This is a genomic window from Erwinia sp. GW821-FHT03D09 (genome assembly GCF_059420805.1).
The window spans coordinates 55589-112710 of sequence record NZ_JBWKUK010000014.1 but is presented as its reverse complement, the minus strand read 5'-3'; the positions used below and the strand labels follow the sequence as shown (position 1 = coordinate 112710).

Annotated in this window: 52 protein-coding genes, 1 other RNA gene and 4 pseudogenes (1 of these 57 cut by a window edge); 32 read left to right on the top strand and 25 right to left on the bottom strand. The window is 56.5% G+C overall.

Going from position 1 to position 57122, the window contains the following annotated elements:
* The 8 genes and pseudogenes from nlpA to AC07U6_RS15340 all read left to right on the top strand — a co-directional run.
* Positions 1–307: the 3' end of a lipoprotein NlpA gene (nlpA, locus tag AC07U6_RS15375; protein ID WP_494763899.1), read on the top strand. The gene continues 503 nt to the left of window position 1, outside the view; 307 of the gene's 810 nt are visible here — the last part of the coding sequence; its start codon lies beyond the left edge, outside the window; its stop codon occupies positions 305–307.
* 304 nt (positions 308–611) lie between these two features.
* Positions 612–1406, top strand: coding sequence for a winged helix-turn-helix domain-containing protein (locus tag AC07U6_RS15370; RefSeq protein WP_494764562.1), 795 nt, complete (start codon positions 612–614; stop codon positions 1404–1406).
* On the top strand, positions 1403–1921 hold the full coding sequence (locus tag AC07U6_RS15365) for a FidL-like protein (protein WP_494763900.1): 519 nt from the start codon (positions 1403–1405) through the stop codon (positions 1919–1921). The genes AC07U6_RS15370 and AC07U6_RS15365 overlap by 4 nt, the downstream gene beginning before the upstream one ends.
* 488 nt (positions 1922–2409) lie before the next feature.
* A pseudogene (locus AC07U6_RS15360) lies at positions 2410–3777 on the top strand (acetaldehyde dehydrogenase (acetylating)); the annotation flags it as partial.
* A 257-nt stretch (positions 3778–4034) separates the two neighbouring features.
* Positions 4035–6413, top strand: a pseudogene (cutC, locus tag AC07U6_RS15355) (choline trimethylamine-lyase); the annotation flags it as partial.
* Positions 6414–6472: 59 nt separating this feature from the next.
* A complete protein-coding gene (gene cutD, locus AC07U6_RS15350; protein WP_494763901.1) occupies positions 6473–7420 on the top strand; it encodes a choline TMA-lyase-activating enzyme in 948 nt (315 codons plus the stop codon).
* Between the two features lie 38 nt (positions 7421–7458).
* A complete protein-coding gene (locus tag AC07U6_RS15345) occupies positions 7459–7872 on the top strand; it encodes a DMT family transporter (protein ID WP_494763902.1) in 414 nt (137 codons plus the stop codon).
* A 10-nt stretch (positions 7873–7882) separates the two neighbouring features.
* Positions 7883–8212 (top strand): DMT family transporter, encoded by a 330-nt coding sequence (locus tag AC07U6_RS15340; protein ID WP_494763903.1) that lies wholly within the window; start codon positions 7883–7885, stop codon positions 8210–8212.
* A gap of 116 nt (positions 8213–8328) precedes the next feature.
* Here the strand turns inward: AC07U6_RS15340 and AC07U6_RS15335 are convergent, their stop codons facing one another.
* The 13 genes from AC07U6_RS15335 to idnD all read right to left on the bottom strand — a co-directional run bounded on the left by AC07U6_RS15335 (position 8329) and on the right by idnD (position 21013).
* Complete coding sequence (locus AC07U6_RS15335) at positions 8329–8886, bottom strand: UPF0149 family protein (protein ID WP_494763904.1); 558 nt, start codon at positions 8884–8886, stop codon at positions 8329–8331.
* Between the two features lie 264 nt (positions 8887–9150).
* A complete protein-coding gene (locus tag AC07U6_RS15330; RefSeq protein WP_494764816.1) occupies positions 9151–9273 on the bottom strand; it encodes a hypothetical protein in 123 nt (40 codons plus the stop codon).
* A 223-nt stretch (positions 9274–9496) separates the two neighbouring features.
* Positions 9497–12229, bottom strand: a complete 2733-nt coding sequence (locus AC07U6_RS15325; RefSeq protein WP_494763905.1) for an insulinase family protein — start codon at positions 12227–12229, stop codon at positions 9497–9499.
* A gap of 3 nt (positions 12230–12232) precedes the next feature.
* A complete protein-coding gene (gene pqqE / locus AC07U6_RS15320; protein WP_494763906.1) occupies positions 12233–13381 on the bottom strand; it encodes a pyrroloquinoline quinone biosynthesis protein PqqE in 1149 nt (382 codons plus the stop codon).
* On the bottom strand, positions 13368–13649 hold the full coding sequence (gene pqqD / locus AC07U6_RS15315) for a pyrroloquinoline quinone biosynthesis peptide chaperone PqqD (protein ID WP_494763907.1): 282 nt from the start codon (positions 13647–13649) through the stop codon (positions 13368–13370). Before pqqD ends, pqqE begins: the two co-directional genes overlap by 14 nt.
* Positions 13646–14401 carry a pyrroloquinoline-quinone synthase PqqC gene (gene pqqC, locus AC07U6_RS15310; RefSeq protein WP_494763908.1) on the bottom strand — a complete coding sequence of 252 codons (756 nt, stop codon included), beginning with the start codon at positions 14399–14401 and terminating at the stop codon, positions 13646–13648. The genes pqqD and pqqC overlap by 4 nt, the downstream gene beginning before the upstream one ends.
* The gene (gene pqqB / locus AC07U6_RS15305; RefSeq protein WP_494763909.1) at positions 14398–15309 is read right to left on the bottom strand and encodes a pyrroloquinoline quinone biosynthesis protein PqqB; all 912 of its coding nucleotides are present in this window, start codon (positions 15307–15309) and stop codon (positions 14398–14400) included. Before pqqB ends, pqqC begins: the two co-directional genes overlap by 4 nt.
* 83 nt (positions 15310–15392) lie before the next feature.
* Positions 15393–15464, bottom strand: coding sequence for a pyrroloquinoline quinone precursor peptide PqqA (gene pqqA / locus AC07U6_RS15300; RefSeq protein WP_072166356.1), 72 nt, complete (start codon positions 15462–15464; stop codon positions 15393–15395).
* A gap of 176 nt (positions 15465–15640) precedes the next feature.
* A complete protein-coding gene (locus AC07U6_RS15295) occupies positions 15641–16684 on the bottom strand; it encodes a dipeptidase (protein WP_494763910.1) in 1044 nt (347 codons plus the stop codon).
* A gap of 9 nt (positions 16685–16693) precedes the next feature.
* Positions 16694–17749 (bottom strand): DNA-binding transcriptional regulator IdnR, encoded by a 1056-nt coding sequence (gene idnR, locus AC07U6_RS15290; protein ID WP_494763911.1) that lies wholly within the window; start codon positions 17747–17749, stop codon positions 16694–16696.
* 91 nt (positions 17750–17840) lie between these two features.
* On the bottom strand, positions 17841–19160 hold the full coding sequence (locus AC07U6_RS15285) for a gluconate:H+ symporter (protein WP_494763912.1): 1320 nt from the start codon (positions 19158–19160) through the stop codon (positions 17841–17843).
* A gap of 47 nt (positions 19161–19207) precedes the next feature.
* Positions 19208–19972, bottom strand: a complete 765-nt coding sequence (gene idnO, locus AC07U6_RS15280; RefSeq protein WP_494763913.1) for a gluconate 5-dehydrogenase — start codon at positions 19970–19972, stop codon at positions 19208–19210.
* A gap of 9 nt (positions 19973–19981) precedes the next feature.
* Positions 19982–21013, bottom strand: coding sequence for an L-idonate 5-dehydrogenase (idnD, locus tag AC07U6_RS15275; RefSeq protein ID WP_494763914.1), 1032 nt, complete (start codon positions 21011–21013; stop codon positions 19982–19984).
* Between the two features lie 237 nt (positions 21014–21250).
* On the opposite strand from idnD, the gene AC07U6_RS15270 reads away from it, so the two are divergent.
* Entirely contained in the window at positions 21251–23260 is a 2010-nt protein-coding gene (locus tag AC07U6_RS15270) for an oxidoreductase (RefSeq protein ID WP_494763915.1), read from the top strand.
* Between the two features lie 2 nt (positions 23261–23262).
* On the opposite strand, the gene AC07U6_RS15265 is transcribed toward AC07U6_RS15270, so the two are convergent.
* Positions 23263–23793, bottom strand: coding sequence for a YagU family protein (locus AC07U6_RS15265; RefSeq protein ID WP_494763916.1), 531 nt, complete (start codon positions 23791–23793; stop codon positions 23263–23265).
* A gap of 229 nt (positions 23794–24022) precedes the next feature.
* Here AC07U6_RS15265 and AC07U6_RS15260 point away from each other — a divergent pair, with 229 nt between their 5' ends.
* Entirely contained in the window at positions 24023–24739 is a 717-nt protein-coding gene (locus AC07U6_RS15260) for a purine nucleoside phosphorylase YfiH/LACC1 family protein (RefSeq protein ID WP_494763917.1), read from the top strand.
* Positions 24740–24783: 44 nt separating this feature from the next.
* Here the strand turns inward: AC07U6_RS15260 and rlmG are convergent, their stop codons facing one another.
* Entirely contained in the window at positions 24784–25911 is a 1128-nt protein-coding gene (rlmG, locus tag AC07U6_RS15255; protein WP_494763918.1) for a 23S rRNA (guanine(1835)-N(2))-methyltransferase RlmG, read from the bottom strand.
* Between the two features lie 129 nt (positions 25912–26040).
* Here rlmG and AC07U6_RS15250 point away from each other — a divergent pair, with 129 nt between their 5' ends.
* Positions 26041–26532 (top strand): M48 metallopeptidase family protein, encoded by a 492-nt coding sequence (locus AC07U6_RS15250; protein ID WP_494763919.1) that lies wholly within the window; start codon positions 26041–26043, stop codon positions 26530–26532.
* A gap of 123 nt (positions 26533–26655) precedes the next feature.
* Here AC07U6_RS15250 and AC07U6_RS15245 read toward each other — a convergent pair.
* A pseudogene (locus tag AC07U6_RS15245) lies at positions 26656–27378 on the bottom strand (histidine-type phosphatase); the annotation flags it as partial.
* Positions 27379–27478: 100 nt separating this feature from the next.
* Positions 27479–28513, bottom strand: coding sequence for a LacI family DNA-binding transcriptional regulator (locus AC07U6_RS15240; protein ID WP_494763920.1), 1035 nt, complete (start codon positions 28511–28513; stop codon positions 27479–27481).
* A gap of 217 nt (positions 28514–28730) precedes the next feature.
* On the opposite strand from AC07U6_RS15240, the gene AC07U6_RS15235 reads away from it, so the two are divergent.
* The 4 genes from AC07U6_RS15235 (at position 28731) to AC07U6_RS15220 (ending at position 33936) form a co-directional block, all read left to right on the top strand.
* Positions 28731–29759, top strand: coding sequence for an ABC transporter substrate-binding protein (locus AC07U6_RS15235; RefSeq protein WP_494763921.1), 1029 nt, complete (start codon positions 28731–28733; stop codon positions 29757–29759).
* A gap of 81 nt (positions 29760–29840) precedes the next feature.
* Positions 29841–32063, top strand: coding sequence for an ABC transporter permease (locus AC07U6_RS15230; RefSeq protein ID WP_494763922.1), 2223 nt, complete (start codon positions 29841–29843; stop codon positions 32061–32063).
* Entirely contained in the window at positions 32060–33118 is a 1059-nt protein-coding gene (locus tag AC07U6_RS15225) for an ABC transporter ATP-binding protein (protein ID WP_494763923.1), read from the top strand. Before AC07U6_RS15230 ends, AC07U6_RS15225 begins: the two co-directional genes overlap by 4 nt.
* A gap of 14 nt (positions 33119–33132) precedes the next feature.
* Positions 33133–33936, top strand: coding sequence for an inositol monophosphatase family protein (locus AC07U6_RS15220; protein ID WP_494763924.1), 804 nt, complete (start codon positions 33133–33135; stop codon positions 33934–33936).
* Between the two features lie 66 nt (positions 33937–34002).
* On the opposite strand, the gene AC07U6_RS15215 is transcribed toward AC07U6_RS15220, so the two are convergent.
* Positions 34003–35694, bottom strand: coding sequence for a chloride channel protein (locus AC07U6_RS15215; protein ID WP_494763925.1), 1692 nt, complete (start codon positions 35692–35694; stop codon positions 34003–34005).
* Between the two features lie 184 nt (positions 35695–35878).
* Between AC07U6_RS15215 and AC07U6_RS15210 the strand changes: the two genes are divergently transcribed.
* Both AC07U6_RS15210 and sstT read left to right on the top strand, forming a co-directional pair.
* A complete protein-coding gene (locus AC07U6_RS15210; RefSeq protein WP_494763926.1) occupies positions 35879–36877 on the top strand; it encodes a Gfo/Idh/MocA family protein in 999 nt (332 codons plus the stop codon).
* A gap of 192 nt (positions 36878–37069) precedes the next feature.
* A complete protein-coding gene (sstT, locus tag AC07U6_RS15205; protein WP_494763927.1) occupies positions 37070–38323 on the top strand; it encodes a serine/threonine transporter SstT in 1254 nt (417 codons plus the stop codon).
* A 145-nt stretch (positions 38324–38468) separates the two neighbouring features.
* Here the strand turns inward: sstT and AC07U6_RS15200 are convergent, their stop codons facing one another.
* Positions 38469–39959 (bottom strand): UxaA family hydrolase, encoded by a 1491-nt coding sequence (locus AC07U6_RS15200; protein ID WP_494763928.1) that lies wholly within the window; start codon positions 39957–39959, stop codon positions 38469–38471.
* Positions 39960–39969: 10 nt separating this feature from the next.
* Positions 39970–41418 (bottom strand): tagaturonate reductase, encoded by a 1449-nt coding sequence (locus AC07U6_RS15195; protein ID WP_494763929.1) that lies wholly within the window; start codon positions 41416–41418, stop codon positions 39970–39972.
* 366 nt (positions 41419–41784) lie between these two features.
* Here AC07U6_RS15195 and exuR point away from each other — a divergent pair, with 366 nt between their 5' ends.
* From exuR to AC07U6_RS15145, 10 genes are all read left to right on the top strand, one after another.
* Positions 41785–42561, top strand: coding sequence for a transcriptional regulator ExuR (exuR, locus tag AC07U6_RS15190; protein WP_494763930.1), 777 nt, complete (start codon positions 41785–41787; stop codon positions 42559–42561).
* Between the two features lie 296 nt (positions 42562–42857).
* Entirely contained in the window at positions 42858–43523 is a 666-nt protein-coding gene (locus AC07U6_RS15185; RefSeq protein ID WP_494763931.1) for a DedA family protein, read from the top strand.
* Positions 43524–43525: 2 nt separating this feature from the next.
* Entirely contained in the window at positions 43526–43915 is a 390-nt protein-coding gene (gene mzrA, locus AC07U6_RS15180; protein WP_494763932.1) for an EnvZ/OmpR regulon moderator MzrA, read from the top strand.
* A gap of 155 nt (positions 43916–44070) precedes the next feature.
* The gene (locus AC07U6_RS15175) at positions 44071–44442 is read left to right on the top strand and encodes a DUF1090 domain-containing protein (protein ID WP_494763933.1); all 372 of its coding nucleotides are present in this window, start codon (positions 44071–44073) and stop codon (positions 44440–44442) included.
* A gap of 45 nt (positions 44443–44487) precedes the next feature.
* A complete protein-coding gene (locus AC07U6_RS15170; protein WP_105592040.1) occupies positions 44488–44793 on the top strand; it encodes an ElaB/YgaM/YqjD family protein in 306 nt (101 codons plus the stop codon).
* A gap of 1 nt (position 44794) precedes the next feature.
* Entirely contained in the window at positions 44795–45187 is a 393-nt protein-coding gene (locus AC07U6_RS15165; RefSeq protein ID WP_494763934.1) for a phage holin family protein, read from the top strand.
* Positions 45187–45471 (top strand): YqjK-like family protein, encoded by a 285-nt coding sequence (locus AC07U6_RS15160; protein ID WP_494763935.1) that lies wholly within the window; start codon positions 45187–45189, stop codon positions 45469–45471. Before AC07U6_RS15165 ends, AC07U6_RS15160 begins: the two co-directional genes overlap by 1 nt.
* Before the next feature lie 201 nt (positions 45472–45672).
* Positions 45673–46065 (top strand): DoxX family protein, encoded by a 393-nt coding sequence (locus AC07U6_RS15155; protein ID WP_494763936.1) that lies wholly within the window; start codon positions 45673–45675, stop codon positions 46063–46065.
* Positions 46066–46140: 75 nt separating this feature from the next.
* Positions 46141–47127: a glutathione S-transferase family protein gene (locus tag AC07U6_RS15150; RefSeq protein ID WP_494763937.1), complete on the top strand. Its 987-nt coding sequence runs from the start codon at positions 46141–46143 to the stop codon at positions 47125–47127.
* A 157-nt stretch (positions 47128–47284) separates the two neighbouring features.
* Entirely contained in the window at positions 47285–47425 is a 141-nt protein-coding gene (locus AC07U6_RS15145) for a hypothetical protein (protein ID WP_494763938.1), read from the top strand.
* 22 nt (positions 47426–47447) lie between these two features.
* Here AC07U6_RS15145 and AC07U6_RS15140 read toward each other — a convergent pair whose 3' ends face one another.
* Positions 47448–48350, bottom strand: coding sequence for a LysR family transcriptional regulator (locus tag AC07U6_RS15140; RefSeq protein ID WP_494763939.1), 903 nt, complete (start codon positions 48348–48350; stop codon positions 47448–47450).
* A gap of 127 nt (positions 48351–48477) precedes the next feature.
* On the opposite strand from AC07U6_RS15140, the gene AC07U6_RS15135 reads away from it, so the two are divergent.
* Positions 48478–49182 (top strand): pirin family protein, encoded by a 705-nt coding sequence (locus AC07U6_RS15135; protein WP_494763940.1) that lies wholly within the window; start codon positions 48478–48480, stop codon positions 49180–49182.
* An 80-nt stretch (positions 49183–49262) separates the two neighbouring features.
* Here AC07U6_RS15135 and AC07U6_RS15130 read toward each other — a convergent pair.
* From AC07U6_RS15130 to rsmI, 3 genes and pseudogenes are all read right to left on the bottom strand, one after another.
* A pseudogene (locus AC07U6_RS15130) lies at positions 49263–49697 on the bottom strand (Slp family lipoprotein); the annotation flags it as partial.
* Positions 49698–49819: 122 nt separating this feature from the next.
* An RNA gene (gene rnpB, locus AC07U6_RS15125) (RNase P RNA component class A) lies at positions 49820–50310 on the bottom strand.
* Positions 50311–50342: 32 nt separating this feature from the next.
* Complete coding sequence (gene rsmI / locus AC07U6_RS15120; protein WP_494763941.1) at positions 50343–51206, bottom strand: 16S rRNA (cytidine(1402)-2'-O)-methyltransferase; 864 nt, start codon at positions 51204–51206, stop codon at positions 50343–50345.
* A 62-nt stretch (positions 51207–51268) separates the two neighbouring features.
* Here rsmI and AC07U6_RS15115 point away from each other — a divergent pair, with 62 nt between their 5' ends.
* The 4 genes from AC07U6_RS15115 to dolP are packed head-to-tail and all read left to right on the top strand — an operon-like array spanning position 51269 to position 54888.
* Positions 51269–53314: a penicillin-binding protein activator gene (locus AC07U6_RS15115; protein WP_494763942.1), complete on the top strand. Its 2046-nt coding sequence runs from the start codon at positions 51269–51271 to the stop codon at positions 53312–53314.
* The gene (locus tag AC07U6_RS15110) at positions 53272–53664 is read left to right on the top strand and encodes a YraN family protein (RefSeq protein WP_494763943.1); all 393 of its coding nucleotides are present in this window, start codon (positions 53272–53274) and stop codon (positions 53662–53664) included. Before AC07U6_RS15115 ends, AC07U6_RS15110 begins: the two co-directional genes overlap by 43 nt.
* Positions 53665–53714: 50 nt before the next feature.
* Positions 53715–54305, top strand: a complete 591-nt coding sequence (gene diaA, locus AC07U6_RS15105) for a DnaA initiator-associating protein DiaA (protein ID WP_105592050.1) — start codon at positions 53715–53717, stop codon at positions 54303–54305.
* A gap of 10 nt (positions 54306–54315) precedes the next feature.
* On the top strand, positions 54316–54888 hold the full coding sequence (gene dolP / locus AC07U6_RS15100) for a division/outer membrane stress-associated lipid-binding lipoprotein (RefSeq protein WP_494763944.1): 573 nt from the start codon (positions 54316–54318) through the stop codon (positions 54886–54888).
* Positions 54889–55045: 157 nt separating this feature from the next.
* On the opposite strand, the gene AC07U6_RS15095 is transcribed toward dolP, so the two are convergent.
* Positions 55046–56956 (bottom strand): BglG family transcription antiterminator, encoded by a 1911-nt coding sequence (locus AC07U6_RS15095; RefSeq protein WP_494763945.1) that lies wholly within the window; start codon positions 56954–56956, stop codon positions 55046–55048.
* Positions 56957–57122: the final 166 nt, after the last annotated feature.

The window sequence follows — 57122 nt, the reverse complement described above, 5'->3', positions numbered from 1 at the left end:
CACCGCTAATCCACTGCATCTGCAAATCATGGAACTGGAAGGCACACAGCTCCCCCGCGTGCTGGATGATGCCAAAGTAACGGTGGCAATTATCAGCACCACCTATATTCAACAAACCGGGCTGAATCCGGTGCGTGACAGCGTATTTATTGAAGATAAGCAGTTACCTTATGTGAATATCATCGTGACCCGTGAAGAAAATAAAGACGCAGAAAACGTCCGCGATTTTATTAAATCCTACCAGTCGCCGGAAGCGGCAGCCGCCGCGGATAAAATCTTCAATGGTGGTGCCGTCACAGGCTGGTAATCGAACTCACTCGCAGTACCATAATGATTAACACTGTCAGCTGTTTAGATTACTAAATGCAGATATTTGTGAAAAACCACACAGTATTTGGATAATCTTCAACGACGCCGCTCACCGTTGATCGCGATCAAGAAGGGTCATACCTGCTCATCGGTATGATCCTGCCTGTAAAATAAATCTCATAACCTGACTATTTTTCCGGCTTCGTTCCTACCATTTTCAGTCATGGAGAACTTCATTAAGACACGGGTAAGCAATCTCATAATGACTTTGCTTAATGACGGGCAACATGGATGAGCTGCCAATGCGATACAACATTAACGCCAGTCTTATTTATGACGCCGCAGACGGAACCATTACGCTGCCGGGCAGTAATACTCCGGACGCTCAGCTCTCGATTACTGCCAGCGCATTACTGCTGTTCTTCCTTCAGCACCAGGAGGTTGTTAGCCGGGAATACGTGCTAAAAAAAGTCTGGGATGATAATGGGTTAACATCATCAAACAGCAACCTTAATCAGTATCTGAGTATGCTGCGCAAAACATTCCGCCACTACGATATAGAAAATATTATTCTGACTATTTCACGGGGTAATTTGCAGTTTAATCCGGATATTGCAGTCGAGATACTCGACGGCCTTCCTCTTCAACCCGCACCAGAAGTGCATTCTGATCGGGCGATGCCGCCAAAGGTGGTGAGAGAACGTAATGCTTTTCCAAAGGCCGGGAAAATCAACTGGAATATGGCCAGCGCCGTATTACTGATCCTATCGCTATTGATGCTCCCCTTATCCCTGATTAATCGCCTCAACCCGGTTTTTCTCTCCCCCGTGCCTGTTTCAGGCCAGGGCTGCGAATTGTCAGGTACAACAGATATGGTCGGCTCAGTAACGACTCACAACTATGAGAAGAATTTTTTTAATATTTTACAAAAACTTAACCTAACCTGCAATCCAGGGCAGCAATACATCTTTTTCTACAGTGACAAATTACAGACCAAAGGATTAGGTCGCGTTTCCCTCGCTCACTGCGCCATTCATGGCAATATCCCTTACGGTTACTGTGATAACTACTTTTATTACTCATGGGAGCCAAAATGAAGATGTATCCCAGATCTTTTTTTGCCGTTTCGCTGATGATATTTAGCGCAACAGCGGTATTTACCAGCTGGCGTTTGCTATCGCAGCAGGCCTCAACACAAATTGACTGCTCGTCGCGGGTCATCATGCGATTTGAAAATATGGATAAGGGAAACGTGAACGGTTCGGTTCACTTCAACTTCGGCCCGAGTGGAAAAGGCTCCATGGTCGTGGAGGGCTATACCGATTCGGAAGAAGGTCCCCTCTATCTTCAGCGCTATGTCAAATTTACCTACAATGTCAGGCACGTCTCAACTGCGGAAAACCACTATATGATTAATCAGTGGCAGGCGAGCGCCTCTTCTATCGACAGGTCGCCAGATATCATTTTCGACTATTTCATGCGCGAGATGTCAGACAGTCGCGATGGCCTGTTTCTTAATGCTCGCCGTCTGAGTAGCAAGACCGTGCTATTCAGCTCAATCAACTCACCTTTATATATCTGCACCTTAAAATCCGGTAGTACTTTCAATTAAATTCAATGCCCCCTGTCCGTAATACTGAAAAACAGCACATTATGTATTTAGCGGGACGCTAAAAAAACCAATGAAATATGAGGTGCACCACAGTTTTATGAGTGGCTGTCTTTACTCATATTCAAACCATTAGCATCGGGCTAACAAAGTGACGCTTCTCTGACTGACGTGAAAATCAGCTATATTCAATCAACCACAACCAAGGTAAAAATCAGCACAGAAAAGTAAATCATGGGTGTATAAACGCTAAATTTCAGATTAAAAAACTAAAAACCTCAACAATCTGAATTTAAATTTTGATTTTCACATTCAGAGATATAGTGAACTTAAGAGCATTCGTTACGCATTTTAATCACGGTGTAGTCGGTGTTCTTATTGCTGTTGCTCAGCACAAGTTCAACCGCGCATCGGCGATAGTGAACTCATCGCCTCAAAGCAATAATTTGATGCGCCTGGTTTTCTTTATTGGCCCTGATTAAGGATAACTGATGATGACAATGGATAAGGACTTACTATCCCGGCAGAATGCGCGGGACCTGGTACGTAATGCTAAGAAAGCGCAGGCGGTTCTGACCACCTTTTCACAGCAGCAAATTGATGCCATCGTAAAAAACGTTGCCAAAGAAGCAGCAGCACAGGCCGAACCTCTGGCAAAACTGGCCTGTGAAGAGACCGGCTTTGGCAACTGGCAGGATAAGGTTCTTAAAAATACCTTCGCATCCACCTTCCTCTATGAATCAATCAAAGACATGAAAACCGTGGGAATTATCCACGAAGATAACGAAAAAAAAGTGATGGATGTGGGCGTGCCTTTAGGCGTGATTTGTGCTCTGGTCCCTTCCACTAATCCCACCTCTACCATCTTCTACAAAAGCATTATCGCGCTGAAATCCGGCAACGGTATCGTCTTCTCCCCACACCCGGGTGCCCGTGAATGCAGCTGGAAGGCGATTGACATCGTAAGTAAGGCTGCTGAAGCAGCAGGTGCACCGGCGGGCATCGTCAGCGGTATTACCGAACTGACCCTGCAAGCCACTCAAGAACTGATGCACAGCAAAGACGTCTCCCTCATTCTGGCGACGGGCGGTGAAGGCATGGTACGGGCTGCCTATGCTTCCGGTACGCCAACGATTAGCGGTGGGCCGGGTAACGGTCCCGCATTTATCGAACGCACTGCAGACGTACATCAGGCAGTGAAAGACATCATCACCAGTAAAACCTTCGACAACGGGGTTATTTGTGCTTCCGAGCAGTCGATTATCGTTGAAAGCTGCATCTGGGATGAGGTTCAGCGCGAGCTGAAATCCCAGGGCGCATACTTTATGAATGGTGAAGAGAGCGCGAAAATTTCCGCCCTGCTGATGCGTGCCAACAACACCATCAACCCGGACACGGTGGGGAAAACCGCATTGACCGTGAGTCAGATGGCCGGCTTTAGCGTTCCAACCAATACCCGCATACTTGTTTCTGTACAAACCGTTGTTTCAAAACAAAATCCTTTCTCACGCGAGAAACTGTGCCCGGTACTGGGACTGTTCGTTGAGGATGACTGGAAGTCAGCCTGCGATCGCGTAGTTGAGCTGTTAAACAACGAGGGACTTGGGCACACGCTGGTACTTCACACCCGCAATCAGGAAGTTATCCGCCAGTTCAGTCTGGAAAAACCCGTACATCGTATTTTGATTAATACTCCGGCAGCGCTGGGGGCAATTGGGGCAACCACTAACCTCACTCCGGCGCTAACGCTGGGATGCGGTGCCATTGGTGGTGGTTCAACGTCTGATAACGTCGGGCCTATGAATCTGGTCAACATTCGCAAAGTTGGATTCGGCGTTCGATCTATCGACGACCTCCGTAAATCCTGATTTTTCAAGCCGTAAATACTGCCCTGCAGTAACGGTCGGCCATCAATACCCACACTCTGGACCACGGTCACCGCTTCACGGGTGGCCGCCACCGCGGGCACCGTTCGTACCCGCACTCAGAACGACTGGAATAGATTCAGGAGAGTAAGATGGAACACGATACTTTAGCAACTCCCGTGCATAAAAATGTGCCAAAGAAAAGCTTCAGCGCCACGGATATTACCGCTACTCAGCATGAAAACGGCGTAACTGAGGGACTGTCGCCGCGACTGCAATATCTTCGTCAGCACTACCTTGAAGCCCGCCCAAGCGTTTCAATTTACCGCGCTTTAGCATTTACCGAAGTGGTAAAAAACAATCCCGGCCTGCCTGTTATCCTGCTGCGAGCAAAGGCATTCCGCCACGCCTGTGAAACTGCACCAATCCTGATTCAGGACCAGGAGCTGATCGTGGGCCACCCCTGCGGCAAGCCTCGTGCGGGTGCTTTCTCGCCGGATATCGCCTGGCGCTGGGTGCGGGACGAACTGGACACGATGGGCACACGTCCACAGGACCCTTTCGTCATCAGCGAAGAAGATAAAAAAACCATCCGTGAAGAAATCGTTCCCTTCTGGGAAGGCCGTTCGCTGGATGAAATCTGTGAAGCACAGTATCGCGAAGCTGGTGTATGGTCTTTCAGCGGCGAAACCTTCGTCAGCGATCTCTCTTATCACCAGATAAACGGCGGCGGTGATACCTGCCCGGGCTACGACGTGCTGCTGTTCACCAAAGGAATGAACGGAATTAAAGCCGATGCCGAAGCCCACCTGGCGGCACTAAGTATGGAAAATCCGGGAGACATAGACCGGATTTACTTCTACAAAGCGGCAATAGAAACCTGTACCGGCGTGGTTAACTACGCTAAGCGTATCGCAGCACACGCACGCGAACTGGCGGCGGCAGAAAAAGAGCCGCAGCGTAAAGCCGAGCTGCTGAACATCGCGCAGGTTAACGAAAACGTACCGGCTAATCCGCCAAAAACGCTGCAGGAAGCACTGCAAAGTATCTGGACCGTCGAATCGCTGTTTGAAGTTGAAGAAAACCAGACCGGTCTGTCTCTGGGCCGCGTCGATCAATATTGCTACCCGATGTATGAAGCCGATATCCGTGAAGGCCGCCTCACCGAAGAGACCGCACTGGAGATGGTGGAAGCCTTTATCATCAAATGTGCCGAGCTGATGTGGATGTCCAGCGAATCAGGAGCGAAATATTTTGCCGGCTATCAGCCCTTTATCAACCTCACAGTCGGCGGCCAGAAACGCACGGGGGGCGATGCCTGTAACGACCTGACCTACCTGATTATGGATGCGGTCCGCTTCGTGAAGGTGTACCAGCCATCGCTGGCATGCCGCATTCACAACCAGTCACCGCAAAAATACATGGAAAAAATTGTCGATGTGGTGAAAGCAGGAATGGGCTTCCCGGCCTGCCACTTCGATGACTCGCATATTCGTATGATGCTGCGCAAAGGCTTTGATTTCGACGATGCGCGTGATTACTGCCTGATGGGCTGCGTGGAACCGCAAAAATCTGGCCGTATCTATCAGTGGACTTCCACCGGTTATACCCAGTGGCCCATGGCGATTGAATTTGTACTGAACCGTGGGCGTATGGTGCTGTTTGACAGTCATCAGGGCCTTGATACCGGCGATCTGCGTGAGTTACGCACCTTCGAACAGTTTGACGCTGCGGTCAAAAAGCAGGTTGAACATATTGTTCGCCTGTCGGCTATCGGCACCGTTATCAGCCAGCGCGTACACCGTGACGTGGCACCAAAACCGCTGATGTCCCTGCTGGTCGAAGGCTGTATGGAAAGCGGTAAAGACGTTGCCGCAGGCGGCGCAATGATCAACCACGGTCCAGGCCTGATCTTCTCCGGGCTGGCGACCTACGTTGACTCAATGGCGGCCATCCGCAAGCTGGTATACGAAGACAAAAAATACACGCTGGAACAGCTGCGTGATGCGCTGCTGGCTAACTTCGAAGGCTACGAGGCAATGCGCCGCGACTGTCTGAACGCGCCGAAATACGGTAATGACGATAACTACGTTGACCAGTATGCCGCCGACATTACCGAATGGACCGAGAAAGAGTGCCGTAAATACGACATGCTCTACTCCACCCTCAGCCACGGCACATTGTCGATTTCTAACAATACGCCAATTGGTGAACTGACCAACGCCACGCCTAACGGCCGCCTGGCATGGATGCCGTTGTCCGACGGGATCAGTCCAACCCAGGGCGCTGACAAGCAGGGGCCTACGGCAATCATTAAATCGGTCAGCAAAATGAACGTGGAAACCATGAATATTGGCATGGTGCACAACTTCAAGTTCCTGAAAGGGCTGCTGGACACGCCTGAAGGCCGTACCGGTCTGATCACCTTGCTGCGTACCGCCTCAATTATGGGCAACGGCCAGATGCAGTTCAGCTATGTTGACAATGAAGTCTTGAAAAAAGCGCAGCAGGAACCCGAAAAATATCGCGACCTGATTGTCCGCGTGGCGGGATACAGCGCCTACTTCGTTGAGCTGTGCAAAGAGGTTCAGGATGAAATTATCAGCCGCACGGTAATTGACGGATTCTGAGGGTAATCCACAGGGAAGAACGATGAACAGGGACGTTCACATAGAAGCATGAGGTAGAGATGATAACCACTAAGGAACTGACCGGACGGATTTTCAACATCCAAAAATACTCGATTTATGATGGAGATGGCATTCGTACGCTGATTTTTTTCAAAGGTTGTAATATCAGCTGCCCCTGGTGCTCAAACCCGGAAGGCCTGAACGGCAACTTTCAGGTGATGTACTCTCACGATAAATGTATTAACTGCGGTGACTGCGTCAGCGTATGTCCTTCGGGTATCCACTACCGGGCCAATATCAACGGCAGCTTGAAACATTTCATCAACAGGGAAGCGGGCTGTAGCGGCTGCCGGAAATGCGAAGAAATCTGCACCCAGGATGCCATCAGCATCGTCGGCAAAGATTACACCGTCAGTGAACTGATGGAAGTGATAATGCAGGACTACTTTTTCTATACCTCATCTGGCGGAGGCGTCACTATCGGCGGCGGTGAAATGAGCCTGCAAACGGACTTCGCGGTTGCCCTGTTTAGCGAATGCAAAAAAGTCATGATCAATACGGCGGTAGAAACCCAGGGAACAACGCCGCTGGAAAACTATAAAAAACTGGCAGCCGTTACCGACACGTTTTTATTCGATCTGAAAGAAATGGATAGCGCGAACCACAAGGCACTTTTTGGCATGGGCAACGAACGCGTTAAGCGAAACCTGGAATGGCTGGTTGATTCAGGAGCCAATGTCGTTGTCCGCATTCCGCTGGTACGGGGTTATAATGACTCTGAAGAGTCCGTGCTCGCTGCAATTGATTATATAAAAAAACTTTCCCGGCGCGGAAACATTCGCCGCATTGATATTCTCCCCTATCACCAGCTTGGTAAAAGTAAATATCAAAAACTTGATATGGACTATCCGGTGTTAAACGATCCGTCATACACACCGGAAGAACTAAATTATATGGAGTCTCGATTTAAAAGTTTTGATTTTGATATTCGTTTAGTTCGCCATTAATTATTTATATTTTAAATATATCATTCAGGAGTTCACCCATGTCTTCGAAAAAGAAATGCTGGCTATGGCTGCTGCTGGTCATCGTCTCCGAAACTTCAGCAACCTCAACATTAAAAATGTTTGATAACAGTGAAGGTCTGACTAAAACCCTGCTGCTGGGGCTTATCGTTGTGCTCTACTGTATCTGCTACTACTCCCTGTCGCGGGCAGTAAAAAATATCCCCGTTGGCCTGGCCTACGCCACCTGGTCAGGGACTGGAATACTGACCGTTTCAACGCTGGGTATGGTGTTTTACGGTCAGCATCCCGATACAGCGGCGATAATCGGCATGCTGATCATCGCCAGTGGCATTATTATTATGAATCTGTTTTCGCGTATGGGTAGCGAGGACGCAGAAGAAACAACATCTCAGTCACCCAAACTTACAGAAAAAAGTTCACCAACACACTAAGGGAATTATCATGGCTAATGTGGGATTTTTATGGCTGGCATTATCTATCTGTTCCGAAATAACCGGCACATCAATGATAAAAAAAACCTACGGCTTTAGTAAACTGGCACCCTCCGTTTTGGTTATTGTTGCCTATGCCGTTTGCTATTTTGCACTAACCAGAGCCATGAGTACTATACCTGTCGGGGTGGCTTATTCGCTCTGGTGCGGATTTGGTATTGTAGGCGTAACGCTTTGCTCAATGGTTTTATACAAACAGAAACCTGATTTTCCAGCAATATTTTCCATGCTGCTGATTATTTCTGGTGGTGTCATTATGAATGCCTTCTCGACCATGTAAGCCAGAAAACAAATGTACTACTCTGTCACCCGGGACATTAAATAAGTTTAATAAAATAACTGCGTAACAGGATTTGTCTTGCCTGTTACGCAGTTATTAAAGTATTCGTCTTAAAATTAGTGCAGTGGCCGCTTCACATACAGGCTTATGGCCGCAGGACGAATGGCCTCAACGCTGATTTCATACTCTTCAACGGTGAGCGTTTCCAGCCGCTCAAAGTTCTCTTCACGCCCATGTAAGGCGATAACCAGCAGAGAAGGTTCCTGCGATGGTGGCAACGAAGACCAGTCTCCCAGATCAACGCCTTTCATATAACCAAAGCACCATTCCTCTACCACCGTGTAATCTTCACCGTTAACGGTGTTAATGCCAAACAGTGGTTCGAACTGATCAGGATAACCGCTCAGGCGATCGACAATATCATTCATATGCTGAGAAAGCAGATCGTGGAAACGGCGGAATTCCTCTTCAGACTCCCAGTCAGGCGTCTCATCCTCTCCGCCCCAAATAGCCGGCAGCCATTCACCTGGCGGTACCGGTACCGGTGCGGAAACGATCGCCGTCAACATGCCGTCCAGTTCGGAGGCATCAACCAGCGAAGTGTCGGTAGAATATTTCATGAGAATATCGTCCAGCCATTCCAGCTGCTCTTCCGTCAGGGGACCCTGTTGCATAGCGTTACCTCTCTCCACATAACATTTTCACCAGCCGCGCCGGTGAGTATGGGGGTATTCTCGTTGCCAGTGCAGAAAAAAGCTATCCTGCTGCCGATTTAAACCATCAGATAATCGGTAAATTGATTATCGTCCCCAGCGCGCTAAATGCCAGGTTGGCCCGGTATTGTAGAACCGTCAGCGTCCGGCAACTCAAACTTTGTGTGCGAAACGGCACGGCCGCGGCTGATGCTCGTCACGCAGACAGCGAACGGAAGACGACTTTTAAATGATAATAATTATCGGCATCGTCACCGTATACCGTCCGGCCACCAGCAGTTCAGCGGGCGGCGGCGGCAGTGGACTGGCGCGCACCAGCATTGCCAGCGCCTCGCGATCGAGGGCAATGGTGCCGGAAGATCGATCCAGCCTGCTGCTGCCGATCTCACCGCTGGCGCACGGTTAATGTCAGACCGGGAGAGCAGCGAGAAAGGCTCAGCCGTGGAGACATTGCCTGAAATGGGGGGCGTGAACGTGAATAACTCAGAGAGCAGGCTCAGGTCCCGGAATTGATGACTGCAATGTAGCCGTGGTTTGAATGCAGGAAGAGCGTCGCTGATGCCGTCGGAATTCAGACGTTGGCGTTTTTCCGGTTGCTCGCCCGCCAGCAGAGCTGACGCTGCTGCAAAAGCTGCTGATGGTGATACTGCAAATCAGCCAGCGAGAGCGCCTCTGTCGCCTCTGCCGTCAACGCAGGTGCCGGGTCCTGCTGCTGCAACCACTCTTCGCGGCTGGCCGTCAGCGGATCGTCGTGATGGGGATTGAGTGAATCCAGCAGAACCCGACGATACTCAGCCAGCCGATCCGCCGCGATGGCCGCAAGAGACGTTGCCATCCGCTGTAAAAATGCGTCTATCGCCTGCCACAGATCGTTATGCGTCAGCGTCGGCGATTGCAGGCAGAACAGAATCCCCGGCCGTCCTGCCACCTGCCACCAGCGGCAGCTGACCACGTAACCGATATTCTGCTCCACTCTTAGCTGCTGGAAAAATGCGGGCTGGAAGATCAGCGCCAGGCATCGCCACGCGGCTACGGTCTGCGGGGTTATCCCGGTTAGCGGGCAGAACAGCATAACGGCGGCATCATTGCTGTCGGTAACCACGGAGTATTCCCGCTGCGGCACGGGAAGTGGGCGCGGTGCCTCAACCTGCGAATTAACTCTCCCAGGGAAACACGACAGCTGCTGCGCCAGGCGCTGATGCAGCTCGCGGCTGCCGCCGTAAAGGCTCGCCTGCCAGGGCATTGCGGGCAGCGGCGATGCGGACAGCGAATGGCTGGCGTTCTGCCACAGCGACGGCAGGGCGGCAATCAGCGTACGCACCGCAATATCGCTACGCTGCGCGCGCTGCTGGTGCTGATACTCCCGCTCACCCTGCTCGATGGCCCCGGCGGGCAGCGACGCCAGCCTCGCCGTCAGCGAGGAAAGCGTCGCCGTCATCAGCTCAGAAGGCCCGCTAAGCTGGATCAGCCACAGCCCCTGATGACACTCCAGCTTTAGCTCACCGCCACCGTGGGTGCAGCTGCCAGCCTGCGCACGCAGTGCGGCCTGCATAATCTGTCCCCAGGGCAGCGGCACAACCGCAGCCGGGCTGAGCAGCAGCACTGCCTGACCGCCATCGGGGTTATGATGCGGCAGCGGTACCGCCGCGGAAACGCTTCCAGCGGCGAATAGCGGCTGCGAGCGCGGGAAGAAATCTGGCGCGGGTTTAACAGCGGGCAGCACAACCTTATCCAGCTGCTTCGCCGCCAGAGGCAGGCTGAAACCCTGCACCGGCCGGTACCCGGTTATCCGTTTATCGCCTGAACCTCGTAGCTCCGTTTGCAACCCGCCAGCGGGCAGGGGCTGCTCAATACCACCTTCACGACGGAGAGGCGTTTGCTCTGTTCCCTGCCCGTCGCGAAGATCCGACCGTTCCGTTTCCGGCTTATCGCTAAGATGTCTCTGCTCCGGTTTCAGCTCGCCGCTGCGCAGCCGCGTCAGATTTTCCGCTATCAGCTGGGCCAGCAGCGGCTGCCAGCGCAGCGGCCAGGCTTCCGGCGGCGCAAAGCCAAACGCCCGCTCACGCAACCTGTCCATCACCGGCAGCCGGTTAAACTCCCGTACCGCCAGCGCCGCATAGTGCTGAAGCTGCTCGTCACTCAACCCCGCCAGCCGACCCAGCCAGTGATGCAGCAACCCTTCCGCCGGCGCCGCGTGCTGCGGGGCGGCCAGCGTCAGCTCAATGCTCAGCACCTGCTGCTGCGCGCTAACGTAGGGCCGCAGCACGCGCAGCTCATCGCACAGCCCTTCAGCCCTCAGCGCGGCCATCAGGCTGCCTTCGGCTTCATCGCGCAGCAGCTGGCGCAGCAGGGTCAGCTCTTCGCTGAAGTCACCGGTCAGCAGGAAGGAGAGCCGCAGCCGCTCGCCGTCCGGGCGCTGCAGCACGTAGTCCCGCTGCGCTGATAACACCAGCAGCGGTATAAGAACCTTTGAAGGCTGCACGGGTAAACCTGCCACTGGTGGCACCGTATGGCTCAGCGGCATCGGCGGCGAATCGGTCTGAACGGGCTGTGAAGATAGCGCGGATAACGAGGCGGTCTGAGCGGCTTCTGAAGATGTCGCTGGCAGCGGAGCAGATCGTGATGCTGTATACGGTAACGGCAATGCGGCTGCCCGGGCTTGATCCGCAAAACGCAGACCGGCGCGTTCGGCCAGCTGCCACAGTTCATCTGCGGACTGCGGTCCCTGCAGCCACAGTGTGGTATTCGCAGCGTAGTAAGCCTGCTGATGGAACCGCAACAGCGCCTTATGCAGCGCGGCCGTGTCGGTGCCAAAACCTGCGTCGTCGCCGACCTGAAAACGCTGCCACGGGTGCGCTGCAAATGCCGCGCTCAGCGCCGCGTCGGCCAGCGTGTCCTGATGGCCGCACAGCAGGCGATACTCCGCATCGATCGTCGCTGTTTCCTGGCGGATGGCGCTTTCCGCCAGCAGCGGAGCCACCAGCATATCGGTCAGCCGCGAAAGGCCGTCCGCCAGCAGCGCAGGGGAACACTCAAAAAAGAAGGCCGTACCGTTACCGAGGGTGGTGGCGTTCAGCCTCCCGCCCTGCGCCTGCGCCCACATCATCAGGCGCTCGTCATCCTGGAAGGCATCGCTGCCGGCAAACAGCACGTGCTCCAGCAGATGCGCCAGCCCCGGCCAGGCATCCGGCTCGTGCAGGCTGCCGACGCCAACCTGCACCAGCGCCGAGGCGCAGCGGGCCTGCGGGTCCGTAATAATGCGAACCTGAAGACCATTGCTGAGCTGGCGCTGTTGTACCGGCATCGGTCAGACTTTGAAAATCAACTGGGAATTAACCCGCTCGGAGTTAGCGCGGTTGCGGAACTGCAGCTGGTCAACGCGCATGGTGGTGCAGTTAGCCTGCTCTCGGGCGGCAAGGATTTTGTGGTGATGCTCGGACTTGCTGCACACCGGGTCCGCATTATCCGCGTTGCCGGTCAGCATAAAGGCCTGGCAACGGCAGCCGCCGAAGTCCTTCTCTTTCTCCGAACAGGATCGGCAGGGTTCCGGCATCCAGTCAAAGCCGCGATAGCGGTTAAAGCTGAAGGAGTTAAACCAGATATCCTGCAGGCTCTGCTCCAGCACCGACGGGAACTGCACCGGCAGCTGGCGCGCACTGTGGCACGGCAGCGCGGTGCCTTCCGGCGTCACGCTCAGGAAAATCGCCCCCCAGCCGCCCATGCAGCCTTTCGGGCGCTCTTCGTAGTAATCCGGGGTCACGAACAGCAGGTTGGTCAGGTTATCGCTGGCGGACATCTTCTCACGGTAGCGGGCAACCACCGCTTCGGCGCGTTCGATCTGATCGCGGGTCGGCAGCAGCCCTTCGCGGTTCAGCTGCGCCCAGCCGTAGAACTGGCAGGTCGCCAGCTCCACGTCATCCGCTTCCAGTTCGATGCATAGTTCGATAATGCGGTCGATCTGGTCGATATTGTGGCGGTGCAGCACAAAGTTCAGCACCATCGGATAGCCGTGCGCCTTCACCGCGCGCGCCATCTCCAGTTTCTGCTGGAAGGCCTTCTTCGATCCGGCCAGCGCGGCGTTCAGCGTCTCGTCGCTGGCCTGGAAGCTGATCTGAATATGATCGAGGCCCGCTTCAGCAAACGAATCGATCTTTTTCTGCGTCAGGCCGATCCCCGAGGTGATCAGGTTGGTGTAGAACCCCAAATCACGCGCCGCGCGGATCAGCTCGGGCAGATCTTTGCGCACCAGCGGCTCGCCGCCGGAGAAACCGATCTGCACTGCGCCCATCGCACGGGCCTGCTTAAAGACTTCGATCCACTGCTCGGTGGTCAGCTCTTTATCCTGCTGGGCAAAATCCAGCGGGTTCGAGCAGTACGGGCACTGCAGCGGGCAGCGGTAGGTCAGTTCGGCCAGCAACCACAGCGGCGGGTTGACCTTATTATCAGGCTGGGTCACGTAATATTATCCACTTCTGTTCCCTCGCCTGGGCGAAGAAATCCTGTACATCGTCATCCACGCCGCCCGCTTCCGGGAAGCGATCGTTCAGCGTCTGAATGATGTCGGCCAGCGTGCACTTGCCGTCCACCAGTTCGAGGATCGCCGTGGCGCTGTCGTTCAGCTTGGCCATGCCTTCCGGATAGAGGATCACATGGCAGTTCTGCACTTCTTCCCACTGCAGGCGGTAGCCGCGGCGGAACATCGGAATAGTTTGCAGGTTGCTCACAGCAGTTTTCCTTTATGCCAGACGGGCTGGTCGGTGACGGTATGATACGGCGGACGCTCCAGGGCGTAGGCCATGGTCATGGCGTCCAGCATGGTCCACAGAATGTCCAGTTTGAACTGCAGGATCTCCAGCATGCGCTGCTGTTTCTCCACGGTGTTGCAGTACTCCAGCGCCAGCTCAAGACCGTGCTCAACGTCACGACGCGCCTGGCTCAGACGTCCACGGAAGTAGCCGTAGCCCTCTTCTTCAATCCAGGTGAAGTGCTGCGGCCAGCTGTCGAGGCGCGACTGGTGGATCTGTGGCGCAAACAGTTCGGTCAGTGAGCTACAGGCGGCTTCCTGCCACACCGCGCGGCGGGCAAAGTTGACGTAGGCATCTACGGCGAAGCGCACGCCCGGCAGTACCATCTGCCCGGAGAGCAGCACATCGCGATCCAGCCCGACCGCTTCACCGAGCCGCAGCCAGGCCTCAATGCCGCCTTCGCTGTTACCGTAGCCGTCGTGGTCCAGGATACGCTGCACCCATTTGCGGCGCATTTGTGGGTCCGGGCAGTTGGCCATAATCGCCGCGTCTTTCAGCGGAATATTGGTCTGGTAGTAGAAGCGGTTCGCCACCCAGCCCTGGATCTGCTCGCGCGTCGCCTCGCCGTTATGCATGGCGGTATGGTACGGGTGATGAATATGGTAATAGGCACCGCGCGCGCGCAGGGCCTGTTCGAACTGCTCGGGGGTCATCAGTGCTGGCTGGCTCATAGGTCGATACTCATTCCGTCAAAGCTCACCTCAATGCCGCGCTGCGTCAGCGCCTGGCGCTCCGCCGAGGACTCATCGAGGATCGGATTGGTGTTGTTAATATGGATCAGGATCTTGCGGCGCGCCGGCAGATTACTGAGCAACGCCATCAGCCCCTGCTCTTCCCCCAGCGCCAGATGGCCCATATCGCGCCCGGTATTGCGCCCCACGCCGGTGTTGGCCAGCTCGTTGTCCTGCCACAGCGTGCCGTCGATCAGCAGGCAGTCGGCCTGCTTCATCAGCGCCAGCAGTTCAGCATCCGGCTCGCCCAGCCCGGGTGCGTACAGCAGCTTGCTGCCGGTCGTGGTGTTCTCAATCATCAGCGCGATGTTATGGCCGGGTAAAGGCCGCCCGCGATACGGTGAGTACGGCGGTGCATTGCTGAGGATCGGGATAGCGGTAAAGCGCAGCGCCGGGCACACCGACACTGAAAACGGCTCTGCGGGCTGGATGGCGTGATGCACCAGGCCGCCGTTCCAGTGGGAAAGCATGGTAAAAATCGGGAAACCGCTGATCAGATCGTCGTGCACTTCCGGCGTGCACCACACCTGATGCGGGCAGCCTTCGCGCAGGTTCAGTAAACCGGTGCAGTGATCGATCTGGCTGTCGGTGAGGATAATTGAGCCGATCGCCGTGCCGCGCAGCACGCCGTGCTTATTCAGTTCGGGATTGGCGGCAATCTGATGGCAAATATCCGGTGAGGCATTGCACAGCACCCAGTCGGTGCCGTTATCGCTGACCGCGATTGAAGATTGGGTACGCCGCGTGGCAGGGATGCTGCCGTCGCGCACGCCCTGGCAGTTGCGGCAGTTACAGTTCCACTGCGGGAAACCACCGCCTGCCGCAGAGCCAAGCACTTTGATTTTCATGGATAAACCGGGAAAAGGGAGAAAATGCCCGCGGTACACAGCAGGCATTATCTGCAACCGGGATAACCCGGCGGGCAGAAATATTAACGGTTAGAAATGTACAGAGTCACTTCTAAGCCCAGACGCATATCGATGAAAGTAGGTTTAGTCCACATAGTCATCTCCTCTCAGTATCGCTAAAAATAACCCACCCGGGCGCACCAGGTGAAAGGCATGTTGTCAAATTACAAGAACCTGGCGGCGCAAATGTTGCGCCTATGATAAATCGATATCAACCCTTAATTCTTTGTGGATAATTAAATTTTGTACTATTTGGTTCAAAAACCACGGTTTATTTCTGCCAGGTTTGCCGTAAAACCCGCAGCCAGTTCGCGTGGCTCAGCTTATTAATCAGTTCGTCGCCATAGCCTGCAGCCTTCAGCGCGTTCACCAGCCTCGGCAGGCCGGTGACGTCGCCGATCTCATCCGGCACGTTAATCCCGTCAAAGTCAGAGCCGAACGCCACGCGGTCTTCCCCCAATTTTTCCAGTAGATAGTCAAGGTGTTGCACCATCACGCTGAGCGGCGTATTGCCGTCGCGCTTGCCGTCGCTGCGCAGGAACGAGGTGCCGAAATTCAGCCCGACCAATCCGTCGCTCTCTTTGATTGCCGCCAGCTGATCGTCCGTCAGGTTGCGCGGCTGCGGGCACAGCGCATGGACGTTGGAGTGGCTGGCCACCAGCGGCGCGTCGCTGAGCTCGGCGGTCTGCCAGAAGGTTTTCTCATTCATATGCGACAGGTCGATCATCAGCCGGTGCTGATTACAGGCGCGGATCAGCCGCTTACCGGCCTCGGTCATCCCCTCACCGGTGTCCGGTGAGCCGGGAAAGGTGCCGTTAATGCCGAAGCCAAAACGGTTAGGGATGTTCCAGAACGGCCCGATACTGCGCAACCCGGCGGCGGCCCAGCCTTCCAGCTGGCTCAGCTCCTCATCCAGCCCTTCGGCCCCCTCAATATGCAGCACCATTGCCAGCACGCCCTGCGCCATGCACTGCTCAATATCGCTGACGCTGCGGCAGACGCGCGCCTGTCCCGCCGACCGCTCTGCAATCTGCTGGAATATGGCAATCTGCTGCCCGGTGATCGCCAGCGGATCGTGGCGCAGCGCCTCCTGCTGCGCATCACGCTTGAAGAATTTCGCCACGTACTCCGCAGGCGGCACAAACACGGCAAACAGCCCCCCGGCAAAACCGCCCTGCCGCATACGGGGCAGGTCGAGATGGCCGCCAAGACGCTGCTGAAGAAAGGCCTCGGCCGGGCGTTCAGGATGATGCAGCCACAGGTGCAGCAGCAGATCGTTATGGCCGTCAAAAACCGGCTGGGGGATATTGCTCATTGGCAGTGCCTATATCGCGCGGGGAACACCAAAGCATAACGCAGTTTTCGCCGTTGTCAGAAGCGACGATCGGATGGTTTCGCCCATAAAGATTTGATAGCTGAGGTCCACCGAGTCGGCGGTAAAGCTTTCATTGCTGATTTTTTTCAGCAGCAGCTCTGCGGCAGTGTAGCCGATCGCATAGCGCGGGGTGATCACGCTGGCCATGGTCGGGTACATCTCCCGGCTGATATCCAGCCCGTGGAAACCGGCAATGGCAATCCGGCCCGGCACCGCAATCCCCTGCCGCTGGCAGAAGAGCAGCGCGCCCAGCGCCAGATCGTCATTGGTACAGAATACCGCATCCAGATCGGGATACTGCTCCAGCGCGGAGGTCAGCATTGCCGCTCCCAGCTTCTGCGAAGAGATCGCTTTCGGGTTGATTCGCCGCCCCTCGCCTCCCCGCTCGCTCATCGCCTGGCAATAGCCGCGATAGCGGAACTCATCGCGCCGGTCGTCCTGTGAGCCAAAATAGATAATCCGTTTACGGCCCTGATCGAGCAGCGTACGCGTCATATCGTAGCCCGCACTGTAGTTGTTAAAACCGACCTGCATATCCAGGCAGGCGCCCTGGGTATCCATCACTTCCACAATCGGTATCTTCGCCGAGCGCAGATACTTCACCGCCCGCAGGGTGTGATCCTTTTCGCTGAGCAGGATGCCGTCGATATTGTAGGACAGCAGATTGATGATCTGTTCTTCTTCCACCTGCTTATCGTAGTTGTAGTTAGCGATCAGCGTCTGATAGCGCCCCTCTTTGGTTGCAGCTTCAATGCCGCTAAGCAGGTCGGCGAATATCTGGTTTTTAAACGACGGGATCAGTACACCCAGCGTATAGCTCTTCGCGTTGAGCAGCATCTCCGGCGCGCGGTTGGGAATGTAGTTAATCTCTTCAATGATCTGGGCAATTTTCGCCCGGGTTTCCGGCGCAACGCGTTCTGGCGTCCGCAGATAGCGGCTTACCGTCATCCGGGTTACGCCAGCCAGCGTGGCGATGTCCTGTAACGATATGCGGTGCGATCTCATAAGCTTCCATGGAATCAGATAAAAGTAAAAAAGGGCCAGGCAAGCCTGGCCCTTACGGGATGACGACGGAAGTAACCGACCGTCTGACAGATTAGTGAATAATGGCGTTCAGAATCAACACGCCTGCCAGACCGAGGAAGGAAATCAGCGTTTCCATCACCGTCCAGGTCTTCAGCGTTTCGATTACGCTGAGGTTAAAGTAGCCCTTGAACAGCCAGAAGCCAGGATCGTTCACGTGTGAAGCGATAACGCTACCGGAACCAACCGCCAGCACCATCAGCGCCGGATCGGTGTGGGTGATAGCAATAATGGGCGTCACGATACCGGCGGTGGTGATCGCCGCGACTGTCGCAGAACCAAGGGCGATACGCAGCATTGCCGCCACGGTCCAACACATCAGCAGCGGAGACAGCGACGAACCTTTCATCATGTTGGCAATGTAATCGCCCACACCACTGTCTACCAGCACCTGCTTGAAGGCACCGCCACCGGCAATAATGAACACGATCATCGCAATCGCACCGATGGAGGAACCGCACATCTCCATCACCTCATCCATCTTACGGCCGTTGCGCAGGCCCAGAGTGAACACCGCAATCACCACAGAGATAAACAGCGCGACGGCCGGGTTACCGACAAACTCAAAGAACTGGCGCAGCACGTTCTCTTTCGGCGTGGTCAGCTCAAAGACTGCCGACACTGCCATCAGGATCACCGGAATAACCGCCGCAAAAATACTGGTCCAGAAGCCCGGCATTTCATGGTCTTCAAAGACTTTCGGGTTGTACAGCCCTTCCGGCGGCGACTTTTCAAAGTTCTTCAGGAATTTGGAGAATACCGGCCCGGCAATAATCACCGTTGGGATAGTAATGATCATGCCGTACAGCAGCGTGGTACCGAGATTAGCACCAAAGATAATGGCGATAGCAGTCGGGCCCGGATGCGGCGGCAGGAAGCAGTGGGTCACCGACAGCGCGGCAACCATCGGCACGCCGACGTACAACAGCGGCAGGCGAGCGGCGGCCACCACGGTAAACACCAGCGGCAGCAGCAGCACGAAGCCGATTTCATAGAACATCGCCAGGCCAACCACCAGGCCGGTAACCATCAGCGCCCACTGCACGCGCTGTTTACCGAAGGCGGCAATCAGCGTGGTCGCCACGCGCTGCGCGGCCCCGGTGTCGGACACAAGCTTGCCGAGCATGGCACCGAAGCCGAGGATTAGCACCAGCCCACCGAGCGTGCCGCCAACCCCTTTCTGGATCGAAGCGATAACCGCCAGCGGCGTCATCCCTTCGGCCACGCCGACCACAGCAGAAACAAAAATCAGAGCGATGAAGCCGTTGACCTTAAATACGATCATCAGCACCAGAAGCAGAATGACCCCAATGGCTATTATTGTAATGGGCATAGAAATTCCTGTGTTTTAAAAAGTCCGGTGTCTTAAGGTGTAGCCGCTTACACTGCGACGCGCATCCCGCCATCAACAAAAAGCAGGTGCCCGTTCACAAAATCAGAGGCTTTTGAAGCAAGGAACACCGCAGCACCGATCAGCTCTTCCGGGTTGCCCCAGCGCGCTGCCGGTGTACGTTTGCATAACCATGAGGTGAAGGCTTCATCATCCGCCAGCGCCTGGGTCATTTCGGTTTTAAAGTAGCCCGGCGCAATGCCGTTTACCTGAATATTGTGGCGCGCCAGCTCAACGCACATACCGCGCGTCAGCATGGTCACAGCGCCTTTAGAGGCCGCATACGGCGTGATGGTGTCGCGGCCCAGCTCGCTCTGCATCGAGCCGATATTGATGATTTTGCCCTGTTTGCGGGTCACCATCTGGCGCGCCACCGCCTGAGAAACCAGGAATACCGCCGTCTGGTTCACGGCGATAACGTCATTCCAGTCCTGCTCCGGGAACTCCAGGAACGGGCGACGGCGCTGAATACCGGCGTTGTTTACCAGCACGTTGATCGGCCCAATCTCGCTTTCAATTTTTTCCACCGCCGCATTTACCGCCGCTGACTGGGTGACGTCAAACGCCACTGCGTGCGCCTTAAAGCCCTGCTGCTGTAACGCAGCGGCTGCTTTATCCGCACCTTCCTGAGTGGTGGCGTTGATGATCACTTCTGCACCGGCCTCGGCCAATCCTTTCGCCATCAGAAAACCAATGCCGCGACCGGAACCGGTGATCAGTACACGTTTGTTTGCCAGAGAGAAAAGCGTAGTCATGATGAGTCCTTAAAAAGTCAGCTGCACTTTGGCGGCTTTTTGTTTATCACCGGCAAACACCAGTGCAGCGTCGATATTCTGATAGTCGTATTCACCACTGAACAGCGGCAGCGGGTTCACCGTGCCGGTGCCCAGCCACTCCACCGCCGTGTTGAATTCGGTGGTAAAGCGGAAGGAACCAACCAGTTTTATTTCTTTCGCGATCAGCATCATGATCGGGAAGCCCGGCACGTCGCCGCCCATGCCTACCTGCACAAGCGTGCCTTTTGCACGAGTCACTTCCAGGCATCGGGTCAGAGAAGAAGGATGGCCGGAGGCTTCAAACGACACGTCAAAGTAGCCCTTCTCCGCCAGATAAGGCGCAAAATCACCGTTTGCCGCGTGAATGGTGTCGGTAGCGCCCATCGCCACGGCCATCACCAACGAGCGCTCGCTGATATCGGCACAGACTACTTCCGCCGCGCCTTTGGCTTTTGCCGCCGCAGCGATCAGGCAGCCGATCGGGCCCACACCGGAGATAAAGACTTTTTTGCCCTGCAGATCGCCGCCCTGGTTGGCCGCGTGAATGCACACCGCCAGCGGTTCGGCAAACACCATCACCTTGTCATCGGCCTGGTTATCGAAAGGAATGCACTGGCTGCTCTCGACCACTTTGAACTGGGTGAAGCCACCGTCCACGTGCGGGAAGTACATGGCGCTACCGAAGAAGCGCATGCTGGTGCACTGGTTCTCCTCCTGCGCTTCGCAGTATTTGCAGTGGCCGCAGGGTTTGGACGGGTTCACCGCCACTTTCTGATTCTCTTTCAGCGCCGGGTTATCACTTTTCACCACGTAGCCAATCACTTCATGACCCAGGATCATCGGCATTTTTACCGCAAAGTTGCCGACCTTGCCGTGCTGATAGTAGTGCAGATCGGAACCGCAAATGCCGCCGCGCGTGATGCGCACCAGCGTGCCTTCGCCATGGTAATCCACCTGCTGGCTGATAACCTCGACCTGCTCTTTACCGTTGATCATGCAGGACTGCGTGGTAGTACTCATGAGAAACCTCTAATACGTATTTATTGAGGCGCCTATAAGAACGATTTTGTAGATGCAAGACTGTGAAAAAGATCACTAAAAATCATGTTACTAAACTCATGTTACGCATAACGTGACACGCCTACCCTTTCGGAGAAACGTTAATCAGTGGCATACATCACAAAGCCAATAACTGCACTTTCGTCGCGGTCATATGATCGCTACAGTTAACTCATCCGACCACTTCCGAGATTTACGATGAGCGTGTCACTGTTCTCTCCGCTGGACCTGGGATTTACCCAGCTCAAAAACCGTTTTCTGATGGGTTCAATGCATACCGGGCTGGAGGAGCATCCGCAGGGTGCCGAACGGCTGGCGGCATTTTACGCCGAGCGCGCCCGCGCCGGAGTGGCGCTGATCGTCACCGGCGGCATTGCCCCCACCCCGGAGGGCGTGGTCAGCCCCGGAGCCTCGGTGCTGAACGACGAATCGCAGCTGGCACACCATCGCCAGGTTACCGACGCCGTGCATCAGGCCGGTGGAAAAATTGCTATGCAGATCCTGCATACCGGGCGCTATAGCTATCAGCCCGGCCTGGTTGCCCCTTCGGCGATTCAGGCTCCCATCAATCCCTTTACCCCGCGCGCGCTCAGCCACGAAGAGATCCTGGCGCTGATCGCCGCCTATGCCCGCTGCGCACGTCTGGCACAGCAGGCCGGATACGACGGCGTGGAAATCATGGCGTCCGAAGGCTATCTGATAAATCAGTTCCTGGTGACCCATACCAATCAGCGCAACGATGAATGGGGCGGCGATGAGGTGCGCCGCCGTCGCTTCGCGCTGGATATTCTGCGCGCGGTACGGGCGGCGGTAGGCGACGAATTCATTATTATTTTCCGCCTGTCGATGCTGGACCTGGTGGAGCAGGGCGGCACACTGGAGCAAACCATCACTCTGGCGAAAGAGGTGGAACAGGCCGGCGCCACGCTGATCAATACAGGCATTGGCTGGCACGAGGCGCGTATTCCGACCATTGCCACCGCCGTGCCGCGCGCCGCTTTTGCCTGGGTGACGCAGGCGCTGAAGCAGCATCTGCGCATCCCGCTGATCGCCACCAACCGCATTAATCACCCCGATGTGGCGCAGGCGGTGCTGGACGACGGCTGCGCCGATATGGTATCGATGGCGCGCCCGTTCCTGGCCGACGCCGAGTTTGTGCTGAAGGCGCAGCAGGGACGCAGTGATGAGATCAACACCTGCATCGGCTGCAATCAGGCCTGTCTGGATCAGATTTTTGTCGGCAAGCTCACCTCCTGTCTGGTCAATCCCCGCGCCTGCCACGAAACCACCCTGCCGCTGATCCCCGCAGCCGTGCGGAAAAACATCGCGGTGGTCGGTGCCGGGCCAGCCGGTCTGGCATTTGCGGTGAATGCCGCCGCGCGCGGGCATCAGGTGACGCTATTTGATGCGCTGCCGGAAGTTGGCGGACAGTTCAATATTGCCCGACAGATCCCGGGGAAGGCGGAGTTCAGCGAAACCCTGCGCTACTTCCGCCGCCAAATCGAGATCCACGGCGTGACCCTGCGGCTGAATCAGTACGTCAGTGCGGCACAGCTTGCTGACTTTGATGAAGTGGTGCTGGCCACCGGTATTGAGCCCCGCACGCCGGCCATCCCGGGCATCGGGCACCCTTCGGTTCTCAGCTATCTGGACGTGATCCGCGACAAAAAACCGGTGGGGCAGCGAGTGGCGATTATCGGCGCAGGCGGTATCGGCTTTGATACCGCGGAATATCTGGTGCAGCCTGAAACATCAGAGCCGCAGGATATCGCCGACTTCTGCGAAGAATGGGGCATCGACCGCACGCTGACCCAGCCCGGAGGCCTGACGATCCCGGTAGCGCCTCACAGCGCCCGCCAGGTATGGCTGCTACAGCGCAAACCCGGTAAGCCAGGCGCAGGGCTGGCAAAAACCACCGGCTGGATACATCGTGCCAGCCTGCAAATGCACGGCGTGCAGATGTGGGGCAGCGTTGAGTATCAGCACATTGATGATGACGGGCTGCATATTCTGCGCGACGGCGAACCGCTGCTGCTGGCGGTGGATAATATTATTATCTGCGCCGGACAGGAGCCAAGGCGGGAATTGGAAACGCAGCTCCTCGCCCAGGGCAAGCCTCTGCATATTATCGGCGGAGCAGATATAGCCCAGGAGCTGGATGCTCGCCGGGCTATTGCGCAGGGAACTAAACTGGGACTGGGGATTTAGCCTCAGCGCCCGGCGGAGGTGGCAAGGCGCTCCTCGGCATCCCGGGCGCGGGTTATGCGGTTACGCAGGTCGCGGCGGAAGATTTCAATCGTCCACATCCAGAGGATATGGCCGAAGGTTTCGGACAGGATTTCATCGGCGGGAAGATTCCACAGTGCCGGTGCCCAACCCGCAGCCGGTAAAACCACGCCGTGGAAAATCACGGTGATGACCAGCGCGAAGGCCACGCCCTGCCACAGCTTGATCGACGGGAAGATCTCCGCCAGCCAGCAGTAGAGCATGGCGAAAAAAACCGAAAACAGGTGGTGAACGCCCGCCACACCCCAGTTCACCACGTGCCCGGACCACTGATAAATCATCGCTTCGGTGTTCAGGCCCAGATCATTGAGCATTTCAACAGGCGGAATCGCCCGGTCGGCCGTGCGCGGCGGGAAGGGGTTCTCACTGCCCCACTTAACGAAGCTGGCAATATTGCCCCCTGCAAAGCCCGCCAGCAGTGCGGCAGAATAACGGCGATACGATTTATTGGTCATGCGGTAAAGCTCTCCATGCAAAAAAAATCCTTTAAGTTCTCGGAAATACCGTTCCGGTGGTGCAGCATAACCTTTTTTACACTCGGAAGATTGTTATTGCAGGCGGCAAGGTAAACCCGCAGCATCAATCCAGGCACGGCCAGCGAAAATATTTTGGCAAAATGTCGTAAAACGTTAGCCTCGAAGGCGTATAAAAAAATCTGTCGTCCGTCCCTTAAGGAGCATTTTGATGTCGTATTCCTGGCGCTCTCCGCTACTTTCCCGCTTCGACTGGCTCGATCACGCATTTTTACCCGCCGGAGAACGGCCCCCGGTAGAGACGATTTACAATCAGCAGCGCCACAGCGCCCGCGTGGTGCCGAGCGCCACGGCGCTACCGGTAAAAAGCGTGGAGGCCGACGGGCTAATCGCCAGCGATAACTGCCCCGTTGCGGTCTACACCGCGGACTGTCTGCCGATCCTGCTGACAGATGCTAAACAACACCAGGTGGCAGCGGTGCACGGTGGGCTGAAGGGCGTCCTCAGCGGCGTGCTGATTAACGCCATCCGCCAGCTTTGCCAGGGTGGCAGCGCGCCGGAGGATGTGTTTATTGCTATCGGCCCGTCGATCGGTCCCTGCTGCTACGAGCTGGGAAAGGACCTGATTGCCCGCGCGGAGCAGGACGATCCGCACCACCTGGCACCGTTAATGGCGTGGTCGGAACAGCCGTCGATAAACCCGGCGGCAGTCCGCCCACAGGCGCAGGGCACCACCGACGGTGTGTGGTTTGATTTACCGCTGTTGGCAAAACGCATCGCGCTAAGGGAGGGAGTGCCGGAGCAGCAGATTGAGCTGAGTGGTATCTGCACCTACTGCATGGCGGAAGAGCAGGCCAGCTACCGGCGCAACACGCACCGCCAGCATGGCTACCAGCAGCGTTTTTCGTGGATTCGTTTGAAGGATTAACGTGCGGCTGAACGAAGTGCGGCATCCCTGCCGACTGCTGGCAATCAGCGCATTTTCACCGAACGCAGGATCACAAACTTCTGGTTGGTGGCGACGGTGGTGCAGTTACCAAACAGCTTCTTCATCTTGTGGTAGTAATCCAGGTGGCGGTTGCCGACGATGCGCAGTTCGCCGCCGTACTGCAGGCAGCGGCGGGCATCGCGAAACATCTGCCAGGCAATATGATCGGTGACCGCGTTCTGCTGATGGAACGGCGGATTACACAGCACCGCGTGCAGACGGTCGGACGGGTAGCCCGCCAGCACGTTGTTAACGCGAAATTCACAGCGCGCCAAATCGTCCGGGCAGTTTGACTCCACGTTCAGGCGGCTGGATGCCACGGCCATATAGGACTCATCCACAAAGTGAACCTGCGCCAGCGGGTTCTGCCGCAGCGCCGTCAGACCAATCACGCCGTTGCCGCAGCCGAGGTCAACGATCTCACCGTCAATATCTTCCGGCAGATTTTCCATAAAGAAGCGCGCACCGATATCCAATCCGCCGCGGGCGAATACGTTGGCATGGTTATGAATCAGGTAATCCGTGCCGTCCAGCGGCCATGTGGCGATCACATCGCTGTCCGCCAGTTTCGGTGCGCTGAAGGTGGTATAGATCAGCCGCGCCTTTTTCCATGCCAGCGAGGTGGTGGTCGCACCCAGGATTTTTTCAAACAGCTGTAGCGTGGAAGTATGGATATCCTTCGCCTTTCCGGCGGCGATAATCTGCGTTTCCGGCGTGACCACCTTACGCAGCGCACGCAGCTGCTGCTCTAAAAGCGCCAGCGTTTTCGGCACCTTAATCAACACTCGCGACGGAGCAGCAGGCAGCGGGGCCAGACTGTCCAGCAGCTGTACATCGCATTCGTCCAGCTGGTTTAACGCCAGATTCTGACGAGTGGCCTGCTGGTTAAGCCAGGAATCGCTGATGCTGTAAACGCCCTCGCCCGCTACCGCGCAGGCCAGCGCACCAAAAGTGTCATTGAAGATCAGCGTCGGCCCGGCAGTCGGCTCATCACCAGTATGCCTCAGCAGGTATTCATCGGCCGCATCCCAGGCCTGCAACGGGCTTTCTTCGCGCATTTGGGGAAAGCGATGCAGCGTCAGCATACGGTTGCTTAGTTCGAGTTGGCTCATGGGAACACCTTAATGGTAAAATTTCCGCGTTTTATCCCCTAAAATGAGCGAACAGTAAACGTTTTTCTTAAAATTACCCGTAACGCCTGGCGCTTACTGGGTAATTAAAAGCAGATTAATCAGAGAGTTATGACAACATTACGCTACCTTAACGGCTATCCCACCGACCTTATTGCCCGCGTGCAGCAGCTTTCCGATCGTGGCCAGCTTTCGGCGTGGGTAGAGAAAAAATATCCAGGCCAGCACAGCATTCAGGACGACAAATCGCTCTATCAGTACGTCGGTGGGCTGAAGCAGCGCTATCTGAAAAATACCCCCGCGCTGTCGAAAGTGATGTTTGATAATAAGCAGAATCCGGTGAAGGGCACGCTGGGGACCAATACCTTTGTTTCCCGCGTGCAGGGCGGCAAGCTGAAAAGCAACAATGAGATCCGCATCGCCACGCTGTTTCGCGACGGGCCGGAAGAGTTTCTCAAGATGATCGTGGTGCACGAGCTGGCGCATCTGAAAGAGAAGGATCACAACAAAGCGTTCTATCAGCTGTGCTGCCATATGGAACCGGACTATCATCAGCTGGAGTTTGATATGCGCATCTGGCTGAACTTCCGCGATCTGAAATAACCCCGCTGCGGCCGATTTTTATTCTGATTGCGGGAAGGCTGTTCTACTGAGGCAGCCGTTCGTCTGAGGAAAAATGCGAATGGATTTGCTGCAGGCCTCCCTGCCTGCAGCAAGCGCTGAACATCACGGCAGCGCGTAAGCCACCGGAGTTATCGCACGGCGATCGAGGTTTTTACTCAGCGCTTTGACGGCGGTGCGCAGCGGGCACAGCGTACCCACGTCGGTTACCCGGCAGTCCAACTGACGCCACTCCTCACGCAGCAGCGGATGCTTGCCGTCCACCTGCTGTAAATTGCGCAGGTCGTCCAGGCTCTGCCCCTCGAAGTAGACGTGCAGGAAACGCTCTCCCGTCCTGGTTTCACGCCAGCGCTCCAGCACCAGGCTGCTGCCCGGCGGGATGTTGCCGCGCGTGTAGCCGGACAGCGTCCAGCTGAAATCCATCAGCGTGCGTACCATCGCGATATTGGTATCATGCGCCACCAGCAGCAGCCAGCGGGTATCCGGCATGTTATCCGCCGGCTTCTTCACCCCCTGCTCAACGCCCTGCAGCATAGCGTTAAGCAGAATGGAGCCTCGCTTCTGCGCGGTGTAAAGCACGTCGTTGCTGAGATCGTAATTGGCCGTTAACAGCGGTAAAACGGCGGTGATCTGCGCCGATGAGGTGATATTGCCCCATGCGAGTTGGGCAACCGGCAGGTTTTCATTCCAGCCCAGGCCAAGCGTTTCAACCATATTTGCCAGCACGCTCGGGCCATCAACGTAGGCTTTACCGCTTTTACTCTGTTTAATCTGCCAGGGCTTATCAAAGAAGGTGCAGGATGCATCGTCCCGGCAAACCGCAGAACGTGAGACTCCCGCCAGGCGGGCGACATCTTCAGCATTGACCCAGTTTTTTTCTTCTCGCTCATGCTCACTCTGCGCGGGTTACGGTGTGCGTGAACCTATGTTAACCTCCCCGCACCGAACCGCGCCAGACCACATCGGCCTGATAAACCAGGCTGTCGTGCTGCTGTTCGCTCTGCGGCGTAAAGCCGCTTTCCGCCTGCTCGGTCTGGATCAGCCACTGCACCGCGTCGCGGGCAAAGCGCTCTACCGGCTGGGCGAAGGTGGTCAGATTGAAGGACGACCACCCGGCCTGCACGATATTATCGAACCCTATCAGGCAGATATCCTCCGGCACGCGGACCGCAAAACGGTGCCGTGCCTCATCCATAAAACCGCAGGCCACCAGATCGGTGACGCAGAATACCGCGTCCGGGCGCTGCTGGCGGGTCAGCAGGCGATGCGCCAGGATCTGACCGCTTTCATAGGATGTGGAGCCAAAACGCTCAACGATGACCGCTAATCCGGCCTGTTCCGCCACCGCGACAAACGCCGCTTCACGCTTCATCAGGCTGGGCGTTCCGGCCAGCGAGTTAGCAAACGCCAGATGCCGACAGCCGGCACGCTGGAATGCCATCACCGCCGTTTCCGCCGCCGATTGTGCATCCAGGTTAATACTCAGCGATCCGGGCAGCGACTCATCGCGGTTAATCAGAATAATGCGCTGACCGTGTTTGTAGCACTGGCGGGTGATGGCGCGGTCCGGCATGCCGGAGAGGATAATCGAGGCGTCGGCGCGGAAATTAATCGCCTGCTGCAGCGCCGCCGACACACTGTTATCCGAGCGGTCGGTGTTGATCAGCATCGCCACTTTTCCCGCCTCCTGCAAAAACTGGGTCAGCCAGCGGACCAGCATCGCACGATAGGGGGTGGCGATTTCAGACACCACCAGGCAGACAATCCCACTGCGGTTGCGCACCAGCCCGCGCGCCAGATGATTGACGTGATAGCCCAGTTCCTCTGCCGCTTTCATCACCCGCGCGCGGGTCGTTTCCGACACGCTGGCGCCCGGCGTGTAGGTCCTCGACACCGCTGAGCGTGAAACGCCCGCGCGGTCGGCCACGTCCTGCGCACTCACCACCGCTTTTTCATTTTGCATGCTGTTCTCCATCAAAATCCCGCCTGAGAATGAGTTTGCCTCAGATTGCAAAGCTGTGCAAACTGACCGATATCACAATTGTTATATTTTTGTGACAAAGGCTATTAATTCAGCCCTAAGCCATTTGACAGTTTATTTCTTGTTCATTATTAATTTGCACACACGTGCAAAAATAGGTGCCAGTGAAGCATCCACCCTACAAACCAAGGAGATCATCATGCGATATACCTCAATGGCCATCGCGCTATCCCTCTGTTGCACTGCTTTACCGTTTGCCGCCTCGGCGGCGGGCAATCTGAATATGGTCTGCTCGGCGGATGTGGTGGTGTGCGAGCATATGACGCGTATTTTTAGTCAGTCTCATCCCGATATTAAAGTCAACATGGTGCGCCTGTCGGCGGGTGAGGCCTATGCGCGGCTGCGCAGCGAGGCGCGTAACCCGCGCACCGATATCTGGTGGGCTGGCACCGGCGATCCGCATATGCAGGCGGCGGATGAAGGGCTGACCCAGGTGTATAAATCACCGCGGCTGACCGAACAGCAGGACTGGGCACAGAAGCAGGCTGAAGACTCCGGCTATCGCACGGTCGGCATCTACGCCGGAGCGCTCGGCTGGGGCTATAACACCAAGCTGCTTGCCGACAAAAAACTGAAGGAACCGACCTGCTGGGCCGATCTGCTCGATCCGGGCTTTAAGGGTGAGATCCAAATCGCCAACCCGAACTCGTCCGGCACCGCCTACAACACCCTGGCCACGCTGGGGCAGATCATGGGCGAAGATAAAGCCTTCGATTATCTGAAAAAGCTCAACGCGAACGTTTCCCAGTACACTAAATCGGGTTCCGCACCGGTGAAATCCGCCGCGCGCGGGGAAACCACCGTCGGTATCGTGTTTATGCACGATGCGGTGGCGATGCAGGTTGACGGTTTCCCGATCAAGACCGTTGCGCCGTGTGAAGGCACCGGCTACGAAATTGGCTCGATGTCGATCGTCAAAGGCGCGCGTAACCTCGCCAATGCCAAAGTCTGGTACGACTGGGCACTGAGCGCGGAAGCCCAGTCGCATATGAAAGAGGTCAAATCCTTCCAGCTGCCGTCCAACCGCAATGCGGAGATTTCCGAATACGCGCCGCGCTTTGAGAACATCAAGCTGATCGACTACGACTTCAAAACCTACGGCGATTCCGCCAAACGCAAAGCGCTGCTGAGCCGTTGGGACAAAGAGATCGGTGCCAGTGCGCAGTAATCCCCGCCGTTTTGTGATGCTGATACGCGGTGGCTTCGGCCTGATGTCCGCTTCAGCCTGGTTTTCAGGTCGAGGTATGTCATGAATGCAAATAATCGTCGTCTGACCGGCGCGCTGATATTGGGCGCGGCGGCTCTGCTGCTGCTGCCGTGGTACAGCCTTGAGGCCGGTTTCTTTGACGGCGGCTGGCTGATAAGCCTGTGGAGCGATGCCGCGACGGCCCCAGCGCTCTGGCAGCTGGGCGAACATCCGTGGCTGGCAATAGCGGTGGCGCTGTTCGCGCTGTGCGGCGGCTGCGGCCTGCTGCCGTCGGGCGCGCGCAGCCGGTTGCTGCTGCTGTTCAGCGCCTTCGGCGTGCTGTTTTTAATCATTGAAGGCCATGCGATTGGCTACAGCGGCTGGAGCTGGCTATGGCTGGAAAACCGCTTTGGCGCGCTGGAATCCGGCCAGCCGGCGATGGGTGCCGGTGCGCTGCTGCTGCTGACCACCTTTCTGCTGCTGTTCTCCTTCGCGCTGGCCGAACGCGGCGTGATGAAGGGCGATGCCTTTGTGGTGGCCTCGCTGGTGCTGCTGACGGCGCTGGTCAGCATCTTTGTACTTTATCCGGTGCTGAGCATGTTCGTGGTTTCGGTACAGGATGTGGACGGCAGCTTCCAGCCCGCTGGCTTAATTAGCAATATTCAGGACCCGGCCATCTGGAGCCTCTCCTGCTTAAACGGCGGCACCTGCGGCACGGCCTGGCGCACGCTGTGGCTGGCGTTGATGACCGCCACGGGATCGACGCTGCTGGGGCTGGCGTTTGCCCTTGCCGCCACGCGCACCTCGCTGCCGTGCAAAAAAGCGCTGCGCATGCTCACCATCCTGCCAATCATTACCCCGCCGTTTGTGATCGGCCTGGCGCTGATCCTGCTGTTTGGCCGTTCAGGCGTGATAACCGAGCATCTGGCTGCGCTGTTTGGCATCGAGCCGGGTCGCTGGCTGTACGGCTTAACCGGCATCTGGATTGCTCAGGTGCTGTCGTTTACACCGATCGCCTTCCTGGTGCTGATTGGCGTGGTGGAGGGCGTCAGCCCTTCGCTGGAGGAAGCTTCGCAGACGCTGCGCGCCAACCGCTGGCGCACCTTCAGCCGCGTGTCGCTACCGCTGATGGCCCCCGGGCTGGCTAACGCCTTCCTGATCACCTTTATCGAAAGTATGGCCGACTTCGGCAACCCGATGGTACTCGGCGGCAGCCACGGCGTGCTTTCTACCGAAATCTTCTTCTCGGTGGTGGGTGCGCAAAACGATCCAAGCCGTGCGGCGGTGCTGGCGATGATCCTGCTGTGCTTTACTCTGGCGGCGTTTATCCTGCAGCGACTGTGGCTGGGCGGCAAGAACTTCGCCACGGTTACCGGCAAAGGCGACGGCGGCCAGCACGGCAAGCTACCGCGCGCGCTGCGCTTCGGCGTGTATGGCATGGTGATCCCGTGGGGTCTGTTCACCCTGGTGATCTACGGCATGATTGTGGTGGGCGGCTTTGTACAGTCGTGGGGGCTGGACAGTTCCCTCACCATCAATCACTACGTCCGTGCTTTCGGTATCAGCTTTAGCGAGGGCCATCTGCTGTGGAGCGGCGTGGCGTGGAACTCGTTCTGGACCACGCTGGAGATCGCGCTGATCGCCGCGCCGCTGACGGCAATCGTCGGGCTGCTCACCGCCTGGCTGATCGTGCGGCAGAAATTTGCCGGTCGTCAGACCTTTGAGTTCCTGCTGATGCTCAGCTTCGCCATTCCCGGCACGGTAATCGGCGTCAGCTACGTGATGGCCTATAACCTGCCGCCGCTGGAGATTACCGGCACCGCGCTGATTCTGGTGGCCTGTTTTGTCTTCCGCAATATGCCGGTAGGCGTACGCGGCGGCATTGCGGCGATGAGCCAGCTGGATAAAAGCCTGGATGAAGCCTCTCTGACCCTTGGCGCTAACAGCTTCCGCACGCTACGTAAGGTGGTGCTGCCGCTGCTGAAGCCGGCGCTCAGCGCCGCGCTGGTGTATGCCTTCGTGCGGGCAATCACCTCGATCAGCGCGGTGATCTTCCTCGTCAGCGCGCAGTACAACATGGCGACGTCCTACATCGTCGGGCTGGTAGAAAACGGCGAATACGGCGTGGCGATCGCCTACTCCACGGTGCTGATCGTGGTGATGCTGCTGATTATCGGCGTATTCCAGTGGCTGGTCGGTGAACGGCGGCTGCGTCGTGTCACCCGCCCGGTAGATGTGCCGGCACCGCCCGCTTCAACCTCTTTAACCCAGGAGAATACCGTATGACAACCCTGAATGCCGGTTCCGTGGTGTTTGAGCACGTTTCAAAACGCTTTGCGGGATTTAACGCCCTGCCCGACCTGTCGCTGACGGTGGAGCCGGGTACGCTGGTCACGCTGCTTGGCCCATCCGGCTGCGGTAAAACCACCACGCTGCGGCTGCTGGCCGGGCTGGAGCACCCGACATCCGGGCGCATTCTGATTGGCGGTAAAGACGTGACTCACCTGCCGGCCAACGAACGCGATGTCGCAATGGTGTTTCAGTCCTACGCGCTGTTTCCGCATATGAGCGCGCTCGATAATATTATGTACGGCCTGCAATCCTCCGGCATCAGCAAGCGCGAAGCGCAGGACCGGGCGCGCGAGGGGCTGAAGCTGGTTGGATTAGAAAATCAGGGCCAGCGCCTGCCGTCCGAGCTGTCCGGCGGCCAGCAGCAGCGTATTGCCGTGGCACGCGCGCTGGTGCTGGAGCCGCAGGTGCTGCTGGATGAGCCGCTGTCCAATCTTGATGAGCGCCTGCGCCGCCGCGTGCGTACCGACATCCGCGATCTGCAACAGCGGCTCGGCTTCACTGCGGTGTATGTCACCCACGATCAGGAAGAAGCGCTGGCGGTGTCCGATAAGATTATCGTGATGAAAGAGGGCAATATTGCCCAGCAGGGTGCACCGGAAAGCCTCTATCGCGCGCCGAATTCGGTGTTTATCGCCGACTTTATGGGCGAGGCCAATATTCTGCCGTGCGAAGTGGAGCAGATTGAGGGCACTGAGGCGCTGGTACGGCTCGGCAACCAGCGCTATCGCGTACGCGGTAACGGCGTGAAAACCGGCGCGGCTCAGCTCTCCGTCAGGCCGCAGTTCATCACTTTACGCGATGATGGCGTTGGCGCGCTGCCGGGGGAAGTGACGCACAGCACCTGGCTGGGCAATCACATTGAGTATGAGGTGGCGACCGAACTGGGGCCGCTGTTTATTGTCGATGCGCAGATGGAACAGCAGCGGCCGCAGGCCTCACGCGTGGCGATTGATTTTAAACCGCAGGGCCTGGCCCTGATTGCTGGCTAATTTAAGGATAGATAATGAGTGAATTAGTAAACCATGATGCACTGCTGGCGCGGCTGGCGCTGGCGGAAAAAGTGGCGCGTGCCGGGGGAGAAAAGGCGCTGGCGTATTTTCATCAGCGCGACAGCCTGGTGGTGGAAACCAAACATGATTTGCAGGACGTGGTGTCCAAAGCCGATCGCGAAGTTGAGCAGATGATCGACCAGCAGATCCGCGCGCAGTACCCGGACGACGGTTTTCTGGGGGAAGAGTATGGCCTGCAGGTGGGATCGTCGGGCTATACCTGGGTGGTCGATCCGATTGACGGCACCAGCCCGTTCCTCAACGGCATGCCAAACTGGTGCGTGTCGGTGGCGGTATTGCAGGACGGCGTACCGGTGATTGGGGTGATTTATGCCCCCTGGTATCAGGAGTGCTACGTCGCCGCGCTGGGCCACGGGGCCACGCTGAACGGCAAGCGTTTACAGGTTGATCCTGCCCGCACGCTGCAAAACCACGTCACCGGCTTTGGTGCCAACAGCTACGTCAGCCCGGATGAAGTGGGTAAAATTCTGGCCTCGCTGCTGGATGCGGGCGGTAACTTTATTCGCATCGGCTCCGGCGCGCTGATGCTGGCCTGGGTGGCCGCGGGCCGCGTGGTGGGCTACTACGAACCTTATATGCACGCCTGGGACTGCCTGGCCGGTTATTGCCTGGTCAAAGAGGCGGGCGGCTGGTATCACCCGTTTAATACCGAAGGCGATCGCCTGCTGAAAGGCGCGCAGGTGCTGGCGGTAGCACCGGGTGCGGAAGCGGATCTGCGGCGCATCGCCGGGCTGTAGTGGCTGAATACCGTTTAAACGCCTGACCTGTTCCCGGCGGGTCAGGCGTCCTTCATTCCCCGCTACTCAGATAAAATCCTTCGCCTTCTGGATCAGGCTGGTTTTGGTCAGCGCCCCGACGTATTTGCGCTCCTGCGGATTATTCAGCACCGGCAGGCGCTCCAGAGTGATGCGGGCGAAGGCCTCCCAGCCTTCCCGAATGGTCTGGTTTTCAAAGATGGTTGGGAAGCTGGAATCCATCACGCAGCTCACCGGCGAGGTCAGAGTGATCTCCTTATCCAGCACCTTGTGCGAGATATCGTGAATCGAAACCGCGCCGAGGAAGGTGCCTTTGTGGTCAATGACGTAAACAAAGCGCTCGCGCTTTAGCGAACTGACCGCCAGCGCTTTACCCACCGAATCCTCCGGCGTCAGCGCCGCACCGGAGACGATAAACTGCGAGATAATGCCGTTATCAAAATCGAACTTGGCATCAGAACGGCTGAAGTGGCTGTTGACCACCGAATAGGTGCTGCCAGACTGCAGGCGATAGGCCAACATCGACGCCAGCACGCAGGCAATCATGGTGGGGAACAGCAGGCTGCTGTTGAGTGTCATTTCCAGCACCATCAGCATCGCCATCAGCGGCGCCTGACTTACCGAGGACAGCACGGCACCCATGCCGACGGCGGCAAGCACTTCGGCGTTGCTGACCGGCACGCCCGCCATGATCGCCACCAGCGCCACCAGCTGCCCCACCAGCGCGCCGATCAGCAGCGCCGGGGTGAACAGGCCGCCTACCGCACTGGAGCCGACCGAGATCGCCGTTGCCAGCATTTTTAGCAGCAGCAGCGCGGCCAGCATCGGCAGCAGGAAACTTCCCGCCATAATGCGCACGATCACCTCGTAGCCGTTGCCCAGGATCTGCGTGCTGCCGATCGCCAGCGCGCCCACCAGCACGCCCCCCAGCCCCAGCCGCAGCGGCAGACTGCCGATACGGCCGAACTGTCGCTTGCTCTGACCAATCAGCCAGATCATCGCCCAGCCAAACAGCCCGGCCAGCAGACCGATCCCCACCGTCAGCAGAATGCTGCCCGGCGTCAGCTCAAACTGCGCGTGGGAAAAGGGATAAATCGCCGAGCGGTAGCCCAGCGACCACATGGTCAGCACCGCAACGCCGGAGGAGATTATCAGCGGGATCAGCCGCTGCATGGCCGAGATGCCGAAGGCAATTTCCGCCACGAAGATCGCCGACGCCAGCGGCGCATGATAAACCGACGACAAACCGGCGGCGGCGGCCATCGCCACCACGTCGCTGTTTTTCAGCGGCAGGGATTTAAACAGCCAGCGCCCCATCAGGCTGCCGCTCAGCGCAGACAATTGTACCATCGGCCCTTCCCGGCCAATGGAGGCACCGCTGCTGATACTGGCCAGCGAGGAAAGTCCGCGAAACAGTGAGGTGCGGGTCGGCACGCTGTCCAGCCGGGCGTTGATCACATCCAGATAGTCGGTGCGAATAGTCTCCTTCTGTTCTAATGCCGTGGCGTAGCGCAGAAAGAATCCGGCAATCAGCCCGCCGATGCCGACGATTAGCGGCCAAAAATACCAGGGGTAAACGTGCATGGCTTCGGTGATGTCCTGCTGCCCACTGAACACCAGCAGGTCGATAAGCTCGATCAGTTTACGAAAGCCCAGCGTGACCAGCGAAGCCACCAGCCCGACCGGGATCGCCACCAGAATGCTGGTCCAGTTAAGTGCATGTTTAGTGCCAATGGACATCTTTTTACCCCGAAATTCTTTTCTCTATCGTGCGAGAGCGGCTGCGAAAAATCAAATCGTGACCGTGACGGCGGCACGGCGTTTTTAGCCATTGCGCCAGCGTCATCGCATGTTAATCTTCCTTTTCCCTTTTTGGCCGCTACCGCCCCGATGCGCCCGGCCAACCCAGAGAACGGACTATACTATGATTCGCTTTGCCGTCGTTGGAACCAACTGGATCACCCGTCAGTTTGTCGATGCCGCTCATGAAACGGGTAAATTTAAGCTGACCGCGGTTTACTCCCGCACGCTGGAGCAGGCGCAGACTTTCGCCAACGATTACCCGGTAGAACAACTTTTTGACTCGCTGGAAGCGATGGCCCAGTCCGATCTGATCGATGCCGTTTATATTGCCAGCCCGAACGCCCTGCACTGCCCGCAGTCGCTGCTGTTCCTGCGTCATCGTAAGCACGTTATCTGTGAAAAACCGCTGGCGTCAAACCTGCGTGAAGTGGAAGAGATGGTCGCCTGCGCGCGTGAGCATCAGGTGGTGCTGTTCGAGGCGTTCAAAACCGCCAGCCTGCCGAACTTCCAGCTGTTACAGCAATCTCTACCGAAGATCGGCGTTCTGCGTAAGGCGTTGATTAATTACTGCCAGTATTCATCCCGCTATCAGCGCTACCTGGACGGTGAAAACCCGAATACCTTCAATCCGCGCTGGTCCAACGGCTCGATTATGGATATTGGCTATTACTGCCTGGGTACGGCGGTCAGCCTGTGGGGCGAGCCGCAGAAGGTGACGGCCAGCGCGACGCTGCTGGAAAGCGGCGTAGACGGCGCAGGCACCGTGCTGCTGGACTACGGCAGCTTCGACGTGACCGTGCAGCATTCAAAAATCAGCCAGTCCGTGCTGCCGAGCGAAATCCAGGGAGAAGCCGGTTCGCTGGTCATCGAGCACGTTTCCGAATGCCAGAACATCAGCTTCGTGGCACGCGGCGCGAAGCCGCAGGATCTCACACAGCCACAGCATATCAATACCATGCTGTACGAGGCGGAAACCTTTGCCCGGCTGATTGAAACCAACGAGATTAATCATCCGGGATTAACCTATTCGTTAAGCGTGGCGCGTCTGCTGACGGAAATCCGCCGCCAGACCGGCGTGGTATTCCCGGCCGATGCTCAGGAACCCGCGTTAGACCACTAATCTTGCCGATTGACCAACGCTGCGGACTTCTCCTGCCGCAGCACTGCTTTATGCCGATCGATAGCGGCTAATTCCGAATTTTCGCTTCCCCTGACAGAACATTTCCTTATACTTCCCTGCGCAAACACACATAAGCCGCCGCAATGTAGTGCCGCGCGGCAGAACTATAGATAACGACAGTGATTTAAAATTATGAGTAGAGAAAACAGCGGGCGCGGAGTCATCCAGCGCCTGATGCAGGGAAGCCTGGTAACACAAATCATGATCGGACTGCTGGCGGGTATCGCGCTGGCCTGGTTCTCAAAAAGTAATGCGCTGGCCGTGGGCCTGCTGGGCGAGCTGTTCGTTAGCGCGCTGAAAGCCGTTGCGCCTGTTCTGGTTCTGGTGCTGGTGATTGCATCGATTGCCAGCCATCAGCAGGGGCAGAAAACTAATATTCGCCCGATCGTTATGCTGTATCTGCTCAGCACCTTCTGCGCCGCCGTGGTGGCAGTGATTGCCAGCCACCTGCTGCCGCAGTCGCTGACGCTGCGCGCGGCGAGTACCGAAATCACCCCGCCTTCCGGTATTCTGGAGGTGCTCGACGGCCTGCTGATGAGTATGGTGGCCAACCCGATTGAAGCACTGATGAAAGCCAACTATATCGGCATTCTGGTGTGGGGTATCGGCCTGGGCCTGGCGTTCCGCCACAGCAGCGCCACCACCCGCACCTTCCTCAGCGATGCCTCTGATGCCGTGACCCGCCTGGTGCGCGTGGTGATCCGCTTTGCGCCAATCGGTATCTTTGGCCTGGTCGGTTCGATCCTGGCCTCTACCGGCTTTGAAGCGCTGTGGGATTACGCCCATCTGCTGGGCCTGCTGCTGGGCTGTATGCTGCTGATGGCGCTGGTATTTAACCCGATTCTGGTGTGGTGGCAGATCCGCCGCAACCCGTATCCGCTGGTGTTTACCTGCCTGCGTGAAAGCGGCGTGACCGCCTTCTTTACCCGCAGCTCGGCAGCGAATATTCCAGTGAATATGGCGCTGGCGAAAAAGCTGAATCTGGACGAAGACACCTATTCCGTCTCGATCCCGATCGGGGCCAACATCAGTATGGCCGGGGCATCGATTACCATTACCGTGCTGACGCTGGCGGCGGTAAATACGCTGGGAATTCATGTCGATGTCGGTACGGCGATCCTGCTGAGCCTGGTGGCGTCGATCTGCGCCTGCGGTGCATCCGGTGTGGCCGGCGGTTCGCTGCTGCTGATCCCGGTGGCCTGTAATATGTTCGGTATTCCGAATGAGGTGGCCATGCAGGTGGTAGCAGTCGGCTTTATTATTGGCGTGCTGCAGGATTCTGCGGAAACCGCGCTGAACTCATCGGCGGATATTCTGTTTACCGCAGCGGCCTGTATGGCGGAAGATCGCCGCGCTGGCGTGGTGAAATCACAGACTCAAGAGTAATCCTGACTGGCCTGGTTTCCCTCTCAGCGGGAAACCAGGCCGCAACGCCCGCAACAGGCGGCGTGCAGGATGAATCACCTGTCAATGCTGAACTCACTACAGACCGTCAACTCCTCACCCAGCCCGCAGCACTCCTCCTTCAGCCTTACAATGTGACCCCACTTTTAAAGATCGCCAGCTCGCGGAACTCATTCACTTCATTGCGCGCCGGTCGCCCGTTAGCAATCTCAACGATAGTATCCACAAAGCTCGCCAGCAGATCCGGCATTGCGGTGCCGTGAATCAGCTGACCGGCATCAAAGTCGATCCAGTGCGGCTTCTTCTTCGCCAGCTCGCTGTTGGTAGCCAGTTTTACCGTTGGCACAAATCCGCCGTACGGCGTGCCGCGCCCGGTACTGAACAGCACCATATGGCAGCCCGCACCGGCCAGCGCGCTGGTCGCCACCGCATCGTTACCCGGTGCGCTCAGCAGGTTAAGGCCCGGCTCCTTCAGCCGCTCACCGTATTTCAGTACGTCCACCACCTGGCTCTGCCCGGCTTTCTGCGTACAGCCCAGCGACTTCTCTTCCAGGGTGGTAATCCCCCCCGCTTTATTGCCCGGTGACGGGTTTTCATAGATCGGCTGGTTGTGGGCGATAAAGTATTTCTTAAAGTCATTCACCATGCTGACGGTTTTGTCAAAGGTTGCTTCGTCGCGGCAGCGGCTCATCAGAATACGTTCCGCGCCGAACATTTCCGGCACCTCGGTCAGCACCGTGGTGCCGCCGTTGGCGATCATCTGGTCCGAGAAGCGACCCAGCAGCGGGTTGGCGGTAATACCGGACAGGCCGTCCGAGCCGCCGCACTCCAGACCGAACTTCAGCTCGCTGAGTTTGCCTGGCTGACGTTGGTCGTGGCGCATCATCTCGTACAGCGCGTGCAGCTGCTCCAGCCCCGCTTCCACTTCATCATCCTGCTGCTGGCAAATCATATAGCGCACGCGGCTGTCGTCATACGCGCCCAGCGTCTGACGGAACTCATCCACCTGGTTATTTTCGCAGCCGAGGCCGATCACCAGCACTGCACCGGCGTTCGGATGACGCACCATGTTTTGCAGCATGGTTCGGGTGTTTTCATGGTCCTGCCCCAGCTGTGAACAGCCAAAGGTATGGCTGAAGAGATGCACGCCGTCAATACCTTCCGCCTGGTTGGTCTCTTTCAGGAAGCGCTGCAGGATCTGCCGGGCGATACCGTTCACGCAGCCGACCGTTGGCAGAATCCACAGCTCGTTGCGGATGCCGACATCGCCATTATCACGGCGGAAGATCTGTACTTCGCGATCCGCAGCCTGCGGCGGCACGGTAGCGAAGTCAGGCTGGTATTCATACTCATCCAGATCGCTCAGGTTGGTGCGTGCGTTCTGCGAATGAATAATTTCGCCTGGCGCAACCGGATGCGTGGCGTGACCAATCGGCAGGCCATATTTCATCACCAAATCACCGGTTTCCAGCGGCTGAAGGGCAAATTTATGCCCGCGTGCGACCGGCTGGGCCAGTACCACTGAATGCTGGCCGATAGTGACCTGCTCGCCCTCTTCCAGATCGCACAGCGCGACGGCAACATTATCCAGATCGTGAATTTTTATCAGACTTTGCATCGCAAATACCTTACTTAATCTGCGCCAGCGCGGCGCGCATACCAACGGTAATAATCTGTTCCAGCTGAGCGGTAACGCTCGCCGTCAGGCCCGGAAGATGGTTCAGATCCTGCCCCCAGTGGGCTTCATCGAACAGCACGTCGCTGACCAGCTGGCTGAGGGGAATATCGTGTACCTCCGCCAACTGCCACAGCGTAGCGAAGCGCTCCAGCCAGTGGGCGTCGTCCTGTAGCGCGTAGCGGGTGCCGCTGCGCTCGCCGCGGTAGTACGCCAGCAGGGCCGCAAAGGCAAAGCTCAGGCGCGGCGACGGTGCACCCTGCTGTTCAACCTGCGTCAGCAGTGCGGGCAGCAATCGGGTGCGAAACTTAGTCATGCCGTTTAGCGCAATCGCGCTGAGCTGGTGGCGGATAAACGGGTTACGGAAGCGGTTGAGTACCGCATCGGCGAAGGCATTCAACTCATCCGGGGACTGTTCCAGCGTTGGAATAATCTCCTGGCGCAGCGTGGCATCAATAAAGGCGGCCACCTCCGCGTCGTCCATTGCTTCACCGACGGTATCCAGCCCGGCAAGAAACGCGACCGGCACCATTGCAGTGTGCGCGCCGTTGAGGATCGCCACTTTGCGCGCCTTAAATGGCGCGATATCGTCAACCATACGGATGTTCAGCGATAACCGATCGAGATGCAGCGCCTGGGCCACCCACTCCGGCCCTTCAATAATCAGCTGGTAGTAAACTTCACCCGCCACCAGATAGTCGTCGCGATAGCCCAGCTCAGTGTGCAGATCGGCGGCATTATCGGGATAGCCGGTTACGATGCGGTCTACCAGCGTGGAGCAAAAGGTGTTGCTCTGTTCCACCCATTGAGCAAACGCCGCCGGCAGCTGCCACTCGCGGGCCAGGCTCAGCACCAGTTCGCGCAGCGCGGCACCGTTATCGTCGATCAGTTCACAGGGCAGGATCACCCAGCCTTTATCCGCTGCGCCGTCAAAGTGCTGCCAGCGCTCCAGCAGCAGCCGCGTCAATTTGGCCGGGAAGCTGACCGGCGGAGCGCTGTCCCGCGTGTCGGCAGCCTCCAGACTGATGCCCGCTTCAGTGGTATTGGAGAAGACAAATTTTATCTCCGGGCTACGCGCCAGCGCCAGGAACCCTTCGTAGTCTTCTACGGGGTGAATTTCGCGGATAACCGAGCGGATCAGACGCGCTTCGCTAACCACCTTCCCTCCATCGTTAATACCGCGGATCAGCGTGGTATACAGCCCCTGCTGGCTGTTCAGGCTGCGCTTCGCCGGGCTGTTGCGCGGCCTGACCACCACCACCCCGGCATCGAGATCGGTATGCTCATTCAACAGGTCTAACTGCCAGTCGATAAAGGCACGAAGAAAATTGCCTTCACCAAACTGGATCACGCGTTCGACATCCTGGCGGCCGGGAAAATTATCACGGTTCAGCGTCTTCATCTGGTATCCCCTGGAAAGTTCGGTGTTTCAATACCAGCAAAGTTATCATACCAATTATGCAGAGAGCTGAATAAATAGTGAGAAAAAGATCACAAAAAACACTATTAATTGCGGGTGAATAGCTTTCCTGAATCACAAAGAAAAATATAAACACATGTAATGTATACGCTAATAAAAAACAGAGGTACTCGCCATTATCAGAACCATGGTCTTAATCTCAGGACTAAAGGTATAATATCTTTATAACTCGCTTAATGCCGGACTTGGCAATCTGGAATTCAAGACCTTAACGAGCGTCCGTTTTTTTAGCACCGGGAAAGTGGTATAACAGGTTTCAGCAAATCATTGTGTATCGGAGCGTGAACCATGCAACAGATCGACTCACGTCGTCTCTATCAGCAGTTGGCAGCTGAATTAAAACAGCGCCTTGAACAGGGCCAGTACCAGATTGGCGACAAGCTGCCCGCCGAGCGCTTTATTGCGGAAGAGATGAGCGTCAGCCGGACCGTGGTGCGCGAGGCGATCATTATGCTGGAAGTGGAAGGCTACGTAGAGGTGCGTAAAGGCTCAGGCATCCATGTGGTGTCACAGCAGCAAAAGAAAAGCGTAACCACCAATAGCCAGCTGGAGTTTGCCAGCTTCGGCCCCTTTGAGCTGCTGCAGGCCCGTCAGCTGATAGAAAGCAACGTTGCTGAATTTGCCGCCACCCAGGTGACCCGCCAGGATATCGTGCAGCTGATGTCTATTCAGGAGCAGGCACGGCAGGAAGATCGCTTCCGCGACTCCGAGTGGGATATGAAATTCCACGTGCAGATTGCGCTCTCCACGCAGAACAGCGCGCTGGCGGCAATTGTTGAGAAAATGTGGTTGCACCGTTTGTACAACCCGTACTGGTTAAAACTGCATGAACATATCGACGAGCGCTCGATTGAGAGCTGGTGCGAAGATCACGATAACATCCTCAAAGCGCTGATCCGCAAGGACCCGGCAGGGAGCAAGCTGGCGATGTGGCAGCACCTGGAGAACACCCGTCAGATGCTGTTCAACGCCACCACAGATGACTTTGAATTTAACGTAGACCGCTACATGTTTGCTGAAAATCCGGTTATTGCTCTGGATAGCATCGCCAACGACGAAAAGTAGACTTTTCGTTGAGGATTGAGTCAGCTTTCGTTCACTTATGTCAGCCAGTGTAAAACTCCTTCACGCCGGCCCCCTGCAACGGTAAAACATCCCTGGTCCGGTGTTTCTTCCTGTCCAGACCTGATTAACTTTGTTACAGTTATCTTCTTTTTTTACCCTTTGTAAAAAGCTTTAAGCTTTCGATGCTTTTGCTGGCTACTCTGTTCAGCCGCCCGCAGCATCTGCATCACTAAAACGATGAACTCAGCATGTAGAATTGCGTTAAATCGGGCCAACTATGATGTTCAGGACTATTGATGGATATTTTTAAAGATTTAATCCACGCCTTATGGCAGCAAGATTACGTCACGCTGGCCGACCCGACGCTGGTCTGGGCGCTTTACTTCATCCTGTTTATGATTCTGTTTCTGGAAAATGGCCTGCTTCCTGCCGCTTTCCTGCCCGGCGACAGCCTGCTGATTCTGGTCGGCGTGCTGATAGCGAAAGGCACGATGAATTTTCCGCTCACGCTGTTTATCCTCACTACCGCCGCCAGCCTTGGCTGCTGGGTCGGCTATATTCAGGGCAAGTGGCTCGGCAATACGCCGCTGGTACAAAAATGGCTTTCGCATCTTCCCGCACAGTACCATCAGCGGGCGTACCAGCTGTTTCACCGCCACGGCCTGTCGGCGCTGCTCATTGGGCGATTTATCGCGTTTGTTCGCACGCTGTTACCCACCATCGCCGGGCTTTCCGGCCTGAGCAATGCCCGCTTCCAGTTCTTTAACTGGATGAGCGGCCTGCTGTGGGTGCTGATTCTGACCGTGCTGGGCTTTGCGCTGGGCAAAACGCCGCTGTTCCGTAAATATGAAGATCAGCTGATGTTCTGCCTGATACTGCTGCCGCTGGTGCTGCTGGTCTTCGGCCTCTGTGGTTCTTTGTACGTACTGTGGCGGAAAAAAACGTCGCAGGGAGGCCTGTAACCATGTCCTCCCTGTTCAAACTTCCGGCCAGACTCTTACCCATCGCGCCCTGGCTGGGGCTGTTGGCCGCTTCGCTGCTGACGCTGACGCTGGTCGTTACACTGCTGCCCGCGCTGTTTCGCAGCGAAGCCGCGCTGCAGATCCGTACCCTGCGCCAGGGCAACAGCCTGCCCGATGGTTTTTATGTTTACCAGTCGCTCACCGCCCAGGGGATTCGCATTAAAAGTATTACCCCGGACCATGATTCACTGGTAATTAGATTCGATTCACAGGAACAAAGCGACGCGGCGGAAAAAGTGCTGCGTGAACTACTGCCTTATGGCTTCGATATTGCCCGTCAGGAAGGCCACGGCGCAGCAAACTGGGTGAATCGCATCAGTCTGCGTACGTAACTGCCCCTCGCCCCCTCAGAGAGGCGAGGGGAACCCCCCGTTCTGTTTTGAGCTTTTCCGGTTTTCTGTCTATGCTTAAAAATCCCAACGCCGCCCTGTGTTCAGGAAATCGATAGCCCTCTGCGGCTGTCTTTGCAAAGGAAGGTCACCATCATATGAAATACCGCTTAACACTCGCCCTTAGCCTGCTGGCTGTGACATCTCTGGCTCAGGCAGGGCCGCTTTGTCAGCAGAAAGAGCAGGCAATTCAGAAAGAAATTGATTTCGCCCGCCAGCACAATAACCAGCGCCAGATTAATGGCCTGGAGCGTGCGCTGACCGAAACTCGCGCTAATTGCTCGGATGAAAACGTCCGCAAAGCCCATCAGGAAAAAATTCAGCAGCATCAGAAAAAAGTGACCGAGCGGGAACAGGAACTGCAGCAGGAGCGAAACGAGGGTGGCGACAGCAAAAAAATCGCCAAACGAGAAAAGAAACTGGCTGACGCTCAACGTGAGCTGAAGGAAGTGCAGGCTGCGCCCTATTAAGGTCGGCAATCTGCCATGACATTAATCATAAGTAAGGAGTCTTCCATGTCTAAAGATACCACGTCAGAACATCTGCGCGCCGAGCTGAAAACCCTGGCCGATACGCTGGAAGAAGTGCTGAGTACCTCCAGTGAAAAGTCCAAAACCGAGCTGGAAAAACTGCACAACAAGGCGCAGAGCGCCCTGAAAAATACCCGCGCACGCCTGGGTGATTCCGGTGAGCGCATTGCACAGACCACCCGTGAGGCGGCGGATCGCGCTGACGTTTACGTCCGTGATAATCCGTGGACCAGCGTCGGAATTGGCGCGGCGGTCGGTGTGGTACTGGGCGTCCTGCTGACCCGTCGTTAATATGGCAGATAATCAGCAAAATCATGGCCCCGGTAAAGGGATCATTAACATCGGACAGCGGATCATCACCACGCTGGTGGGCATCGTTGAAACCCGCGTGCGGCTGGCGGTGGTTGAACTGGAAGCGGAAAAAGCCAACCTGATTCAGATGATGATCATGGTGGGTCTGACCCTGCTGTTCACCGCATTTGGCTTGATGAGCCTGATGGTACTGGTTATCTGGGCCGTTGATGCGCAATACCGCCTGATGGCGATGGCAATCACGACCGGTGTCCTGTTTGCGCTGGCGCTGATTTTCGGCCTGTGGACACTGGCAAAATCGCGGCGTTCTACCCTGCTCAGTGCCACCCGTAAGGAACTTGCCAGCGATCGCCAGCTGCTGGAGGATGATTGATGAGCCGCCGCGACCGTGAAAAACGTACCGCCGATCTGCTGCGGCTTATTCAACAGCAGCGTCTGGATTTAAGCGCCGGGCGCAAAGACTGGCTGGAAGCCACCGATCGTTACGATCGGGGCTGGCTCAGTCTGATCAACGCCAAACGCTATCTGGCGATTGGCAGCGGCGTTTTTGCCATCTGGTCAGTGCGTAATCCCCGCTTTCTGACCCGCTGGGCGAAGCGCGGTATTGGTGCCTGGAGCACCTGGCGCATGGTGCGTAACGCCCTGCCAAAACGCTAAATTCTGGCCGCATCGCCAGTTGCGGCCATCCTTTCCAATTTTCTTGAACAACTTCGACAGATTATCTCGCTTACAAATAGCTTAAAGCCTCGACTATTATCTCCACCAACGAATGGCACTGAATGCTAAAGCAGCTCAGGCCAGCGTAAAGACAGGGTCCGCCTGATAGCACGGCCCGTAAAATTCTTGTTGGGGATGATTATGAAAAAATTAGAAGATACCGGTTTCTTAGTGGCTCGCATCCTGATGCCAATTCTGTTTATTGTGGCTGGCTGGGGAAAAATCACCGGTTATGCCGGTACGCAGCAGTATATGGAAGCGATGGGCGTGCCGGGCTTCTTCCTGCCACTGACCATTCTGCTTGAGTTCGGCGGCGGTCTAGCCATTCTGTTCGGCTTCCTGACCCGTTTCACCGCGCTGTTCACCGCAGCTTTTGCTCTGCTGACGGCGTTCATCTTCCACACTAACTTTGCGGAAGACCCGAACTCCATTATGTTTATGAAAAACCTGTCAATCTCCGGTGGCTACCTGCTGCTGGGCCTGGTGGGACCTGGCGCGTACAGCATCGATCGTCTGCTGGGTAAAAAGTGGTAATTCCACTACACTTACAACAGTGAAGAATCCGGGGCGAGGAGCATATCCTCGCCCTTTCATTTTTAGGGAGGAACGATGGGACAGCTAATTGACGGCGTCTGGCACGACAACTGGTACGACACCAAGTCTACCGGTGGCCACTTTAAACGTTCAGAAGCGGTATTTCGCAACTGGGTCACGGCCGACGGCAGTGCCGGCCCGCACGGTAAAGGTGGCTTTCGCGCCGAAGCCGACCGCTACCATTTGTATGTGTCCCTCGCCTGCCCGTGGGCACATCGCACGCTGATTATGCGCCAGCTGAAAGGGCTGGAATCGATGATTTCTGTTTCGGTTGTTCATCCACTGATGCTGGAGAACGGCTGGACGTTTGACGAAGACTTTCAGGATGCCACCGGCGACAGCCTGTATCAGAACGAATATCTCTATCAGCTGTACCTGCATGCCGACCCGACCTATACCGGCCGCGTGACGGTTCCGGTGCTGTGGGACAAACATCAGCACACCATCGTCAGCAATGAATCAGCCGATATTATTCGCATGTTTAACGGCGCGTTTGACGGCGTTGGCGCCCGCGCCGGGGACTATTACCCCGCCGAGCTGCGCGATGAAATTGATGAGTTGAACGGCTGGATCTACGACACGGTGAACAATGGCGTATATAAATCCGGTTTTGCCACCAGTCAGCCGGCCTACGACGAAGCGGTGACCGCCCTGTTCAGCTCGCTGGATCGCCTGGAGCAGATTCTGGGACAGCAGCGCTATCTGACCGGCAATCGTCTGACCGAAGCCGATTTACGCCTGTGGACCACGCTGGTCCGCTTCGATCCGGTGTACGTGACTCATTTCAAATGCGATAAGCATCGCATCAGCGACTACCTGAACCTGAACGGTTTCCTGCGTGAGATTTATCAGATGCCGGGCATCGCGGATACGGTGAATCTGCCGCATATTCGCCATCACTACTACCGCAGCCATAAAACCATTAACCCGAGCGGGGTGATCTCGGTCGGCCCGGCATTTAACTGGGATGAACCACACGGCCGCGATGAGCGCTTTGCCTGATTCTGCCGATTAACATTCGGGGCGATTTTCTTTTCGCCCCGAACGATCGACACTCTTTATTGATCTGGAACAAATTCCCCCAATTCGCACTTACGTATCTTTACTGACGTGAACGCAAATGCGGATTAACCGGAAGCCATCTTCCTGGAGTGGAACCATGATCAAGACTCTCTCTTTCTTCCTGGCCGTCGTGATGCTGTGCTACGTTGCCTTCGTTGGCCACTACTACTACGAAACGTTCTCAACGTTTAACGGCATCGAGCATTCTCAGGAAAGCTCGGCTAACCCAGCGCCGTAAAGGAATACCGGGCCCGTGGGCTTTATCCCTGACGCTTCGCCAGCAGTTTAGGGATCTCCCGCAGGCACCAGGCTTTGGCTTCACCCATACTGTCGCGTCGCCAGGCCATAATAATACCCACTTCCCGCGTATATTCAGGGCTGACCACACGCAGACGCCCTTCGGCAATATCCTGCTCAACCATACTGTATGGCATGGTGCCGACGCCCAGGCCCGCCAGTAAAGCACGGTGTTTATCTTCAATGGTGCTGACGGTCAGGCGCTGCTGTTTATCCAGCAGGGTCACGGTTAAAACCGGCCTTTCACGCGCGGTATCCGCCACCGCAATACCGCGGTATTTCACCCGGGTGGTTTCGGAAAGCGGCTCCGGCTCCTGATGAATCGGATGATCGGGGCTGGCAACGTAGACACTCATCAGCGAATAAAGCTTGCGGGTGTTGATCTCAGAAGAGGCGCGGAAATGCATATCGGGCGCAATCACAATATCGGCCCGCCCCTGCTCAAGCCGTTCCCACGCCCCGGCCAGCACCTCGGTCATCAGCGAAACCTGAGTGTTGGCTTTATCTGCCAGTTTTTCCACCAGCGGGAAAAGTAGCTCGGTGGACACCAGCGCTTCGGTGGCGATCGTCAGATGCGTTTCCCAGCCGCGCGCCAGCGCTTCCGCATCCGTCCTCAGCTTGTCGGCGGCCTCCAGCAGCACGCGGCCACGCTCAAGCAGCATCCGCCCAACGTTGGTGAATTTGGTGCGATGACCGGAGCGGTCAAACAACACCACGTCCAGCTCCTCTTCCAGTTTCTGCATGGTGTAGCTTAGTGCAGAAGGCACGCGGCCCAGCTCATCTGCGGCGGCAGCAAAACTGCCACGGCGATCGATGGCATCCATTACACGTAGCGCTTCAAGCGTCAGAGCACGATCTTTAGCCATAGCTTTTCTCTGTCAGGAAATTTGAATATACCGAGCAGATTAACTGGCTGGCATTCACCAGTCCAGAAACTTACCATAACCGAATAATAAATGGTCGGGCCAGCCCCAATTTACTAAGGAGAACAGCATGATCGTTAGTCGTACAGCGCAACAGTGTGGCAAAGCCGATTACGGCTGGCTTCAGGCTCGCTATACCTTCTCCTTCGGTCACTATTTCGATCCTAAACTACTGGGGTACGCTTCACTTCGCGTACTTAATCAGGAAGTGCTGGCACCAGGAGCTTCCTTTCAACCCAGAGCCTATCCGAAAGTCGATGTGCTGAACCTGATATTGCAGGGTGAAGCAGAATATCGTGACAGCGAAGGCAATCACGAAACGGCGCGTGCCGGTGAGGCGTTGCTGCTGGCTACCCAGCCGGGGATCAGCTACAGCGAACATAACATCAGCAAAGAGAGCAGCCTGACGCGGCTTCAGCTGTGGCTGGATGCCTGCCCGGAAAGAGAAAATAATCGCGTACAGCGGATTGCGGTACCGGAAGATAAACCCTGCACTCTGCTGGCTTCTCCGGACGGTAGTGAAGGCAGCCTGCAGCTCCGGCAGCAGGTGTGGATTCACCAGGTGGTATTACAGCCGGGTGAAAGCTTTCAGGTTCCCCTGCGCGGGCCGCGCGCCTATTTACAGTCGATTCACGGCGCATTCACGGCGGTTACCCATTCGCACGAGCAGGAAGCCCTCACCTGCGGCGATGGCGCATTTCTGCGGGAAGAAGAGAGCGTTCTGCTTACGGCAGAAACGCCGCTGCGAGCGCTGGTGATTGATCTACCGATATAAACTGAGCCGGGCAGTTGGACCGCCCGGCTCAGTTCCTGGCGCGTCACCACCGGCTGGACAATCGTCGTTGAATCTTGTGGATACCATCCCCAGCCATACGGATAACCCGGCGTATCCCAGCCGTTGTCCCAGTATGGCCCAACACCATAATCCCGATAACCCGTGGTGATCAGCCGATCGCTAATGTGCCATATCTGGTATCCGCTCAGGTCCATCTGCAAAAAGCGAGTATTCGCAGAACCGATTTTACCGCTCGTGGTACCCGTTACTGTACCAAGCAGGGTGACCAACCGATTTCGGAATGAAAGCGGCTCGATGTAACCAGGGTAGCGGGCAATAACGCGACCGAGGTAAGGTTGATCGAGTTCAGGTTTAGCCGATGAATCCAGCGACTGCACGGCGACTTCCAGCAGCGTTTCTCGTTCGTGATTAATCACATCCACCACCATCCCGCCAAACCTGACCTGTTGACCTTTATACAACGTGGGATCGTTCAAAACCTTCGCCCAGGTCATGGTGCTTAACTGGGAATAGTAAATGTCATTTCTGCGGAAGGTATGGGGGATGTAGCAACCGTTGGTGTATCCCATTTTTGCTTCTAAGCACCTGAGATACACCAACGTATTGTTTTTGAATGAGTTGAAGCTGACCGTTAAGCCGGGTTCTGTCGTGGACAGTCATTCATCTAGGCCAGCAATCGCTCACTGGCTCAAGCAGCCTACCCGGGTTCAGTACGGGCCGTACCTTATGAACCCCTATTTGGCCTTGCTCCGGGTGGAGTTTACCGTGCCGCGAACTGTTACCAGCCGCGCGGTGCGCTCTTACCGCACCCTTTCACCCTTACCTGATTTCTCCATCATCTTTCAGACTGCAGCTGCGTTGGCTGCCCTTACTCACCCCGGTCACTTAGTTAACTAAGCTCCCGAGGATTCGCTCGGTTGCCGCCTTGCCGCAGCCCGAAATCTTTAGGAGAACCATCGGCGGTTTGCTCTCTGTTGCACTGGTCGTGGGCTTGCGCCCCCCAGGCGTTACCTGGCACCCTGCCCTATGGAGCCCGGACTTTCCTCCCCTCTGTCTGTCTCCCCCGAGGGGGGACGGCAACAAAGCGGCGACTGTCTGGTCAGCTTCGGCGCGCAGTGTATAGCGTTTTCTATGAGTTGTCACTCACCCTGCTGCTCAAGGGCGTACTTATAGAGAGCGTTTTTTTTCACCCCGTGAATTTCTGCGGTCAGCGCTGCGGCTTTTTTCAGCGGCAGCTCGGCCTGCAGCAACGCCAGCGTGCGCAGTGCTTCCGGCGGCAGCGCATCCTCTTCGGCATGATAGCCTTCCACGATCAATACCATCTCGCCCTTGCGGCGGTTCTCATCTTCCAGCACCCACGCCAGCAGCTCGCCCACCGGCGCGCCGTTAATCGACTCCCAGGTTTTGGTGATCTCACGGGCCAGCACCACATAGCGGTCCGGCCCCAGCACCGTCACCATATCCTGCAGACTGTCGATTAAGCGGTGGGTGGATTCGTAAAAAATCAGCGTGCGCGGCTCCTGCTCCAGATCGCGCAGGGTATCGCAGCGGCCTTTGCTTTTAGCGGGTAGAAAACCTTCGTAACAGAATCGATCGGACGGTAATCCCGCAGCACTTAATGCTGTTACCGCTGCACAGGCTCCCGGCAGCGGCACTACGCGAATACCCGCTTCGCGGCATAAACGTACCAGGTGATAGCCCGGATCGTTGATCAGCGGCGTACCGGCGTCAGAAACTAAAGCTACGCTTTGTCCTTCACGCAACTTTGCCAACAGCGATTCTGCTTTCTGCTGTTCGTTATGGTCGTGCAATGCGAAGAGCCGCGCATTGATGGCGAAATGTTGTAGCAACAGTCCGGTATGACGTGTATCTTCCGCAGCGATCAGATCGACGCTCGCAAGCACCGTCAGTGCCCGCTGGGTGATATCGCCCAGGTTACCAATCGGTGTTGGAACGATATAGAGCGTGCTGGCAGAAATATCTGCCCGATCGTGTTGTTTCATTGTTTGATCCGAATAGCCGATTTAATATTGAGCATCTTGAAAAAAACATCACTGGATACAGTATGCTTCCTTCGAAAGTAGTTCGTAGCAAAGCCGGGCGCAGCCTGCCGCTTCTGCTGGTCGCCCTGATTTTTGCCGGATGTACCGGCCAGGCACCGCAAACGCCACCGGCGAATGTCCAGGGCGCTGCCACCGGCACCTCTGACTATTATCTGCAGCAGATGCAGCAAAGCTCAGATGATAACAAGGTTGGCTGGCAATTACTCGCAATCAGAGCACTGTTGAATGAAGGCAAACTGCCGCAGGCTAACCAGCAGCTCTCCCAGCTGCCACAGCAGCTTGATGCCACCCAGAGCCAGGAACAGCTGTTACTGCAGGCGCAGTTGCACATCATTGAGCAGAATTTCCCGTTGGCGGCTGACAAACTGAAGCAGGTTGATGTCGCATCACTCTCAAAAGATCAGCAGGCCCGCTACTACCAGTTGCAGATCGCAATTGGCCAGGGCCGCCCGACGCTGGACGTGCTGCGTGCCTATATTGCTCAGGAACAGCTGCTCGCCAACCCGGCTGAAAAACAGGCGAATATCGATGCGACCTGGCAGGCGCTGAGCCAGATGACTCAGAATCAACTGAACAATGTGACCATCAATGCAAACGAAAACGTGCTGCAGGGATGGCTGGATCTGCTTGGCGTGTATAAAGCTAACAGCAACGATCCGGATATGCTGAAAGCCGGTATTAGCGACTGGCAAAATCGCTATCCGTACAATCCGGCGGCAAAAATGCTACCGTCAGTGCTAAGCCAGGTAAAGAACTTCCAGCAGGGTTCGATCGGTAAAATCGCCCTGCTGCTGCCGCTGAGCGGCCAGGCGCAGGTCTTTGCCAACGCCATCCAGCAGGGTTTTAACGACGCGAAGAACGGTACGCTGATGCAGTCCGCTGCCCCTGAGGCTCCGCTCCAGGCCCCGGAAGCCGCAGCCAATCCTGACGCTGCGGCGACCGATGCCAATGCGGTGGTCAGTCCGTCAGCCGCACCGACAGACGGTACGGCTCAGCCGGATGCCGCACAGCCGCAGCCGGTTGCGTCCAGCAGCGTGGAAACGGCAGCGCCTTCAGGCAGCACCCAGGTTCAGGTTCAGGTTTATGACACCAGCACCCAGCCGGTGGATCAGCTGCTGACTCAGGCGCAGAACGACGGTGCCACGCTGGTCGTCGGCCCACTGCTGAAAAATCAGGTTGAGCAGGTGGTCGCCAGCCCGACAGCGCTTAACGTGCTGACGCTTAACGAGCCGGAAACGATCCAGAACCGTCCGAATATTTGCTACTTTGCGCTTTCTCCTGAAGACGAAGCGCGCGATGCCGCGCATTATATGTGGGATCAGGGCAAGCGATCTCCGCTGCTGCTGGTGCCGCGCAGCTCGCTGGGCGATCGGGTGAATAAAGCCTTTGCCGCCGAGTGGCAGCAGCTGGGTGGCGGCACCGTACTGCAGCAGCAGTTTGGTTCCACTGCCGAACTCAAGCAGGGTATCAACAGCGGAGCGGGCATTCGCCTGAGCGGCACGCCGGTTACCGTGCAGCCTGCTCAGCCTCAGGGCGTGACCATTGCTGGTCTGAATATCCCGGCGCCGGTGAGCGATGCACCGGTTGCTGATACCGCCAGCTCCAGCGGCAGCGTGGATTCGGTCTATATTATTGCCACGCAAAGCGAGCTGACGCTGATTAAGCCGATGATCGCCATGCGCGTCAGCAGCCGAGATAACATCAGCCTGTATGCCAGCTCTCGCAGCAACCAGGCCGGCGCCGGCCCGGACTACCGTCTGGAACTGGATGGTCTGCAGTTTAGCGATGTTCCGCTGCTCTCCGGTACGAACAATGCGCTGATGCAGCAGGCGGCGAAGAAGTTTAACAATGACTACTCACTGGTTCGCCTGTATGCGATGGGCATCGATGCCTGGTCGCTGGCCAACCATTTCAGTGAAATGCGCCAGCTGCCGGGCTTCCAGCTGAAAGGCAACACCGGCAATCTGAGCGCAACACAGGACTGCGTGATTAACAGGAAGTTAGCATGGAGCCAGTATCGTCAGGGGCAAATCGTTCCGGCATCCTGAGTCGCCAACAGCAGGGTGCGATGCGTGAACGCCAGGCGCGCCGCCTGCTGGAAACAGCCGGTCTGCGCTTTGTCGCCGCAAATGTCCGCTACCGATCGGGGGAACTCGATCTGATTATGCGTGACCGGCAGATATGGGTTTTTGTTGAGGTGCGCTACCGCCGCTCTGACCGTTTTGGCGGTGCGGTAGCCAGCGTCACCCGCAGTAAACAACAAAAACTATTGCGAGCGGCAGCACTTTGGCTGCATAGCCGTGGTCAAAGCTTTGACACTGTTGACTGCCGTTTTGATGTGGTCGCCATCACCGGAGAACAGGTGGAATGGCTACCCAATGCGTTTAACGCTGAATAACGGCGCTGAATGACAGGTCGAAGACCGCAAAAACTAACCAGGTGAATGACGTGCTGGAAAGAATTAAAGTCTGTTTTACCGAGAGTATTCAAACGCAAATCGCCGCAGCAGAAGCGCTTCCTGATGCGATTTCACGCGCTGCCATGACCATTGTGCAGTCGTTGTTGAATGGGAACAAAATCCTGAGTTGTGGTAACGGAACCTCCAGTGCCAATGCCCAGCATTTTGCTGCCAGTATGATCAACCGTTTTGAGACTGAACGCCCGAGCCTGCCCGCGATTGCCCTCAGCGCCGATAATGTGCTGCTGACGGCGATTGGTAACGATCGTCTGCACGACGAAATTTACGCCAAGCAGGTTCGTGCACTGGGCCATGCCGGGGATATCCTGCTGGCCATTTCAACCCGCGGCAACAGTCGCGATATTGTGAAAGCAGTAGAAGCCGCAGTCACGCGCGATATGACTATTATTGCGCTTACCGGCTACGATGGCGGAGAGCTCGCCGGTTTACTGGGCCCGCAGGATGTAGAGATCCGTATTCCCTCGCATCGCAGCGCCAGGATTCAGGAGATGCATATGCTGACCGTGAATTGCCTGTGCGATTTGATAGATAACACTTTATTTCCCCACCAGGATGTTTAAAGGAGCTTAAATGAAGGCATTATCTGCAGCGGCAGTGGTACTCACCGCATTAATGTTACAGGGCTGTGTCGCCGCCGTTGTTGGCAGCGCGGCCGTTGCCACCAAAAGCGCAACCGATCCGCGTACCGTAGGCACCCAGGTGGATGACGGCACGCTGGAACTGCGCGTCAGCAATGCGCTGTCGAAAGATGAACAGATCAAACAGAACACCCATATCGTAGCTACCGCTTATCAGGGCAAAGTACTGCTGACCGGCCAGTCGCCGAACGCAGAGCTTTCCACGCGGGCTAAACAGATCGCCGTAGGCGTTGACGGCGCCACCGAGGTCTATAACGAGATCCGCACCGCCAGTAAAGTCAGCTTTGGCACCGCCTCTTCCGATACATGGATCACCACCAAAGTGCGCTCTCATCTGCTGGGCAGCAACCAGGTTAAATCGTCTAACGTGAAGGTGACCACCGAGAACGGCGAAGTGTTCTTGCTGGGTCTGGTAACCAATGAAGAGGCGAAAGCGGCGGCGGATATCGCCAGCCGGGTAAGCGGCGTTAAGCACGTCACCACGGCGTTTACAATTCTGAAGTAAGTCCGTATTTAAAGTGTGATTTAAGGCGGGAAGGAACCTGCCTTAAGTTTTCACAGCCGCATGCGGGAACCAGCCAGGTTCTGTCGTTTTCCCGGGTAAAGCAACAACCTGCCTTTAACCCGCCTCCGGGTCGCCACGTTTTGACCTTCCTCTTTTTCTACAGCCGACTCAAACAGTCCATCGCCACGGCCTTAAAGCTGTCAAAATCCTTGCTATCGCGTAACCGGGTCATCGCCCGTTCGCGCATAAAGGTGACGAACAGATCGTAGATCGCCATCGCCTCTTCATATTCACTTTTGCTGATCGCCAGCAGAAAGATCACATAGGCGGTTTCATCGCCCCATTTGATCCCCTGCGGCGCGAGCACCGTGTAAACGCAGGTCTTCTTCGACAGCAGGCCGAGGGAGTGCGGCAGCGCAATCCCCTCGCCCAGCATAGTGCTGACAATAGCTTCACGCTCCTCGACAGACGGATAGAAGGTTTCGTCTACGATCCCTTCCTGCTCCAGCCGATCGCACAGCTGGCGAAACAGCTCAGAACGATCGATTTCGCGATCGATAATGCAGAAGTGGCTGGCGTCAAAAAACTTCTCCAGCATATAGGGACGGGTGCGATCCTGCAGCACCTGCTTACCCAGCTGCTCAAGCTGGTAATCGGTCGGGAACGGCGACATTACCACCACCGGCTTATCTTTATCGCTCAGCCTTGCTGTAGAGATCACGAAATCCTCTTCCACGCCCGCCAGCTGCTCGTATTCACGCAGGGAAATGATGCGGCGCACTTCAATCTGCGGGTATTTACGCATCAGCATCGCCTGGATCATCCGTACCGTCGAATTGCCGGTATCGCAGACCAGCAGCACCAGCGGATAGCGCTGATAGCCGACGTTATAATGGCGCTCCAGCCCGACGCCGATATGCAGCACCAGGAATCCCACTTCGTTTTCACTGATCGCGTAAGGCGTATATTTTCCCCAGCTGGAGACCGCCGCCAGCGTGACGTCGTACGCCATCGGATAGTGCTGTTTGATATTCGCCAGCAGCGGATTGGGGATATTAATCTGGTAGCGCACCCGGGTAATCATGGTTTTAATATGCGTCAGCAGATCGGCACGCAGCTGCGGGTCGTTTTGCAGATTAAAACCGTAGTGGCTATTGATGTAGTTGAGGATGTAATCCACCAGCGATTCACCATCGTCCGGGCTGATGGCGCTGGGCGCAGATTCTTCAATGCGCCGGGCGGCAATATGCACCTGCAGCCAGGCTTCTTCAGCCGGAGAGATACTTTTACCGGTAATCGGCCGCATCAGGTTAATAATGTGGCGGGCCGCATCGCGCACGTCGTCGGCGACATCTTCGGCGATAAAATCAGACAGCGGATAGCCTTCCGCGATGCGACGCACCGCCACCGCGCAGTAGAGGCGCAGATACAGCTCGGCATCGTCGGCCAGGCGGATATTGAAGCGAGAAAGGCACTCCAGCAGCATCGGTTGCAGCGTGGCCAGCATGTCCCGGTTCAGCGCTTCCAGCTTGAGCAGCGGGCTGTCGGCATCCTCCTGCGCCAACTGATAGAGCAGGTCGGTCAGGCAGGTGCGCATCGCCGCTTCGCTGCCAAACAGCTTCATGCCGTAACGTGGCCGGGTTTCAATCTCCAGGCCGTAACGGCTAAGCCATTCTCTGACCTCTGCCATATCACCTTGCAGCGTGGTGCGGCTGACAAACCATTCGTCTGCCAGATCTTCCAGCTTGAGGGAAAAAGCCGAGGTAAGAAAACGGGTCAGCAGGTAATGAACCCGCTCCGTTGAGGTTCGCGGCACGCGCAGGCTGGAGGTTGACTGCTGCAGCAGGCGGTCGTAGCGCCCGACATCATCAATCTTTAACTGATAGCCTTCGCCCCGGTTCAGCACAAAACTCGCGCCGTGGTCGGCCAGCAGCTCATTAAGGGCGGTTACATCGGTGCGTACGGTGCGGGTGGAAACGGCCAGTCGGCGCGCCAGTTCATCCTGCGGCAGGATTTCATTTTGCAGAAGGTCAAACAGCTGTGCCAGTCGTTGGTTGGGGAATCTCACGGGGTACCATTATCATCAAAATTAAACGTTTTATGGGGTGTTTTTATTCTCAGCCTACCTTTATTCGCGCCGAAAAAATAGCGTGGCAGCCTCTGCAAATATTCATTTGACAGATATCGCAATTTATCCAAAAAAAAGTGCGGAATTTTGTTTCGGAAAGAATAGA

What these genes read in the sequence shown, in the direction of transcription:
- AC07U6_RS15370 (WP_494764562.1), top strand. Translation starts at nt 612, where the DNA reads ATGCGATACAACATTAACGCCAGTCTTATTTATGACGCCGCAGACGGA.
- AC07U6_RS15365 (WP_494763900.1), top strand. Translation starts at nt 1,403, where the DNA reads ATGAAGATGTATCCCAGATCTTTTTTTGCCGTTTCGCTGATGATATTT.
- cutD (WP_494763901.1), top strand. Translation starts at nt 6,473, where the DNA reads ATGATAACCACTAAGGAACTGACCGGACGGATTTTCAACATCCAAAAA.
- AC07U6_RS15345 (WP_494763902.1), top strand. Translation starts at nt 7,459, where the DNA reads ATGTCTTCGAAAAAGAAATGCTGGCTATGGCTGCTGCTGGTCATCGTC.
- AC07U6_RS15340 (WP_494763903.1), top strand. Translation starts at nt 7,883, where the DNA reads ATGGCTAATGTGGGATTTTTATGGCTGGCATTATCTATCTGTTCCGAA.
- AC07U6_RS15335 (WP_494763904.1), bottom strand. Translation starts at nt 8,886, where the DNA reads ATGCAACAGGGTCCCCTGACGGAAGAGCAGCTGGAATGGCTGGACGAT.
- AC07U6_RS15325 (WP_494763905.1), bottom strand. Translation starts at nt 12,229, where the DNA reads ATGCCGGTACAACAGCGCCAGCTCAGCAATGGTCTTCAGGTTCGCATT.
- pqqC (WP_494763908.1), bottom strand. Translation starts at nt 14,401, where the DNA reads ATGAGCCAGCCAGCACTGATGACCCCCGAGCAGTTCGAACAGGCCCTG.
- pqqB (WP_494763909.1), bottom strand. Translation starts at nt 15,309, where the DNA reads ATGAAAATCAAAGTGCTTGGCTCTGCGGCAGGCGGTGGTTTCCCGCAG.
- AC07U6_RS15295 (WP_494763910.1), bottom strand. Translation starts at nt 16,684, where the DNA reads ATGAGCAATATCCCCCAGCCGGTTTTTGACGGCCATAACGATCTGCTG.
- idnR (WP_494763911.1), bottom strand. Translation starts at nt 17,749, where the DNA reads ATGAGATCGCACCGCATATCGTTACAGGACATCGCCACGCTGGCTGGC.
- AC07U6_RS15285 (WP_494763912.1), bottom strand. Translation starts at nt 19,160, where the DNA reads ATGCCCATTACAATAATAGCCATTGGGGTCATTCTGCTTCTGGTGCTG.
- idnO (WP_494763913.1), bottom strand. Translation starts at nt 19,972, where the DNA reads ATGACTACGCTTTTCTCTCTGGCAAACAAACGTGTACTGATCACCGGT.
- idnD (WP_494763914.1), bottom strand. Translation starts at nt 21,013, where the DNA reads ATGAGTACTACCACGCAGTCCTGCATGATCAACGGTAAAGAGCAGGTC.
- AC07U6_RS15270 (WP_494763915.1), top strand. Translation starts at nt 21,251, where the DNA reads ATGAGCGTGTCACTGTTCTCTCCGCTGGACCTGGGATTTACCCAGCTC.
- AC07U6_RS15265 (WP_494763916.1), bottom strand. Translation starts at nt 23,793, where the DNA reads ATGACCAATAAATCGTATCGCCGTTATTCTGCCGCACTGCTGGCGGGC.
- AC07U6_RS15260 (WP_494763917.1), top strand. Translation starts at nt 24,023, where the DNA reads ATGTCGTATTCCTGGCGCTCTCCGCTACTTTCCCGCTTCGACTGGCTC.
- rlmG (WP_494763918.1), bottom strand. Translation starts at nt 25,911, where the DNA reads ATGAGCCAACTCGAACTAAGCAACCGTATGCTGACGCTGCATCGCTTT.
- AC07U6_RS15250 (WP_494763919.1), top strand. Translation starts at nt 26,041, where the DNA reads ATGACAACATTACGCTACCTTAACGGCTATCCCACCGACCTTATTGCC.
- AC07U6_RS15240 (WP_494763920.1), bottom strand. Translation starts at nt 28,513, where the DNA reads ATGCAAAATGAAAAAGCGGTGGTGAGTGCGCAGGACGTGGCCGACCGC.
- AC07U6_RS15235 (WP_494763921.1), top strand. Translation starts at nt 28,731, where the DNA reads ATGCGATATACCTCAATGGCCATCGCGCTATCCCTCTGTTGCACTGCT.
- AC07U6_RS15230 (WP_494763922.1), top strand. Translation starts at nt 29,841, where the DNA reads ATGAATGCAAATAATCGTCGTCTGACCGGCGCGCTGATATTGGGCGCG.
- AC07U6_RS15225 (WP_494763923.1), top strand. Translation starts at nt 32,060, where the DNA reads ATGACAACCCTGAATGCCGGTTCCGTGGTGTTTGAGCACGTTTCAAAA.
- AC07U6_RS15220 (WP_494763924.1), top strand. Translation starts at nt 33,133, where the DNA reads ATGAGTGAATTAGTAAACCATGATGCACTGCTGGCGCGGCTGGCGCTG.
- AC07U6_RS15215 (WP_494763925.1), bottom strand. Translation starts at nt 35,694, where the DNA reads ATGTCCATTGGCACTAAACATGCACTTAACTGGACCAGCATTCTGGTG.
- AC07U6_RS15210 (WP_494763926.1), top strand. Translation starts at nt 35,879, where the DNA reads ATGATTCGCTTTGCCGTCGTTGGAACCAACTGGATCACCCGTCAGTTT.
- sstT (WP_494763927.1), top strand. Translation starts at nt 37,070, where the DNA reads ATGAGTAGAGAAAACAGCGGGCGCGGAGTCATCCAGCGCCTGATGCAG.
- AC07U6_RS15200 (WP_494763928.1), bottom strand. Translation starts at nt 39,959, where the DNA reads ATGCAAAGTCTGATAAAAATTCACGATCTGGATAATGTTGCCGTCGCG.
- AC07U6_RS15195 (WP_494763929.1), bottom strand. Translation starts at nt 41,418, where the DNA reads ATGAAGACGCTGAACCGTGATAATTTTCCCGGCCGCCAGGATGTCGAA.
- exuR (WP_494763930.1), top strand. Translation starts at nt 41,785, where the DNA reads ATGCAACAGATCGACTCACGTCGTCTCTATCAGCAGTTGGCAGCTGAA.
- AC07U6_RS15185 (WP_494763931.1), top strand. Translation starts at nt 42,858, where the DNA reads ATGGATATTTTTAAAGATTTAATCCACGCCTTATGGCAGCAAGATTAC.
- mzrA (WP_494763932.1), top strand. Translation starts at nt 43,526, where the DNA reads ATGTCCTCCCTGTTCAAACTTCCGGCCAGACTCTTACCCATCGCGCCC.
- AC07U6_RS15175 (WP_494763933.1), top strand. Translation starts at nt 44,071, where the DNA reads ATGAAATACCGCTTAACACTCGCCCTTAGCCTGCTGGCTGTGACATCT.
- AC07U6_RS15170 (WP_105592040.1), top strand. Translation starts at nt 44,488, where the DNA reads ATGTCTAAAGATACCACGTCAGAACATCTGCGCGCCGAGCTGAAAACC.
- AC07U6_RS15165 (WP_494763934.1), top strand. Translation starts at nt 44,795, where the DNA reads ATGGCAGATAATCAGCAAAATCATGGCCCCGGTAAAGGGATCATTAAC.
- AC07U6_RS15160 (WP_494763935.1), top strand. Translation starts at nt 45,187, where the DNA reads ATGAGCCGCCGCGACCGTGAAAAACGTACCGCCGATCTGCTGCGGCTT.
- AC07U6_RS15155 (WP_494763936.1), top strand. Translation starts at nt 45,673, where the DNA reads ATGAAAAAATTAGAAGATACCGGTTTCTTAGTGGCTCGCATCCTGATG.
- AC07U6_RS15150 (WP_494763937.1), top strand. Translation starts at nt 46,141, where the DNA reads ATGGGACAGCTAATTGACGGCGTCTGGCACGACAACTGGTACGACACC.
- AC07U6_RS15145 (WP_494763938.1), top strand. Translation starts at nt 47,285, where the DNA reads ATGATCAAGACTCTCTCTTTCTTCCTGGCCGTCGTGATGCTGTGCTAC.
- AC07U6_RS15140 (WP_494763939.1), bottom strand. Translation starts at nt 48,350, where the DNA reads ATGGCTAAAGATCGTGCTCTGACGCTTGAAGCGCTACGTGTAATGGAT.
- AC07U6_RS15135 (WP_494763940.1), top strand. Translation starts at nt 48,478, where the DNA reads ATGATCGTTAGTCGTACAGCGCAACAGTGTGGCAAAGCCGATTACGGC.
- rsmI (WP_494763941.1), bottom strand. Translation starts at nt 51,206, where the DNA reads ATGAAACAACACGATCGGGCAGATATTTCTGCCAGCACGCTCTATATC.
- AC07U6_RS15115 (WP_494763942.1), top strand. Translation starts at nt 51,269, where the DNA reads ATGCTTCCTTCGAAAGTAGTTCGTAGCAAAGCCGGGCGCAGCCTGCCG.
- AC07U6_RS15110 (WP_494763943.1), top strand. Translation starts at nt 53,272, where the DNA reads ATGGAGCCAGTATCGTCAGGGGCAAATCGTTCCGGCATCCTGAGTCGC.
- dolP (WP_494763944.1), top strand. Translation starts at nt 54,316, where the DNA reads ATGAAGGCATTATCTGCAGCGGCAGTGGTACTCACCGCATTAATGTTA.